The organism is Algoriphagus resistens (genome assembly GCF_001442615.1).
Classification (GTDB): Bacteria; Bacteroidota; Bacteroidia; order Cytophagales; family Cyclobacteriaceae; genus Algoriphagus; species Algoriphagus resistens.
The window spans coordinates 115,343-173,013 of sequence record NZ_LMXN01000003.1 but is presented as its reverse complement, the minus strand read 5'-3'; the positions used below and the strand labels follow the sequence as shown (position 1 = coordinate 173,013).

The 57,671-nt window shown below is 42.5% G+C and carries 44 protein-coding genes (2 of these 44 running past the window's edge); 20 read left to right on the top strand and 24 right to left on the bottom strand.

The features are described 5' to 3' along the window. The 3 genes in view from AS141_RS07020 to panC are tightly spaced (at most 21 nt apart) and all read right to left on the bottom strand, a layout consistent with a single transcriptional unit that may run on beyond the window. A protein-coding gene (locus tag AS141_RS07020) for a lysylphosphatidylglycerol synthase transmembrane domain-containing protein (RefSeq protein WP_082632211.1) crosses the window boundary here: on the bottom strand, positions 1 to 935 show its 5' portion. Its footprint begins 70 nt before the window's first position; the window shows 935 of its 1,005 coding nt (coding positions 1-935); its start codon is at positions 933 to 935; its stop codon lies off the left edge, out of view. After that, positions 935 to 1,282 carry an aspartate 1-decarboxylase gene (gene panD, locus AS141_RS07015; protein WP_057936936.1) on the bottom strand — a complete coding sequence of 116 codons (348 nt, stop codon included), beginning with the start codon at positions 1,280 to 1,282 and terminating at the stop codon, positions 935 to 937. Before panD ends, AS141_RS07020 begins: the two co-directional genes overlap by 1 nt. A 21-nt stretch (positions 1,283 to 1,303) precedes the next feature. Then, positions 1,304 to 2,152 (bottom strand): pantoate--beta-alanine ligase, encoded by an 849-nt coding sequence (panC, locus tag AS141_RS07010; protein ID WP_057936935.1) that lies wholly within the window; start codon positions 2,150 to 2,152, stop codon positions 1,304 to 1,306. A 129-nt stretch (positions 2,153 to 2,281) separates the two neighbouring features. Here panC and AS141_RS07005 point away from each other — a divergent pair, with 129 nt between their 5' ends. The 5 genes from AS141_RS07005 to AS141_RS06985 all read left to right on the top strand — a co-directional run bounded on the left by AS141_RS07005 (position 2,282) and on the right by AS141_RS06985 (position 8,363). After that, the gene (locus tag AS141_RS07005) at positions 2,282 to 3,100 is read left to right on the top strand and encodes a glycogen/starch synthase (protein ID WP_057936934.1); all 819 of its coding nucleotides are present in this window, start codon (positions 2,282 to 2,284) and stop codon (positions 3,098 to 3,100) included. Next, positions 3,021 to 4,442 carry a DUF4270 family protein gene (locus tag AS141_RS07000; RefSeq protein ID WP_198293507.1) on the top strand — a complete coding sequence of 474 codons (1,422 nt, stop codon included), beginning with the start codon at positions 3,021 to 3,023 and terminating at the stop codon, positions 4,440 to 4,442. Before AS141_RS07005 ends, AS141_RS07000 begins: the two co-directional genes overlap by 80 nt. Positions 4,443 to 4,564: 122 nt before the next feature. Then, on the top strand, positions 4,565 to 6,406 hold the full coding sequence (gene glmS / locus AS141_RS06995) for a glutamine--fructose-6-phosphate transaminase (isomerizing) (protein WP_057936932.1): 1,842 nt from the start codon (positions 4,565 to 4,567) through the stop codon (positions 6,404 to 6,406). A 268-nt stretch (positions 6,407 to 6,674) separates the two neighbouring features. Beyond that, positions 6,675 to 7,754 carry a peptide chain release factor 1 gene (prfA, locus tag AS141_RS06990; RefSeq protein WP_057936931.1) on the top strand — a complete coding sequence of 360 codons (1,080 nt, stop codon included), beginning with the start codon at positions 6,675 to 6,677 and terminating at the stop codon, positions 7,752 to 7,754. Positions 7,755 to 7,838: 84 nt separating this feature from the next. After that, positions 7,839 to 8,363: a GNAT family N-acetyltransferase gene (locus tag AS141_RS06985; RefSeq protein ID WP_057936930.1), complete on the top strand. Its 525-nt coding sequence runs from the start codon at positions 7,839 to 7,841 to the stop codon at positions 8,361 to 8,363. A gap of 536 nt (positions 8,364 to 8,899) precedes the next feature. On the opposite strand, the gene AS141_RS06980 is transcribed toward AS141_RS06985, so the two are convergent. The 6 genes from AS141_RS06980 to AS141_RS06955 all read right to left on the bottom strand — a co-directional run bounded on the left by AS141_RS06980 (position 8,900) and on the right by AS141_RS06955 (position 16,473). Then, the gene (locus AS141_RS06980) at positions 8,900 to 9,775 is read right to left on the bottom strand and encodes a lysophospholipid acyltransferase family protein (RefSeq protein WP_057936929.1); all 876 of its coding nucleotides are present in this window, start codon (positions 9,773 to 9,775) and stop codon (positions 8,900 to 8,902) included. Between the two features lie 3 nt (positions 9,776 to 9,778). Then, on the bottom strand, positions 9,779 to 10,699 hold the full coding sequence (locus AS141_RS06975) for a DUF6268 family outer membrane beta-barrel protein (RefSeq protein WP_057937229.1): 921 nt from the start codon (positions 10,697 to 10,699) through the stop codon (positions 9,779 to 9,781). Between the two features lie 247 nt (positions 10,700 to 10,946). Continuing rightward, positions 10,947 to 11,567, bottom strand: a complete 621-nt coding sequence (locus tag AS141_RS06970) for a porin family protein (protein WP_057936928.1) — start codon at positions 11,565 to 11,567, stop codon at positions 10,947 to 10,949. A gap of 126 nt (positions 11,568 to 11,693) precedes the next feature. Then, on the bottom strand, positions 11,694 to 12,449 hold the full coding sequence (locus AS141_RS06965; RefSeq protein ID WP_057936927.1) for a LytR/AlgR family response regulator transcription factor: 756 nt from the start codon (positions 12,447 to 12,449) through the stop codon (positions 11,694 to 11,696). After that, positions 12,446 to 13,456 carry a sensor histidine kinase gene (locus AS141_RS06960; RefSeq protein ID WP_057936926.1) on the bottom strand — a complete coding sequence of 337 codons (1,011 nt, stop codon included), beginning with the start codon at positions 13,454 to 13,456 and terminating at the stop codon, positions 12,446 to 12,448. The genes AS141_RS06965 and AS141_RS06960 overlap by 4 nt, the downstream gene beginning before the upstream one ends. Before the next feature lie 206 nt (positions 13,457 to 13,662). Further along, complete coding sequence (locus tag AS141_RS06955; protein WP_057936925.1) at positions 13,663 to 16,473, bottom strand: YCF48-related protein; 2,811 nt, start codon at positions 16,471 to 16,473, stop codon at positions 13,663 to 13,665. A gap of 188 nt (positions 16,474 to 16,661) precedes the next feature. On the opposite strand from AS141_RS06955, the gene AS141_RS06950 reads away from it, so the two are divergent. The 9 genes from AS141_RS06950 to AS141_RS06910 all read left to right on the top strand — a co-directional run bounded on the left by AS141_RS06950 (position 16,662) and on the right by AS141_RS06910 (position 31,253). Continuing rightward, entirely contained in the window at positions 16,662 to 17,315 is a 654-nt protein-coding gene (locus AS141_RS06950; RefSeq protein WP_057936924.1) for a Tll0287-like domain-containing protein, read from the top strand. Positions 17,316 to 17,591: 276 nt separating this feature from the next. Next, positions 17,592 to 20,762, top strand: coding sequence for a SusC/RagA family TonB-linked outer membrane protein (locus tag AS141_RS06945; RefSeq protein WP_232424838.1), 3,171 nt, complete (start codon positions 17,592 to 17,594; stop codon positions 20,760 to 20,762). 13 nt (positions 20,763 to 20,775) lie between these two features. Continuing rightward, positions 20,776 to 22,644 carry a RagB/SusD family nutrient uptake outer membrane protein gene (locus AS141_RS06940; RefSeq protein WP_057936923.1) on the top strand — a complete coding sequence of 623 codons (1,869 nt, stop codon included), beginning with the start codon at positions 20,776 to 20,778 and terminating at the stop codon, positions 22,642 to 22,644. A 65-nt stretch (positions 22,645 to 22,709) separates the two neighbouring features. Beyond that, positions 22,710 to 26,060, top strand: coding sequence for a VCBS repeat-containing protein (locus AS141_RS06935; protein WP_057936922.1), 3,351 nt, complete (start codon positions 22,710 to 22,712; stop codon positions 26,058 to 26,060). A 51-nt stretch (positions 26,061 to 26,111) separates the two neighbouring features. Beyond that, the gene (locus AS141_RS06930; RefSeq protein ID WP_057936921.1) at positions 26,112 to 27,077 is read left to right on the top strand and encodes a formylglycine-generating enzyme family protein; all 966 of its coding nucleotides are present in this window, start codon (positions 26,112 to 26,114) and stop codon (positions 27,075 to 27,077) included. Positions 27,078 to 27,094: 17 nt separating this feature from the next. After that, positions 27,095 to 28,405: a Gfo/Idh/MocA family protein gene (locus tag AS141_RS06925; protein WP_057936920.1), complete on the top strand. Its 1,311-nt coding sequence runs from the start codon at positions 27,095 to 27,097 to the stop codon at positions 28,403 to 28,405. Positions 28,406 to 28,407: 2 nt separating this feature from the next. Continuing rightward, the gene (locus AS141_RS06920) at positions 28,408 to 29,319 is read left to right on the top strand and encodes a hydroxypyruvate isomerase family protein (RefSeq protein WP_057936919.1); all 912 of its coding nucleotides are present in this window, start codon (positions 28,408 to 28,410) and stop codon (positions 29,317 to 29,319) included. A gap of 13 nt (positions 29,320 to 29,332) precedes the next feature. Next, a complete protein-coding gene (locus tag AS141_RS06915) occupies positions 29,333 to 30,367 on the top strand; it encodes a WD40/YVTN/BNR-like repeat-containing protein (protein WP_057936918.1) in 1,035 nt (344 codons plus the stop codon). Between the two features lie 151 nt (positions 30,368 to 30,518). Then, positions 30,519 to 31,253, top strand: coding sequence for a 1-(5-phosphoribosyl)-5-[(5-phosphoribosylamino)methylideneamino]imidazole-4-carboxamide isomerase (locus AS141_RS06910; protein ID WP_057936917.1), 735 nt, complete (start codon positions 30,519 to 30,521; stop codon positions 31,251 to 31,253). Here the strand turns inward: AS141_RS06910 and AS141_RS06905 are convergent, their stop codons facing one another. Further along, on the bottom strand, positions 31,254 to 31,607 hold the full coding sequence (locus tag AS141_RS06905) for a hypothetical protein (RefSeq protein WP_057936916.1): 354 nt from the start codon (positions 31,605 to 31,607) through the stop codon (positions 31,254 to 31,256). 74 nt (positions 31,608 to 31,681) lie between these two features. Here AS141_RS06905 and AS141_RS06900 point away from each other — a divergent pair, with 74 nt between their 5' ends. Next, complete coding sequence (locus tag AS141_RS06900; RefSeq protein ID WP_057936915.1) at positions 31,682 to 32,020, top strand: tRNA-binding protein; 339 nt, start codon at positions 31,682 to 31,684, stop codon at positions 32,018 to 32,020. Here the strand turns inward: AS141_RS06900 and AS141_RS06895 are convergent. From AS141_RS06895 to AS141_RS06865, 6 genes are all read right to left on the bottom strand, one after another. Continuing rightward, positions 32,012 to 32,830, bottom strand: coding sequence for an NAD-dependent epimerase/dehydratase family protein (locus tag AS141_RS06895; protein ID WP_057936914.1), 819 nt, complete (start codon positions 32,828 to 32,830; stop codon positions 32,012 to 32,014). The two genes, AS141_RS06900 and AS141_RS06895, sit on opposite strands and share 9 nt — an antisense overlap. 501 nt (positions 32,831 to 33,331) lie before the next feature. Next, on the bottom strand, positions 33,332 to 33,958 hold the full coding sequence (locus AS141_RS06885; RefSeq protein WP_057936912.1) for a sterol desaturase family protein: 627 nt from the start codon (positions 33,956 to 33,958) through the stop codon (positions 33,332 to 33,334). Positions 33,959 to 34,358: 400 nt separating this feature from the next. Next, a complete protein-coding gene (bshA, locus tag AS141_RS06880; RefSeq protein ID WP_057936911.1) occupies positions 34,359 to 35,495 on the bottom strand; it encodes an N-acetyl-alpha-D-glucosaminyl L-malate synthase BshA in 1,137 nt (378 codons plus the stop codon). Between the two features lie 305 nt (positions 35,496 to 35,800). Further along, a complete protein-coding gene (locus AS141_RS06875) occupies positions 35,801 to 37,519 on the bottom strand; it encodes a GMC oxidoreductase (protein WP_057936910.1) in 1,719 nt (572 codons plus the stop codon). Further along, positions 37,512 to 38,066, bottom strand: a complete 555-nt coding sequence (locus tag AS141_RS06870; RefSeq protein WP_057936909.1) for a gluconate 2-dehydrogenase subunit 3 family protein — start codon at positions 38,064 to 38,066, stop codon at positions 37,512 to 37,514. Before AS141_RS06870 ends, AS141_RS06875 begins: the two co-directional genes overlap by 8 nt. A gap of 240 nt (positions 38,067 to 38,306) precedes the next feature. Then, positions 38,307 to 40,355, bottom strand: coding sequence for an alpha-L-fucosidase (locus tag AS141_RS06865; protein WP_057936908.1), 2,049 nt, complete (start codon positions 40,353 to 40,355; stop codon positions 38,307 to 38,309). A gap of 133 nt (positions 40,356 to 40,488) precedes the next feature. Here AS141_RS06865 and AS141_RS06860 point away from each other — a divergent pair, with 133 nt between their 5' ends. After that, positions 40,489 to 42,735: a TonB-dependent receptor family protein gene (locus tag AS141_RS06860; RefSeq protein WP_057936907.1), complete on the top strand. Its 2,247-nt coding sequence runs from the start codon at positions 40,489 to 40,491 to the stop codon at positions 42,733 to 42,735. A 213-nt stretch (positions 42,736 to 42,948) separates the two neighbouring features. Here the strand turns inward: AS141_RS06860 and AS141_RS06855 are convergent, their stop codons facing one another. From AS141_RS06855 to AS141_RS06825, 7 genes are all read right to left on the bottom strand, one after another. After that, positions 42,949 to 44,862, bottom strand: a complete 1,914-nt coding sequence (locus tag AS141_RS06855) for an ABC-F family ATP-binding cassette domain-containing protein (RefSeq protein WP_057936906.1) — start codon at positions 44,860 to 44,862, stop codon at positions 42,949 to 42,951. A 277-nt stretch (positions 44,863 to 45,139) separates the two neighbouring features. Next, entirely contained in the window at positions 45,140 to 46,435 is a 1,296-nt protein-coding gene (locus AS141_RS06850) for an APC family permease (protein WP_057936905.1), read from the bottom strand. A gap of 11 nt (positions 46,436 to 46,446) precedes the next feature. After that, positions 46,447 to 48,144: a gamma-glutamyltransferase gene (gene ggt, locus AS141_RS06845; protein WP_057936904.1), complete on the bottom strand. Its 1,698-nt coding sequence runs from the start codon at positions 48,142 to 48,144 to the stop codon at positions 46,447 to 46,449. A 164-nt stretch (positions 48,145 to 48,308) separates the two neighbouring features. Beyond that, positions 48,309 to 48,668 (bottom strand): cupin domain-containing protein, encoded by a 360-nt coding sequence (locus AS141_RS06840; RefSeq protein WP_057936903.1) that lies wholly within the window; start codon positions 48,666 to 48,668, stop codon positions 48,309 to 48,311. A gap of 7 nt (positions 48,669 to 48,675) precedes the next feature. Continuing rightward, positions 48,676 to 49,116, bottom strand: coding sequence for an SRPBCC family protein (locus tag AS141_RS06835; protein ID WP_057936902.1), 441 nt, complete (start codon positions 49,114 to 49,116; stop codon positions 48,676 to 48,678). A gap of 25 nt (positions 49,117 to 49,141) precedes the next feature. Then, positions 49,142 to 51,001, bottom strand: a complete 1,860-nt coding sequence (locus AS141_RS06830; protein WP_082632232.1) for a heavy metal translocating P-type ATPase — start codon at positions 50,999 to 51,001, stop codon at positions 49,142 to 49,144. 123 nt (positions 51,002 to 51,124) lie between these two features. Continuing rightward, positions 51,125 to 52,243 (bottom strand): DmpA family aminopeptidase, encoded by a 1,119-nt coding sequence (locus AS141_RS06825; RefSeq protein WP_057936900.1) that lies wholly within the window; start codon positions 52,241 to 52,243, stop codon positions 51,125 to 51,127. A 189-nt stretch (positions 52,244 to 52,432) separates the two neighbouring features. Here AS141_RS06825 and nth point away from each other — a divergent pair, with 189 nt between their 5' ends. The 4 genes from nth (at position 52,433) to AS141_RS06805 (ending at position 57,271) form a co-directional block, all read left to right on the top strand. Next, on the top strand, positions 52,433 to 53,104 hold the full coding sequence (gene nth, locus AS141_RS06820) for an endonuclease III (RefSeq protein ID WP_057936899.1): 672 nt from the start codon (positions 52,433 to 52,435) through the stop codon (positions 53,102 to 53,104). Further along, on the top strand, positions 53,104 to 54,879 hold the full coding sequence (gene asnB, locus AS141_RS06815) for an asparagine synthase (glutamine-hydrolyzing) (protein ID WP_057936898.1): 1,776 nt from the start codon (positions 53,104 to 53,106) through the stop codon (positions 54,877 to 54,879). Before nth ends, asnB begins: the two co-directional genes overlap by 1 nt. Beyond that, entirely contained in the window at positions 54,876 to 56,099 is a 1,224-nt protein-coding gene (locus AS141_RS06810) for a glycosyltransferase family 4 protein (protein ID WP_057936897.1), read from the top strand. Before asnB ends, AS141_RS06810 begins: the two co-directional genes overlap by 4 nt. 224 nt (positions 56,100 to 56,323) lie before the next feature. Beyond that, on the top strand, positions 56,324 to 57,271 hold the full coding sequence (locus tag AS141_RS06805; RefSeq protein WP_057937227.1) for a fasciclin domain-containing protein: 948 nt from the start codon (positions 56,324 to 56,326) through the stop codon (positions 57,269 to 57,271). 250 nt (positions 57,272 to 57,521) lie between these two features. Here the strand turns inward: AS141_RS06805 and gldB are convergent, their stop codons facing one another. Then, positions 57,522 to 57,671, bottom strand: the end of a protein-coding gene (gene gldB / locus AS141_RS06800; RefSeq protein WP_057936896.1) for a gliding motility lipoprotein GldB. Its footprint extends 864 nt past the window's final position; the window shows 150 of its 1,014 coding nt (coding positions 865-1,014); the start codon falls outside the window, past its right edge — the gene reads right to left on this strand; it ends in the stop codon at positions 57,522 to 57,524.

Genomic DNA, 57,671 nt, shown 5'->3' with positions numbered 1-57,671 from the left:
AGCACAAGGGCTACTTGGGTGCCATGGATAATAGCTGCGAATATTTTCCCATCAATCTCAGCTATCCCTAGCTGTATCAAAATAAAGGCCACCAGTGCATGAAAGGTACCAATACCCCCCTGTACGGGCGCTACCATGCCAATACTTCCCATTACCATGACCAGAAGTACTTCACTTGAGGACAAATTGGCAGTACTGGGTATTCCTAAGGATATGGTGTACATGGTCAAAAAATATAAAAGCCAAAGAAAAACAGAACTTGCCCAGAATCCAGCGGGATTGGACAGTCCTCCGATTTTCTTAAGCCCTGAAAGGATTTCCCTAAAAAAATGTTGGATTTTATTGATCAACCCATTATCTGCAAATCTCCTGAATATGTACCAGGTTATGAGAATCAAAACGGCAATTCCACCAATCACAAGAGGAAGATTTGAAATGATTTTTTGACCAAAAGACGCTATATCGATTAACTGGCTGGCTAGATTTAAGAAGAGCTCCTGTTCTACGAAAAACGCCAAAAGAACCGTAGAAACAAGACATAACAGATCTATGCTTCGCTCTACTATCACTGTGCCGATGAGGTAGCCTGTAGAGATGCCGTTGGTCCGGGTGAGAACACCGCATCTTGCTACTTCGCCGGCCCGTGGGATAAGCATATTAATGAGATAGCCAACCATCACTGCGTGATAGGCTCGTCCAAAACTTACTTTTTTTCCATCTTCTGTATCTATGAGCAAAGTCCATCGCCAGCTTCTAGTCAGGTAAGCCAGCATAGAGATCAAAAGAGACAGTAGAATCCATGTCCAATTACTTGACATGATTTGGTCAACCAATGAATCAAAGGCGATATCCTTGTATAAAAACCAGAAAATCCAGATTGCAATTCCTAATGAAATCAGAATCTGGATTACTTGTTTAACACGTCTTTGGATCATCAGATGAGTTTGTTTTGCTCGTCTGGAAAGATTAGTACAGGTTTGAATTTCTTCGCTTCCTCTAGCTCCATCCCTGCATAAGAAATGATGATGACGATATCCCCTACCTGTGCTTTTCTCGCAGCAGGGCCATTAAGGCAAACCTGACCGGAGCCTCTTTCTCCGGTGATTACGTAGGTTTCTAATCGTTCTCCATTATTGACATTGACGATTTGGACCTTCTCATTTTCTATAAGGTTAGCTGCGTCCATCAGATCCTCATCGATTGTAATGGAGCCTACGTAGTGCAATTCCGCCTGGGTGATTTTCACCCGGTGGATCTTGGATTTCAGTACCTGAATTTGCATTGGTTTAATTTTGCGGCAAAATTAAGGAATTATTGGCAGGTTATCGATTAATCTGATTTTTCCTAGGTAAGCCGCTACACATAGTGATGATTTTTTCGTTAGATCAAAGTCTGTGTAGCTGACAAAGCTTTCGGGATGAACCAGCTCGAAATACTCCAGACTTGCCAGGGGCACTTCCTCAAAATCCCGTTTGATTTGATTATGCACCTCAAACCAAGGCTTGCCTGCTAAAAGTTCCTGCTTGGCCTTTGTCAGGCTGCTGCTTAAAATCAAAGCCTGCTTCCTTTCCTCTGGGGAGAGCCTCAAGTTTCTCGAAGACATCGCAAGGCCATCATCTTCTCTTCGCGTAGGTACGATTACCAGATTGATATTCATCGATAGATCGTTGACAAGCCGTCTAATAATCCCGGTTTGCTGGAGATCCTTTTGGCCGAAATAAGCTGTATGGGGCTTAATGATATTAAATAATTTGGAAACTACTATGGCTACACCATTGAAATGACCTGGGCGGAATGCTCCTTCCAATACAGTCTCAAGGTTTCCAAAATGGATACTTAATTTAGGCTTTTCCGGATAAATTGTTTCTGTCTTAGGAATGAAAACAAAGTCAACTTTTTCAAGTTCGAGTTTAGCTAAATCCTCTTCTAAAGTTGATGGATAGTTGTCAAAATCTTCTTGATTATGAAATTGTGTGGGGTTTACAAAGATGGAAACGACTACAATATCAGATTCTTGCCTGGCTTTTCTGACCAGGTCAAAATGACCCTCATGAAGTGCGCCCATTGTGGGGACCAAACCGATGGATTTGTCCTTTTTAAGGGATTTAAGCCAGTATTTATGCCAATCGGCTCCAGTAAGAACAACGTGCACTGGTAGAGGGTTTAGAATGGGTAAATAGGGGCAAATGTATATTATTATTCAACAAAACAAGGCTAATAAGGCTTTTTTTATTATCTTTGCGCAGTTGTTTTTTCACCTTCAACATAAAATCCAATAAGTATGTCCAAATTACGTATCCTCTACGTTGCCAGTGAAATCAATCCTTTTCTCCAAACATCTGAAGTTGCCAATTTCCTAAGATCCCTTCCTCAAGCTATGCAGGAGCGTGGCATGGAGATCAGGATTTTAGTGCCGAGATTCGGTCTGATCAATGAGCGGAAGAATAGACTTCACGAGGTGGTGAGATTATCGGGAATTAATATTGCAGTAGGAGAAGAGGAGAAACCTTTGGTGATTAAAGTAGCGTCTATACCAAACGCAAAGCTTCAGGTGTACTTTATTGACAATGAAGATTACTTCCAGCGAAAGCATGTTTTCCACGACAAGCAGCACAAATTCTACGAAGACAATGATGAGCGTGCTATTTTCTTTTGTAAAGGAGTGATAGAAACGGTGAAAAAACTTGGCTGGGCACCAGATATAGTGCATTGCAACGACTGGATGACCAGTTTGATACCGATGTATTTGAAGACTACATACAAGAGTGAGCCTTTATTTAAAGATACGAAGTCTGTATTTGCGATATACAACAACGGATTTTCTCATACCTTTGGCGATGATTTGTTAAACAAGGTTAAGATGGTGGATATAGATGACGCTATTTTAGCACCTTTGAAAAGCAAAGACTTTACAGGATTTATCAAGATGGGCATGGAGTACGCCGACTTGGTAGTCAAAGGCGGTGAAGTTTCCGCAGAATTAAACCAACTAATCGAGGATTTCTCAAAAGACAAGAAGTTTGACATCAGCATTGAAGCAGAATCAGAAGCACAGGCTCACGAAGAGCTCTACGGCATTTACACCAATCTCGCCGGTTAAATTGGCCTTTGGGGCCATCTTGTCCCTATTTCTTATCAGTTCCTGTAGTGACCCTTCGGCAGTAGGCATTGAGCTGGCTCCCGGAAACAACGAAATCGGAGTGTTTTTCGAGGAGTTTGAGCTTCCCGCAGAAATGGTTCTTTTGGACTCCTTTAATACGACCAATCAAAACAGGTTGGTAGTTGGGGAAGAAGTGGATCCTTTTTTCGGAAAGACTTCAGCTACAGGGTACTCTAGAATGTCTATTAAAGCCGATGCAACACGGCCTGAACTAGATGCTATACTTGACTCTATTTACTTTACAGTCAATGTGTTGAATATAAGCGGGGCCGATTTGGATGAGCCAAAGCATTTCTCTATCCATAGGTTGACAGAACCTATTCAGGATACGCTATATTACAATTTTGATGAGCTTTCCTACGGGGAAAATCCAATCTCTACCGGGGAAATAGTTTTTGGTGAAGAAACAGATACACTTGCAAATTTTCAGGTTGATGAAGAATTTGCGGAAGAAATTTTCAGCAAATTGCAGCTTGGAGCTGAGTTCAATGACCTATTCAGCTTCCGGGATTACTTTCCCGGTATTGCAGTAAAGGGAAAAGAAGATGAAAATTCTTCTATAATAATAGGTTTGGGAACTAGTACAGCGATCAAACTTTATTATCGCAATGATGAATCTGATACGGTTTCTACTTTATATACAATTTCTACCGAATCTTCCAGGAATTTCAACGGAATTAAAAGCGATAGAAGCGGAACACCTACAGAAGCAATTACCGAGTATCAGAAGTCTTATGACGTAGGGCCACTGGTTGGGATGAAGTCAGGTCTGGGGATGGTTATCAAACTTGACACAAGCCCATTTGATGCCTTTTTGGATACACTTTCTGGGGTTATATTTAATCAGGTTGCCTTAGAGGTGGGGGAAATAGAAGATCCAATAGAGGGAATGGTACCCACTCCATATTTCACCGCTTTTTTTACAGATCCATCCAACCACTTTTTGGAAAATACAAACGGAAATTATTATACAGTACAGGCAGATGGTAGACCACAGGTAATCGCTGACAGTGAATCAAATACCAATGAGCCAGAAGTACAATACCCAGCCCAATTCAGTTATAATTCTGACAATAAACTATATGGTCAAAGTATCGCCTCCTATGTCAACGCGATTTCACGAGGTGATCTGGTAAGAAAGGACTGGATATTGTATGGTGGATATATCTCCAACAAGAGAAGACAAGGCGATAATTCAGATCCATTTGCTTATTCTTTAAGTCAGATGATAGTAGATAAGAGTAAAATAAAAGTAAAAGTGATTTACTCCAGATCCAGGTAGGATACCCGGTTTCGGTAAACTTCCAATAATCCACTTTCTAATTTTTAGAAAGTGGATTATTTTTTTTGGCACGAAAGCTGTTTCTTTGCTGAAGTTCAAATTAACTATATGAATTTTTCAATATGTGTGGAATCGTAGCATATGTAGGGCAGCAGGAAGCTTTGCCTATAATAATCAAAGGACTTAGAAGATTAGAATACCGTGGGTACGATAGTGCCGGTGTGGCACTATTGGACAACAATGGCCTAAGTATCTACAAAAAGAAGGGGAAAGTGTCCGAGTTGGAGAAGCATCTTGAGGCCAATTCGGACTTAGGATCCACAATCGGAATCGGGCATACACGCTGGGCCACGCATGGTGAGCCTAACGACTCTAATGCGCACCCGCATTATTCTTCCTCCGAAAAAATCGCTATGATCCATAATGGGATCATTGAAAACTATGAGGTGCTTAAGAAGGATCTTCAAAAGAAGGGCTATACCTTTCAATCCGAGACAGACACGGAAGTCTTCATCAAATTCATTGAAGACATTCAGCTGAACAATCACTGCAGTCTGGAGGAAGCACTTCGGCTTGCCCTTCACAAAGTAGTTGGGGCTTATGCTATTGTATTGATCAATAAAGAAGAGCCCGATACACTTATAGCAGCCAGAAAAGGCTCCCCTTTGGTGATTGGAGTGGGAGAAGATGAATATTTCTTAGCCTCCGACGCAACTCCTATCATCGAATACACTAATAAAGTGGTTTATCTGGATGATTTTGAAATAGCGGTAATCCGAAATAACCGTCTTCAGATCAAGACTATAGAGAATGTAGAGACTAATCCCTACATCAATCAATTGGAAATGGAATTGGAAGCTATCGAAAAAGGTGGGTACGACCATTTCATGCTGAAGGAAATCTATGAGCAGCCTAAGTCAATAGCCGATTGCCTGAGAGGTCGCCTGGATGCCAAATCCGGTCGCTTGGTACTTGGCGGTTTGCGGGATTATATGAATAAATTCCAAAATGCGGAGCGTATCATTATTACAGCTTGTGGTACTTCGTGGCATGCAGGGCTGGTAGCTGAATACCTTTTCGAGGAATTTGCCCGAGTGCCTGTGGAAGTGGAATATGCCTCTGAATTCAGGTATAGAAACCCTGTAGTAGGCGAGAAGGATTTTGTGATTGCTATCTCACAATCCGGGGAGACAGCCGATACGCTGGCGGCAATAGAACTTGCCAAATCAAAAGGCGCCACAATCTTTGGCGTATGTAACGTGGTAGGTTCATCTATTCCTAGGGCTACCCATGCAGGTTCTTATACCCACGCAGGACCAGAGATCGGAGTGGCTTCCACCAAAGCATTCACTGCCCAGATTTCAGTACTGGCAATGATGGCCTTGAAGCTGGGTTACCAGCGAGGTACACTACCTGAAGGGAAGTATATACAGCTTTTACATGAATTAGAAGCTATTCCTGGAAAAGTCGAGCAGGCTTTGAAATCAAACGATGCCATCAAGTATATCGCTGAAGAGTATAAGGATGTAAGAAATGCACTTTACCTGGGCAGAGGGTACAATTTCCCGGTTGCGCTTGAAGGAGCTTTGAAGCTAAAGGAAATTTCCTATATCCATGCTGAGGGCTATCCGGCAGCAGAAATGAAGCATGGTCCGATCGCTTTGATAGATGAGGAAATGCCGGTTTTCTTTATAGCTACCAAAGATAGTTCCTATGAAAAAGTTGTCAGCAATATCCAAGAAGTAAAAGCGAGAAAAGGAAAAGTAATTGCCGTAGTCACAGAAGGAGATACGCAAGTGAAGGAGATCGCAGACCATGTAATTGAAATCCCTGCATCTCACGAGGCTTTTGCCCCTCTCGTAGCTGTAGTTCCACTACAACTGCTTTCTTATCATATGGCTGTGATGCGAGGCTGTAATGTGGATCAGCCAAGGAATTTGGCTAAATCTGTAACAGTAGAATAAACTTCAATGGCTGTCCGAAAGGGCAGCCATTGAAGTTTATTCACCTTCTGTCCATGACTGGATTACCGATTCTCTGCTGAGCAGGGATTTACATAGGCGAGCTTATTGTAGCTGTAACAGGCAAGTATAGACATACTTAAGGTATGATCTTATGAGTGGTGGGGTTTTCCAAGAAAACAGGAATTACCTATATCGGAAGTAGAACTAGTCAAATTGGATACTCAGCCTCCAAATTAATTTCCTACTTTTGCGCTGCTATTACAATACTATGCTGGACAAATTACAATCAATTAAAGAGCGTTTCGAGGAAGTAGGTCAACTAATCGTACTGCCGGAATCTATGGCAGACATGGGCAAATATGCCAAACTGACCAAAGAATACAAGGATCTTGAGAAAATTGTAGCAGTGTATGATGAATACAGTTTAGTCCTGCAAAATATTGCCAGCTCAAAGGAAATACTTGATAAGGAGAAAGATCCTGACTTCAGAGAAATGGCAAAAGGGGAGCTGGATGAGCTAAGGCCAAGGAAGGAAGCGCTGGAGAGTGAACTGAAACAACTTCTGATACCGAAAGATCCTAATGATGCCAAAGATTGTATTCTTGAAATCAGAGGTGGAGCTGGAGGCGATGAAGCGTCAATTTTTGCCGGGGACTTATTCCGTATGTATCAGCGCTTCTGCGAAATGCAAAATTTAAAACTTACTGTTTTAGATTTGACCTTCGGCTCCGCGGGAGGATACAAGGAAATAATAGCAACCATTTCGGGAGGAGACGATGTATATGGCAGGATGAAATATGAGTCAGGTGTTCACCGAGTACAACGCGTGCCCGCTACAGAATCGCAGGGAAGAGTCCATACCTCAGCGGCATCTGTGGCTGTATTACCAGAAATGGATGAAGTAGAGGTAAACATCGATATGAATGATGTGCGAAAGGATACCTATTGTTCTTCAGGGCCAGGAGGGCAATCTGTGAATACCACTTACTCTGCCGTGCGATTGACACATGAACCCTCAGGACTGGTAGTGACCTGTCAGGATGAGAAGTCACAGATCAAAAACTTTGAGAAAGCGCTAAAGGTGTTGCGGTCCCGGCTCTATGAAATCGAGTTGGCCAAGCATAATGATGCCGTAGGAGCACAGCGAAAGTCCATGGTGGGATCTGGTGATAGATCCGACAAGATCCGAACCTATAATTATCCGCAATCTAGAGTCACTGACCACAGAATCAATAAAACTGTATACAATCTCCCCGAGGTAATGGATGGGCACATTGAGGATTTTATATCCGCATTGAGATTTGCCGAGAACCTTGACAGGATGAATAGCAGTGGATTAGAAGAATAGGCTGATCATTTGCATAAAATCCATTAGAATTTTATTGATTCTGCGATTAGACTATTATCTTGAAGAATTAACCATCAGACTTTTATGATTATTACCGGAGACAGAGAAATAAGATTGGTGACCTGGAATGAGGCTCATTTTCATCAACTCTATCCTTTGGCCAATAATCCCAAGATCGCAATGAATCTAAAGGATAGTTATCCTCAGCCATATACGATCCATGATGCGCGTTACTGGATAGAGCATAACCAGAAATTTAACCCCCCGCAAAACTTCGCAGTTGAGTTTGAAGGGAAATTGGCAGGCTCTATAGGATCAGAGAGAGGGAAAGATGAACTCCGTACCAATATGGAGCTGGGCTTCTGGATAGGGGAACCCTTTTGGGGCAAAGGAATAGCCACTGAAGCGGTAAAACTTTACACCAAGTATATTTTTGAGAAGTTTGACATCGAGCGGATTTTCGCCCAAGTCTATGATTTCAACGGACAATCCATGAACGTCCTTGAAAAAGCAGGTTATTTTCCTGAGGCTATTTTGAAAAAAGCCTTTGTAAAAAATGCTACTGTTGGAGATATTTTCCAATATGTAAATATCCGGGGAGAACAGTGATATGCTGAATTTCCGAGTCATGGATATTTTTTAAAGATTAATCCCCATATTTTCTCTGGAAATAGCGAACAGCAGAATTCGGGGAGTTGGAGAAAGACTAAAACCTGCGCCGTTGCGCAACTTTCCTCAATTCCGCCGGACTATGCTGGCTCAAAGCTAAATTCTTTCACTGAAAGAATTTCTAACAGATTGTCCACCACCCAGACCAGGACCTGTAATGCTTCCTCGAAAGGACGCGTCACCCATGGTAAATAAAGTTATTAACGATTGCTCTCTATTAATTCTGTGGGAAAAGAGAGGATGCAGGAGGATGTATAGGGATAATATCAGAACGGCATTACCGTAGGTAATCCTAGATTGCAAATGCCGAACAACGGGACGGGGGAGCAGATGTTTGGGAATTGGTTTTCCTGGGCTAAAATACTTTCGTTGATCAACAGTAAAGGAACTGTTAACTGTTGAATCTCAGTGGCAGGGATAAGTACCCCGAATATCTGGCAGTTATAGATTTTATTTGATGGTAGTCTCCCCATATTTTATCTTTTCCATCGTTTATGAGTCCATAGCCAGCCATATGGTTCTTCTCTTATGTTTTTCGTTAAAAGATCAACGTACTTTTGTGTTATTTCACCCTCATTCATAGATTCCGCTTTCGAACATATCGGCGCACAGGTTATCTTGTAATTCCCTTTTGATACCTGTGTGATATGGAGATAGATGACAGCCGAGTGACTTGTTCGGGCTAATTTTTCCATACCTGAGAAAAAATAGGTTTCCTGATTCAATAATTTAAATCTGTATTTTTCCTTATTTACACGTGGGCATTGGTCAGCAAGAAAAAGATAGACAGCAGCGCTGGAATTTTCCGATAGAATATGGCGGACAACTTCTCTTTCCATTAGTAACTTCATTCCAAAACGAGACCTGAGTTTAATCATCAGCCTGTTCATCGTTGCTGATTTAAGGGGCCTATAAACAGCGTATAAATCATGACGCATCTTATTGGGCATAAAGCCCAACATCTCCCAATTAGCACAATGTCCCAAACACGCGATTACATTTCTACCTAAGTTTATATGGTGGTCTATCAACTCCATATTCTCAAATACTATTTTCTTATCAAGTACTTCTACTGGAGCAGAGACACTTTTTATAATCTCTGCGAAATACGAGACAAAGCAAGCGTAAAACTTTTTTACAATTGCATGATTTTCCCCGTATCGCTTATCAGGAAAGGAACGTGCAACGTTTTGAATAACTACCGCTTTCCTGTACCCGGGAATGTAATAAGCCAGAATAAAAGTAAAAGAAGACATCGCATAGAGAAACCCCATAGGCAGCAGGCTTAGTGCATAAGTAATAGTATAAATACTTCTGTATGCGATAGTCTGCAAGGATTGCTTTATTTTCATAAACTAAAATTTCAACTCAAGACCAATTGACGCATACGGGGAAACAGAAAAATAATAATCATTATCACCAGCAAACACTCCTTTCAATGTTCTGTCGCTGTAAGATGCTGGACGATATAGATTAATTCCTGCCATTCCCGTCACAGAGAATCCTTTTTCTCCAAGCTTCATCTCAGGACGAAATCCGGTAACGATATATTGATGGGAAAATAGTTGATCCTTTCCGTCCTTTTCCAATAATGCTACCTGCCCGTTCATTTCAAGGGCATACGATAATTTTAACCTCTCATTAAAATCATAGCCCGTCGATATCTCCAGACCTTCCACCAATTCAATATTCACATCGAATTTACCGTTATGCCTCCAGCTGAGGTAAACGGCTGGAAATATCATCGGATAACCCAAAGAACTATTTATAGACATGCCGCCACCAATAGCAAGATTAGGGTTCAGGTGACGGATAAAAATAACACTTCCACTTCCAAGCACATTTTTAAAGCTGATTTTAGAAAAATCAGTAGAGGGAGTAAAAATTCCTATTCCGGCACTTGCCCTCATCGACCACTTGTCGTTCAATGGACGTAGATGATAGATTCCGAATTGAAAATTCATGATTTCGGAGACCATGTGTTCCGAAAAATTTTGGTTTCTCAAGGAAACATAGGTGCCACCTAAGGCTACACCCCAAATAGTAGGACTTTCGTTCTCATCTAATTTCATGGATAACGGCATATTGAACGCTGCCTGATAAATCATAGCAGAGCCTTTGCTGTCACCGATTTTCTCTCTGGGCATTTCGCCTGGCGGGAGATAATAGTAGCCTGAATTTCCAATGAATTCCGTCTTGAAAGACACTTGTTGTGCTTTTCCCTCCAGGCCTAGAAGCGTAACCAAGGCTGTTAGGAATAGTGAAATTGACTTCATGATTTTAAAGTTGTGCTTGTACATATTCGTTATATATCCGGCTAAAAAAATGATAAGGGAAGCAAAACAGAAGGTGATTAACCTTAAACTTCAGAATTGACTGGATGAAATGTAGAATGAAGAGGATAAAATAAATTCTAAGATTTGTCTGGTACGGATTGAAGCTATTGTGTACCGAAATCCAGGCTTTATCCATTTGGCATCAGCATAAACTTCGGTGCACAATTTGTTTTTAGCTTTGTAGCGTTTAGAATTTATGCACTATTCCAATAGATGCGCCATGACTTCTCATAGAACCTGCATTGGCTTTATGGAGATCCGCAAGGCCAAATTGATAGCTTGCATTTATTTGCCAAAGTTTGTCAAAGTCGTATCCAATGATACCTCCGACACCGTAATCAAAACGGCTCATAGCAGACTCACCTGTCTCGCTGTTCTTTTTGAACAAGTTCACCCCATCAGATTTTGCACTGATTCCATAGCCAACATAAGGGCCTGCCCCTACAAAGGCTTTTCCTCCTCCCAAATCCCCTTGGATAATTCCATAAAGAGGAATCTCTACACCGATAGATTTAAATTTGTCGGATGATTTATGCGCCTTGGGTTCTGACTTCGAGGTCTTATAATATACATCGACCCCGGATTGCAGAGCAAAATATGGGTTCAGGTCATATTTTATAAAACCGCCCACAGAGCCGCCTATACCCATTTTACTCTTGAACCCTTTCATGTCACCTCCTAACCGGTAATTGGATAGACTTGTACCGACTTTGAGGCCAACTGATACAGGTTTGTCCTGTGCGGACAATTTTGCAGAGAAAATTAATGCACCTACTGCAGCGATAAATGTTACTACGTTTCTTTTCATTGTTCTGAAATTTTGATTGTAAGACAAAAGAACAGTGAACAGGGCGATACCCGAAGCTATAGACGATAGGCTTCAGAATTTGCTAAATGAAATGCAGAACGAAAGAGATGGAATTTTCTGTGGGAGTTATTCTATAATTCCATCCATCCATTTTAGGAAGTCGGGAACGCGTACACGACTCACCAATACTTCATGGGGACAAGCAGGCAAAAAGGAAAGTTTCAGACGGCTGTTGAAGTATTTGGCTACATTTTCAATAGCTTTTACGTTGGCGATGCAATTCCTGGAAACGCGGAAAAACAGATGGTTATGGAACTGTTGTTCTAACTGGTCTAGGGTATAACTAATGATATACCGCCTATCCTTGAAAGTATGAAGAAAGACAACTCCGTCTTCGCTATAAAAATGGGCAATATCTTTAGTTTCTATATAGTGATAGTTTTCTCCTTTAGATATCAAAAACCGGTTTTTGGTTTGGAGCGATTGCATCTGCTCAAAATTCTTAGAACTGGATTTATAAGAGGGATTATGGAAGATATTCTCAAATTTGGCTAATGCTGCCTCTAATTCATTCTCATCAAAGGGTTTTAACAGGTAATCGATACTGTTTAGCTTAAATGCTTTGATGGCATGTTCATCGTAAGCGGTAGTAAAGATGACGGGTGTGGTGACCTCTATATGGTTAAATATCTCGAAGCAGCTGCCATCTGCAAGACGAATATCCATAAGGATTAGATCGACAGTAGAATCTTTAAGAAACCTGATGGTATCGATGACGGTTTTAGTATGTTTTTCCAACCGATAGCCTGATCGTAATTTCGTCAACATACGCTTCAGCTCTTCATAGGCGAACCGCTCGTCTTCTACTATCAGGTACTTCATGGCTGTATGTAAGGGATTTTAATAATAAATAGGTCATCGGTCTGTTTGATGATGACTTCTTTAGCATAGATTTCATATTGCTGGGCAATGTATTTCAGCCCGATTCCACCCTTATCCGAACGGTTTGAAGGCTGGATGTTGTTTTCAACCGTAATGTAATCGCTGTCGATAGTGATTTTTATATTCAAAAGGGATTCTTCGGTTGCAATATTGTGTTTAAACGCGTTCTCTATAAGTAATTGCAGGGTGAGAGGTACAATCTTGTTCGGCGTACAGTCTGATATTTTGTCTATTTTAAAAGTAAAAGAATTCTCAAACCTTGTTCTCATTAGATAGACATACGAGTCCAATGCATCCAATTCCTCCGAGACTAACACTACTGGCTGTTGGGAAAGGGAAAGGACGTACCGATACGTCTTTGAGAGGGCTTTTGTAAACTTGTTTGCATTGTCCGGATTAATGTATATTAAGGAAGACAGTACATTCAATGAATTAAACAGAAAATGTGGGTTTATCTGTGATCTTAAGGTTTCGTGCTGGAATAACAAAACTTTGCGTTTGGCTTTTTCAGAATCGGCAATCGCTTTCTGTTCGGACTGGAAATAATGAATTAACTCGAACACCAACAGAATAGGAATATTGGTAGTCATTGCAAATGCAAATTTGACAAGAAAAGAAGGCATCCCTTCTTTGGCAATGAGAAACACATCATATATGAGAAAATTAAATATCCATAACAGTATCAGGCTTATTACGGTAATACCTACGATGTCTGCCACTATTCGATAGAGTATATTTTTAGAATAGGGAAGGTATTTGTTTAAAAACAGCAGCAATCCATAGTCTGCTATGCACATGGCAAAGATTACGATATAATGGGCAGACAACTGTATGTGAAAATTCTTCCATAAATCTTCTTTCATTAAAACAATACTGAAAAGCATCTGGCACAAAGCATAAATCAGCGTGGAAAAGAAAAAAATAAGTGGTCGTTTAAATTTAGCCATTATTCAAAATTAGCGCTTCCAGGCTATTATTCATGGAGAAGCCTTCTGTTTTCCGATGAACTTCATAATTTAGGAGATGAATTTAATAGAAGGTGGTGTAGCCTTCTTCATTCCGCTCTTCTTCCCGATATCGTGCTGTACTTTAAGCATTCTAGGAAAAGGAGATCGATCCTGTTTCACCAGGGTTAAAGAATTCAACAATGGTCTTACCTCACAATTACCTTTCTTACCACTGCACTTGACTCGGTATAAAGCTGGATCAAATTCATTCCTCTTGGTAAATGCTCCAGGGATATTTCCCTAATGCCATTAGACAGCTCCACAGACTGAATTACTTGACCGAAAGAATTCATTACTTTCAGGCTTTCATAATTTCCCCCTCCTAATTCCAGGGTGACTGTTCCTGAAGAGGGATTTGGAAATATGCGAATGTTTAAATCCTCTTCCTCCGGGATAGAGGTGATTACATTGACGTTCACATGTAAAATTCTTGCTTCTCCTTCATTGCATTCGTTTTCGGCAGCGGCGGTAAGCTGAAAATCGCCTTCCTTTTCCCAAAGAACAGTTATCTTTTCCGTGCCTTGTCCCTGAAGTATTCTACCACCATCATCTGAGATACTCCATTTGAAGTTCACGTTTTCCTGCGCGGGAACTGCATATTCTGTTTCCCAGAGTCCGGTTTGGCTTTCTCCTTCTATTTCTCCAGGTTGATCCGGAGGCATATTCACTACTATTGGTTTTAGTACAGCAGCTGCTTTTCCACAAAGATTTTCCTGAACTACGCGGAGTTCTTGGCTGCCTGAAGCATTCCATTTTACAAGAATCTGTGATGTACCTTGACCTTCCAGCACTTCTCCCCCGGTTGCCTCCCACGTGCAAGTAACCCCGGTTAGGGCTGGCAGTGAATAAACCTCAGTCCCTTCTAGGCAAACGGCGCCATTCCCTTCAATCTGAATAGAGGTAGGGGGAGTAGCGGAAACAATTACCTCCATAGAAGAAGTCTTTCCGTTTCCGCAGAAATTTTCCATACTGACATACACCCCATTTCTTCCGGGTGTTTTCCATATAACTTCGATCTCAGAGGTACCTTGACCTGAAACAATCTCACCACCATCCACACGCCATATGAGCTGCGCTTCCGGAATGACGGAATCAGCAATGGAGTAATGTCCGACAGTCAGACAGACTTTGTTTTCCCCTGTAATCGCACTTAGATCCGTAGGAGGAATACATTCGTAGCGCAAAATAGTACCATCATCCCCTACAGCAAAAGCTACTGTGGGGGTTCCCACACTTATACCGTTGAGGTTTCTGCTAGTTCCACTGGGTAGCTGTGACCAGGATTCTCCCCCATCTTTTGTCTGGAGTATGAGTCCGTTTTCTCCAGAAATAAATCCCAAAAACTCATCCCAGAAATCTACCGAGGTGAAATTTTCTGTGAAGGGAACATTAATCTTTCGCCAAGACTTAGCCATATCCTCAGACTTAAGAATCACTCCGGCATCTCCTACTATTATGGCAGTATTGGAGTCTAGCTTTGAAAGCGCGTGCAGGTCTTCTGTGGTCAACTTTGGTAGATTTTCCCAAGCATTCCCGCCGTTTGACCAACTGATCTGTCCGTTATCTCCCATTGCAAATCCTACTTGGTAGTCAAAGAAGGTGATATCTCTAAGATTTTCTGTTGTATTGGATTGGATGCCCGAAGCATCCCAAGTTCCTCCAGAGTCAAACGATCTTGCTATGTAACCATTCGTACCTGTAGCATAGATCACTGATGGGGCAAATAGGTAAAATCCGGTAATAGTATTTGATGTCTGCGCGGGTACAGGAACCCAGGTTGATCCGCTATTTCCGGTTCTGTAGATTTTTCCACCGGCCCCTCCTACATATCCAAAAGAAGTGCTCCAGTAATCCATTCCCACAATGTCAATCTCTTCAGGAATTGCCCGATATACCACACTGCCGGCACCATTGCTTGTGGCATAATCGGCACCTTTCTGTCCGGTAATATGTCCAGCTCGATCTGACTTGAAGTCTGTACCTGTAAAATCATTTCGGATGCCTGCCATGCGTTGGTTATAACTACTTCCTGCATTGGTGGATGAAATAAGGTAGCCATCCTGACCTACTGCAAACACTAGATTACTTATTGGTTTAAATCCCAGGGATTTGAGATTTCTAGTGTTTGCTGCGCCGAGATTGGCTTTCCCAAAAGTGGATCCCGAATTGGTAGATCGGAGAGCGGTGGCCGAATCTCCTACAACAGTAACTATGCGAATGTCCAAAGGACTGATCGCTACTTTCTGTAAATCAGCCATTACTGGAGAAATCAGGGGAGCCCAATCCTCCCCACCATCTAATGTCTTTACTATAGTCCCTTCATCTCCTACGGCGTATCCAATCAAAGGAGTGGAAAAAGCAATCCCATTGAGATTGGCAGATAATCCTGAATTCAACGTGGACCATTGATTGCCGCCGTCATAGCTTCTCAAGATTGTTCCTTGATTTCCTGAGATGTAGGCGGTATCGGAATTAATAAAGAATATATCATTCAAACTTTGGTCCGTACCAGAATTCAGCATCGTCCAAGTATCGCCTTTATTGGATGAATACAGAATCTGGCCACCTTCTGAGGATACAACTACTTTATTTTCAGTTGAAATCGCTACGCTTTTCAAAGTCTGGGTATTTCCCGAAAGTATTTGATTCCAGGTATTTCCCGAATCCAGGGTTTTAAGAATTAATCCATTCTCACCTACCGCCAGCCCTTCATTTTGATTCCAAAAAGCCACATCCAGAAGCTTTCCATCAAAATTTACTGGAAGCTCTTCCCATGTATTCCCGGAATCTGACGTACGGATAATAAGGTTTTCCCCTACGGAAAAACCTACGTTTTCATCTATCCACTCAATGGATTCCAGATCCAGCCCCCAGCTTTGCATTCTGACCCAGGTCTGGGAAAAAAGCTGTGTGCTAAGAACCATCCCGATTAAAAATAGGCCTACTGTTTTTTGCATGTGCATCGTTGAATTAAACAATATGAATATACGGAATTATGCCAGTAGCGAAATTTTCTTAGCTTTCCTAAACGCCTGCCTGACCTTGTCGCTGTCTCTTTCCTTCTTTTACCGGGTTTTGATTTATAAACCTAGGGTGAATTCAGGCTATGATTCGTAGTTTTATCCATTCCTAACGACTTACCCTCATGAAGCACATTATCTATTTTCTAATCCCTGTCTTTCTTTTGATGGCATGCGGACCTCAGGAGCGAGTTTCCAAAAGCGTGTTTGAGGAAGTGAACAAAGCTATGGAGGCAAAGAAGCTCTCTGATGCCCAAATTACCCAGGAAGCGATGATCTGGGGAGATTCTATCAGTACTGAAGCGCAACGGCTATTAATGGGAAGTCTTCATAAGGCAGTAGAGGAAAAGGGGTTTGAGGGAGCATTAGAATTTTGCAATATAAATGCATCTCCTATTCTAAGTGAATTAGACGAGAAGTATGGAGTTACTGTACGACGAACTTCTACACGCGCGAGGAATAAAACAAATTTGCCTACGGAAGAGGAGTTGCCGATTCTGGAGGCTTATCAATATAATGTGGAAAACGGGATCAAAAATGAATCAAATATCCAGGGTATTGATGGAGGAGAAGTTTTGCTCTATACGAAGGCAATTGTTGTTTCTTCGGAATTTTGTTTGTCATGTCACGGGGATCCGACAAATGATATACAGGAAACGGTTTTGAGAAGGATAGATTCTCTTTATGCCGAAGATTTAGCAAGAAATTTTGAGATTGGAAATTTGAGAGGAATGTGGTCTTTGAAAATTCCTAAAAGGGCCGTGGTAAACCGATTATAACAATCGATTGAAGAGCACGTTTGAAGCATTTTCGCATTATATTGGGACAAAATAAAATTTTGCGGTTCTTCGTATTGTCCTTTATTTATTGGAATAATCCTATTTCATTCAGTTAAAGATCTAGTTATACGCTCATTTTATCAAAATCCAGTCAATTTTTGGTAAAAAACAGTTTGGTTTTGCCATTGCATTGGGGGACATTAGATGGTTAAATTATCTTAATTAATAATAAACCCTATGCCAATGAGAAACTTTACTCATTTTAAGCTATTCAGCATGACAATAATTTTTTGTCTCGGGCTGCTTAGCACAGCATTCGCACAGACCCGGGAGGTGTCTGGTGTGGTGATTTCAGGTGAAGACAATCTGCCTCTGCCTGGTGCCTCTGTCCTTGTGAAAGGCACCACAAATGGTACTGTCACAGATATTGACGGTAAGTTCACGCTTAGTATTTCGGGATCTTCGGATGTCTTGGTAATATCATTTATCGGGTTTACCCAAATGGAAGTACCGGTAGGTGATCGATCTACTTTTGATCTTACGCTTCAACCTGATACTAAATCTTTGGATGAAGTAATTGTGGTGGGTTATGGTGAGCAGAAGAAAGAAACGATCACGGGTTCAGTGGCGACTGTGAAAGGTAAGGAGCTGACCAAGTCTCCGGCGATGAACCTATCCAACTCTATTGCAGGCCGTATGGCAGGTGTAGTAGCAGTGAATAGAGGCGGTGAGCCGGGCTATGATGGATCCAGTATTCGGATCCGTGGTTCCAATACTTTAGGTAACAATGATGCATTGGTTGTAATCGATGGTATTCCAGCCAGGGCAGGTGGTCTGGAGCGTTTGAACCCAAATGACATCGAGAATATATCCGTATTGAAGGATGCTTCTGCAGCAATCTATGGTTCAAGAGCAGCAAACGGAGTAATCCTTGTTACCACTAAAAGAGGCTCAACAGGAGCACCAGAATTGACATTCCAAGTAAATCAGGGATGGGCTCAGCCAGCTGTGTTGCCAGCGCTTGCTAATTCTGCTGAATATGCAAATGCGCTAAATGAACTGAATATCTATGAGCTTCCTACCAGTGAATGGGCAGCCGCGAATCAGGCTTATAAGGAGAATGGAGAATACACCAGACCTGATGGCCAGGTAAGAACTGCTCCATATTCCCCTGATGAGATTGAATTGTATAGAAACGGTTCTGATCCTTGGAACTATCCTGATACAGATTGGTATGGGGAAACATTGAAGAACTGGTCTCCTCAAAGCAGATACAATTTACAGGTAGTTGGTGGTAGCGAGAATGTAAAATACCTGACATCCTTAGGCTATCAAAATCAGGATGGCTATTATAAAAACTCCGCAACAGGCTTCAAACAGTATGACTTGCGAATCAATCTAGATGCTAATATCAACAAGTATGTAAAGGTAGGCTTAGGTATTCTAGCTAGAGAAGAAGATAGATTTTTCCCAACTAGGGGTGCCCAAGCAATCTTCCGTATGCAGATGCGGGGCAAGCCAAACCAACCAGCCTACTGGCCAAATGGTAAGCCGGGCCCTGATATTGAAAACGGAGAGAATCCGGTTGTAATTACTACAGATCAGACGGGTTACAATAAAGATAAGCGGGACTATATCCAGACTACGGGTAACTTAGAGATTAAGATTCCGGGAGTAGAAGGATTGAAATTTACTGGTACAGCAGCCATTGATAAGTATATACGGGCTACTAAAACCTGGCAAATTCCATGGACACTCTATGAGAGAGGTAATGGTTTCGAGGAAGATGGGGTGACACCAGTTTTGGTACCAAGTAAAAGAGGTCCGGCTGAACCAAATCTTTCTCAAGGTTCTGAACAGACATTAAATATTCTGTTGGGAGGCGTATTTAATTACGACAAAACGTTTAACGATGTCCATACACTGAATGTGGTAGCTGGTGTGAACAGAGAAACTATAGAAAGCAGTAATTTCGATGCTTATAGAAGATTCTTTATATCCACTGCCCTTGACCAAATGTTTGCTGGTGGAGACCTTCAGAAAGATAATGGTGGTGATGCATACAACAGAGCACGTCTGAATTACTTCGGTAGAGTAGCGTACAATTACCAAGAGAAATACCTGGCAGAGTTTCTTTGGAGATATGATGGTTCATATATCTTCCCCGAAGATACCCGATTTGGTTTCTTCCCAGGTGTGATGCTGGGATGGGTTGTGTCTGAAGAAACTTTCTGGAAAAATTCCCTTGGAAAAACCTTTGACTTCTTCAAAATCAGAGGTTCATGGGGTCAGCTAGGGAATGATCAGATCTATTACGATGATGAACTTCAAGAATATCAATTCTTGTCTACATACGGCTTTAGTTCTTATATAATCGATGGAACAGAAACTAAAACGCTATTTGAAACCAGAGTACCAAATAGAGCAATTACCTGGGAAATAGCCAACAACTCTAACCTAGGTTTTGAGGGACAGTTTCTTCAGGGAAAAATTTTCTTCGAGTTTGATATGTTTTATAACAAGCGAACGAATATTCTATGGAGAAAGAACGCATCGGTACCTCAAACAACAGGCATATCCTTACCTGCTGAAAATATCGGAGAAGTGGAAAATAAAGGATTTGACCTGAATTTGGGGATCAGAGGAGGAAATGGAGAATTCCAATATTCTGCAAGTGTAAACGGAGGATATGCCAAAAACAGCATCTTGTTTTGGGATGAATCACCGGGAGCGCCGCATTGGCAGATGTCTACAGGTAGCCCTATGAACACAAATTTGGTCTATCAGTACGATGGGGTATTCCCAGATCAGCAATCCATTGATGCTGAAACACTAGACTATACTGCTATCACCAACAATTTACGTCCTGGAGATATGAAGTACAAAGATATTGGAGGCCGGGATGAGGAGGGCAATCTGGTGATGGTTCCAGACGGCAAGATCACTCCTGATGACAGAATCCGTATGGATCAAAACAATATCCCAACTTTCCAGGGCGGTGTGAACTTGTCAGCAAACTGGAAGGGATTTGATCTTACAGTTTTGCTACAGGGTGCGGCAGGTGCCAGACAATTTATCAGTGCTGGGGAATCTGGAAATATCGGTAACTACCTATCTGATATCTATGATAACAGATGGACAATAGACAACCCAAGTAGCACAGATCCAAGACTTGCCAACAGATCTGACCAGTATTGGTCTGGAGGGAATACGTATTGGTTCAGAAGTTCTGATTACTTAAGACTGAAAAACTTGGAAATTGGCTATAATATTCCTGCTCACCTTACTGAGAAAATCGGTGTCAAAAATGCCCGTTTTTATGTGAATGGACTGAACTTGTTCACCTGGAGCAAGAACAAAGTATATGATCCGGAATCAGATAACTCACTCGGACAATATTATCCTCAGGCAAGGGTAATCAACACTGGTCTTTCTGTTTCATTCTAACTAATCCGAACTAATGAAAAGAAATATAAAATACTTAGTACTACTGTTTGCGGCAAGCTTAACAACCGCAAGCTGTAACAGTGATTTCCTTAACACAGACCCTCTCACTGAGATATCAGAATCACAAGTATGGACTGACCCTGCACTGGCTGAGGCTTTTGTCACAGGAATTTATCAGGGATTTGGCCAAGGTGGGTTCAATGAGGAAATGTTGGCATCGTTGACCGATGAAGCAATCTTTACACATCCAGGACGTGGGATTACCACGGTGACCGAGGCTAGAATAAACTCTGCGGATGTAGGTTGGAATAATGCAGACCGTAGAACTTATAATTGGCAAAGGCTTTACAGCTACATTCGAAGAGCTAATCTTGCGATCAGCGAACTATCCGAACCACAATTTGCCAACGATGGAGGGATCGTAGATCGATTGCTTGGAGAAGCAAAGTTTTTGAGAGCTTATTATTACCACGATCTGGCAAGATATTTCGGTGGCGTCCCTTTGGTGGACCGTCCTTATGAACTTGGAGAAGAGACGTATGATATACCAAGATCCAGCTGGGAGGAAACCATCAATTTCATTATTGCTGACTTGGATGATGCAGCTATGCTGTTAGAAGGAAAAAGTATGGCAGATGGACGTACTAATGAATTAGCCGCGTTGGCCCTTAAGGCAAGGGTTCTATTGTATGCTGCCAGTGACCTACATGATGGGCCAACCGCACAAGCAAATGCCACTACCCTATCTGGTTTTAGTGATATTGACCTTTTGGTGTATACGGGTGGTAATAGAGCTGAGAGATGGCAAAAAGCCCAGGCCGCTGCCAAAGCAGTGCTAGATAAAGCTTCCGGTAACTTATATGGACTATCAGAGCCGGTTTCTCATGAAGAGGGAATCCAAAACTACATGAACAACTCCCTTTCCAGAAACGGCGGTGAAAATGAATTACTCCTTGCTAGATATTTTATCAATATGAAGCAGGAGGACGGTGGTCGTCAAGGACTATATAATGGACCAAATGGCTATAATAACTGGGCAGGAAACAGCCCTGTGCAACTGCTGGTGGACGACTATGAAATGATGGATGGGACTGAGTTTGACTGGTCCAATCCCACTCATGCATCTGCTCCTTATGAAAACCGTGATGCCCGCTTCTATGCTTCCATCCTTTATGATGGGGCTCAGTGGAAGCCTAGAGCCATAGCAAACCAGCCAAAGGATCCTTTGGGACAAATCCAAACAGGGACCTACGAAGTAACAGATGCCTCCGGAGCAAAACAGACGCACTTTGGGTTGGATACAAGAAACAGTTCTATAGAGGATTGGAATGGTAGTTATACTGGCTATTATATTAGGAAATTTGTAGATCCGGATCCTGCAGTTGTTGACCAGAATACCTGGCAAGAAGTTCCTTGGCCTATCATCAGGTATACTGAAGTTGTATTGAATTATGTAGAAGCTTCGCTGGAACTAGGTCAGGAAGCTGAAGCAAAAGCTTGGCTGAACCAGATTAGGTTTAGAGTAGGACAGCCAGCCCTTACATCTTCAGGTGAAGAATTAATGGAAGATTACCGCAATGAGAGGCGTATAGAAATGGCCTATGAAGAGCAAAGATTCCATGATGTTCGTCGTTGGATGATAGCAGAGGAGACATTTGGACGTCAGGCAAATATAATTAGCATTACAGGGACGCTTAAGCCTGGAAAGACACTTTCTACCTATCGCTACGATCCTGAGATTTACAATTACGTCTACAAAGTTCAGCCTATAGATCCGGGTAAAGAAAACAGAGCTTGGCTGGATAAAATGTATTTCATGCCGATCCACAGGGATGAGATGAATAGAAATGCAGCGCTGATCCAGAATCCAGGATTCGAATAACAAGACCAATTCTTAATTTTTGATCTAAGCCATTCCATTTGGGGTGGCTTAGATTATTTTAGCTTATGACCAAAAGAACGCTTATTACCGTTTTAGGACTTAGTGTTTTGATGTTGTCTTGCTCAGAAAAAGGCGATTCAATCCAAACTGATACTCCCTCAGTTAACAACACCCCACCCCTCTTTGCTCTTTTGACTCCTGAGCAAACGGGAATCACTTTTTCCAATAGGGTAGAGGAGACACTTAACCTCAATGTCCTCATGTATGAGTACTTATACAATGGTGGAGGTGTAGCTGTGGGTGACCTGAACGGCGATGGATTAGATGACATTTATTTTTCTGCCAATGTAAGTGGCAACCAACTTTACCTAAATCAGGGTGAACTCAAATTCAAAGAAACAGCTCAAGCTTCCGGAGCCACAGGAAGATCAGGTCCCTGGAAAACCGGAGTTGTATTCGCCGATATCAACGGGGACAATAAATTAGATATTTATCAGTGTTACTCCGGCAATTTGCCCACTGAAAAACGAACCAACCAGCTTTTTGTAAATCAGGGAAACGATGAAAATGGAATTCCTATTTTCAAGGAAATGGCTGAGGAATACGGAATTGCTTCCAATGCGCCCAGTACTTCCGCAAGTTTTTTTGATTATGATTTGGATGGGGATCTGGATCTTTTTCTCCTAAATCACAATACCCAATCTATCCAAAATCAGGATGAAAATCTGACCAAGGTATTGCTCAAAGAAAAGCATGAGGCAGGCTCTCAGCTTTTTGAAAATAGAAATGGGAAGTTTGTAGAGGTCACACAACAAGCAGGTATATCGAGTTCCAGCCTTTCCTACGGTCTAGGAGTTGCGGTGTCTGATATTAACCAGGATAGCTGGCCGGATATTTACATCGGCAATGACTATTCCATGCCGGATTACCTTTATATCAACCAGAAGGACGGCACCTTCAAAGATGAAATCCTGGAGCGTTTGGGCCATACCTCCCATTTTTCCATGGGTAACGATATCGCTGATTTCAACAACGATGGCTTATTGGATATTTTCACGCTGGACATGCTGCCCGAAGGAAATGAAAGACAAAAGCTACTGCTTGCCCCCGATAATTTTGAGCTGTTTGAACTGAATGTGAACAAGGGATTTCATCATCAGTACATGCGAAATATGCTGCATGTGAATTCCGGTGACGGTACTTTCCAGGAAATCGGACAGCTGGCTGGTGTATCCAATACCGATTGGAGCTGGGCCTCCCTTTTTGCTGATTTTGATAACGATGGTTGGAAGGACCTGTTTGTGACAAACGGGTACTTAAGAGATTACAACAATCAGGACTTTCTCAAATACATGGACAATTACGTCCGTACTTCAGGCGGGAAACTAAAGCGGGAGGATTTGTTGAACATGGTGAGAAACATGCCTTCCTCGAACTTGACCAATTACATTTTTAAAAACAGCGGGGAGTTAGCTTTTCAAAACCAAACCAAGGAATGGGGAATCGATCATGTATTAAATAGTAGTGGTGCTGCCTATAGTGATCTTGACAATGACGGAGATCTTGATCTGGTCGTAAATAATATCAATACCCCTGCTTCTATTTATGAAAATCAAGCTGCTCAGCAAAACGGCAAAAATTATTTGCAAGTAAAACTCTTAGGATCGGAATCGAATTCCTCAGCTTTTGGAGCCAGAATAGAAGTATATGCTGGAGGTACTATTCAGGTCCTGGAACAGAATCCGTATCGTGGCTATCAGTCCTCTGTGTCAACGACGCTGCATTTTGGGTTAGGTGATTTGGACGAAGTAGACTCTCTTATGGTCTCCTGGCCTGGAGGAAAGATATCCAAAGAATATAAAATCCGGGCAAACCAACTGCTGGAACTACGTGAAAACGACGCAGTAAATTCCTCTCGCATCAAGCCCGTTCCTTCCGAGGTATTTCTTACCGAAAGGGCAGTTCTAAAAAACACACAAGGCAGGGATTTTAATGATTATAAGCGACAGCCTTTGCTGATTAATCCTGTTTCAGGAAACGGGAAAGCGATGGTTTTTGATGATTTTAATGGAGATGGACGTGAGGATTTGTTTGTGGGAGCAGGGTCCGATGCCGATGCCTCCATTTATTTTCAATCTTCTGATGGATCATTTAAGAAGCAGAACACGGCTGTTTTCGAATCAGCTTCACGATCAGAAGACACTGATGCTATCGTATTCGATGCAAACGGGGATGGATATATGGACTTGTATGTGGCCAGCGGGGGAGTATATGATTTCAACCTAGGAGATGAGGCATTGCGGGATCGACTCTATCTAAATGACGGAAAAGGCAACTTCAGGCAAGCTTCCGAAGCGCTTCCGGAGGAAGCCTTTCCTAGCGGCACTGTGCAAGAGGGCGATTTCAACTTTGATGGAATTCCTGACTTATTTGTTGGGGCCCGTGTTACTCCGGGTCAGTTTCCTACTTCCCTTGGAGGAAGGATTTATATCAACGACGGCAAAGGCAAGTTCACTGATCAGACGAAACAACTTGCACCCACGTTTGTCAATTTGGGAATGCTTACAGACTCAGGCATGGCAGATCTGGATCAGGATGGAAAACCGGAATTGATTGTCCTTGGGGAAGCTATGCCTATTCAGATTTTCTCTTTCCAAAAAAATCAATGGAAAGAAACAACTTTAAATTTTTTCGCCAAGCATGAATTTGGCTTTTGGAATGACCTGACACTTGCGGATTGGGATGACGATGGAAATGTGGAGATTTTGGCAGGCAACCTTGGCACAAACTCCCAGATCAAAGCTACCCATTCCCAACCTGCCGAAATCCTCTACAAGGATTTTGACGGCAATGGTTCCGTTGATGCCTTTTTGGGATATTATATACAGAATGAAAAATATCCTGCGGCCAGCAGAGACGAGATTTTAGGACAGGTTCTTTTTCTTAAGAAGAGATATCTGGATTTCAAATCGTTTTCCAATGTGAAAATGGATGAGCTGTTTACAGCAAAGGAACGGGAAGGAACCAGCTCGATCTATATTAACCGACTGGAGACGACTTATTTTGTACGGAATTCTGAGGGGAAATATGTTGCGAAAACATTGCCCATCCAAGCTCAGTTTTCTCCTGTGTTTGCCTCAGCAGCGGTAGATGTAAATGACGATGGAAATTTAGATATGGTTCTGGGAGGAAATATTGGCTATGGCAAACTATATTTCGGGAAATATGATGCAAACCATGGCGTTGTTTTGCTTGGAGATGGAAAAGGGAAGTTTACGAATGCTACCAAAGCCCAAAGCGGATTGAATCTCCATGGAAACATCAGAAAAATCAGTTCAGACAACAGACTACTGCTTGTCTATTCGGATGAATCTACGGTGAGCATCTATTCGCTCCATCCATCAAAAACGGACTAAATCCTAAACCCTATACTAGTATATTTAACGCTAAAGATTTTTTCTTTGAACATGTTTAAGACAAACACCAAATACCTTGCTATCGGCGCATTGATTCTGATGAGTTTTGATGTGAATGAAGCCAATTTTGAATCTTATACCCAGAAAATCCCAGGAACAGAGGTGACATTCCAAATGACACCGATTCCGGAAGGTAGCTTCGTAATGGGCTCTTCAAATTCAGAAAATGAGGATGAAAAGCCTGCCCACGAAGTGAAAATCGCTCCTTTCTGGATGGGAACACATGAGGTGACATGGGATGCCTTTGAGCTTTTCCTGGATAAAAATTATGAGTTAGCTGTGTCCGAAGGCCCAATCGGAGACATGGTAGATGGACTGAGCCGACCAAGTATGCCTTATTTGGATATGACCTTTGGGATGGGTAAAGAAGGAAAGCCTGCCATAGGTATGACACAGTATGGAGCGATCCAGTTTTGTCATTGGCTTTATCTGAAAACCGGGATTTTCTATAGACTTCCTACGGAAGCCGAATGGGAATATGCGGCCAAAGCGGGAACAGATACTAAATATTTCTTTGGTGATGATCCGTCCCAGCTTGGAGAATACGCTTGGACTAAAGAGAATTCTGCCGAGACTACACATGAGATTGGCAAGAAAAAACCTAACCCGTGGGGGCTTTATGACATTTATGGAAATGTGCTGGAATGGACTTCAGATCAATATGATCCGGAGTTTTATGCATCATCTCCTACAGCAAACCCTTCCAATCCATCAACCGAGCTTTACCCAAGAGTGGTACGGGGGGGAAGTTATGATACAGAGGCTTCTGAAATAAGTTCTTCCAAGCGTTTTTTGAGTTCGGCAGACTGGAAACGGATAGACCCACAAATCCCCAAAAGCCAATGGTGGTTTCCAGAAGCTCCTTTCTTAGGTCTTAGGCTGGTGAGACCTCAAATTCCCCCTAGTCCAGAGGAAATTATGGCTTATTACCAAGCCGAACCAATTACTGATTACTAACCCTTAATACCTATACTATGAAATTAGAGAACTCCCGCAGGGATTTCATCAAAACCTCTGCTCTGGTTACGGGCGGATTGATGACTGCTCCTTTTGTACTGCCAGGTGCCTATGCAGCCCCTGTCAATGAACTGAAACTTGCATTGATCGGCTGTGGTGGCCGTGGAACAGGTGCTGCTTTTCAAGCCTTGGCAACAGGCCATAACATCAAAGTAGTTGCTATGGCAGATGCTTTCAGAGATCGTTTAGATAATGCGCATAAGGCGTTAAGTGAAAAATATGGAGACAAACTTGCTGTTTCTGAGGATATGAAATTTGTAGGGTTTGATGCGTATAAAGATGCCATCGCTCAAGCTGATGTAGTAATCCTTGCTACACCTCCCGGATTCCGCCCTATGCATTTCGAGGAAGCGGTGAAGCAGGGCAAGCAGGTCTTCATGGAAAAGCCCGTAGCAGTAGATGCTGCAGGCATCAGAAAAGTCCTAAAGGCTGCCGAAGAAGCAAAAGCGAAAAAACTAAATGTAGTGGTAGGCCTTCAACGACACTATCAGGCAAACTATATCGAAACAATCAAACGTATTCACAACGGTGATATCGGAGAGATTATCAACGGTCAGGTTTATTGGAATGACGGTGGTGTATGGGTGAGAGAGCGTCAGCCTGGTCAGACAGAGATGGAATACCAAATGAGAAACTGGTATTACTTCAACTGGCTTTGTGGAGATCATATCAACGAGCAGCATGTGCATAACATCGATATTGCCAACTGGGTGAAACAGGGACCTCCGGTGAAAGCCGAAGGAACGGGTGGTCGCCTTGTCCGGACCGGCAAGGAAAACGGGGAGATCTTTGACCATCATGTATTGACTTATACCTATGCAGACGGAACGGTGATTCACAGTGAGTGTAGACACTTCCCGGGAGCTCAAAACCGTGTGGATGAAAGCTTCCAAGGAACCAAAGGGACAGCTTACTTAAGTGCTGGGAATTTCGGAACCCTCAAGGACTGGAAAGGCAATGTGCTTTATGAGCATGATCGTAAGAATCAGCCAAACCCATACCAGGTAGAGCATGATCTGCTTTGGGAAGCCTTGTTTAACGGGGAATATAAATTTGCTGATGCTGAGAATGCCGCAAACAGTACAATGACGGCGATTATGGGGAGATATGCTACTTATTCTGGTAAACCACTGACTTTCGAGGAAGCAATAAATGGCACAATTGATTTAATGCCTGAGACATTGGCTTGGGATGCAATGCCTAAGGTCTTGCCAGGGACTGATGGATATTATCCGCATGCAATTCCGGGAAAAACTAAAGTGGTTTAATCATGGAAAGAAGAGGATTTATCAAGAAAGTAGGTTTAGGCAGCACCCTTTTGGGTGTTTCAGGAGCCATGAGTATGCCATCCTTTGCTGCTGGCAAAGCTGAGCCTACATTTAAAATGGACTTCGCACCTCACTTCGGAATGTTCAGAAATTCTGCTCCGGGCGGAGTTGTAGATGAGCTGAAGTTTATGGCTGATCAGGGATTTAGATCTTTGGAGGACAACGGGATGTTGGGACGGTCCGTGGAAGAGCAAACGCTTATCGGCAAAACGCTAGAGTCTTTAGGGATGAGAATGGGTGTATTTGTAATAGATGGCGGCGAAAACTGGAAGACTTCCCTTACCACAGGCAAGAAAGAGCACGAAGATTTATTTGTAGAGACATGCAGAAAATCTGTAGAAGTCGCCAAGCGGGTTGGGGCAAAATGGATGACAGTAGTTCCCGGCTATTTCGAAAGAAATCTACCGATGGGCGTGCAGACTGGCAATGTCATCGAAGCCTACAAGCGTGGTGCTGAGGTGTTGGAAAAAGAAGGTTTAGTTATGGTAATGGAGCCATTGAGTGACAATCCCGACCTTTTCCTTCGCCATGCAGATCAGTCCTATATGATTTGCAAAGCAGTGGATAGCCCTGCATGTAAAATCCTGTATGATATTTATCACATGCAGCGAAATGAGGGTAACTTGATCGCCACGATGCAAAAGACTTGGGATGAGATTGCTTACATACAAATCGGAGATAATCCAGGCAGAAAGGAACCTGGAACCGGAGAAATCAATTATAGCAATGTATTCAAATTCATCCACGAAAAAGGGTTTACAGGTGTGATGGGTATGGAGCATGGAAATGCATCTCCGGGAATAGAAGGAGAAAAAGCATTAATCCAAGCCTATAGAAAAGTTGACATAGTCTGATTTTAGAGTAAAAATGAGCAAAAGAAAAGTACTGGCGCTATCATTATTGGTAGCGCTTTTTTCCTGTAAAAAATCTGAGGAAAACCTAGCTGAAAAGCCAAGTGGCTGGAATATCCTTGAGACGCCGGTAGAATCTTCTCTACGAGGTCTTTCTCCACTCACGGGCGAAATAGCTTGGGCAAGTGGAAGCAAAGGGGTCTGGTTAAGAACTATAGATGGGGGTAAGTCTTGGGATCATGGTGTGGTTGCAGGCTTGGATACAGTGGATTTCAGATCGATTCATGCCTTTGATGCTATGACAGCTATTGTGGTTTCAGCAGGACAGCCAGCTGTGATTTACAAGACAGAAGATGGGGGGAAATCATGGGAGCTAAAACATCAGGAGAATGAATTCGCTTTTTTGGATGGTATTAGCTTTTCATCCCCTAGCCGGGGATTTGTAATAGGAGACCCTTTTAATGGGAAATGGACAATCCTGCAGACTGCCAATCAAGGTAATTCTTGGTATCCGATTGATTCACTTCCCGGTGCTGCAGATGGGGAAGCTGCCTTCGCAGCCAGTGCAACGTCACTTCTTGCCGAAGGAAATCATCTTTGGTTAGGCACTGGCGGTAAGGAGTCGAACCTCCATTTTTCCAAGGATATGGGGGAAAGTTGGGAAAAATATAGCTCTCCTTTTGTTCAGGGAGAATCATCCCAAGGTATTTTTTCAATAACAAGAATGGGCAGTGGGGAAATAGTAGGAGTGGGAGGAGATTACCTGGAAGAAGAAATGCAGGAAGGTGTTGCCGGAATTTTTGTTGCTGCCAAAAAAGAATGGATAAAACCACAGCAGAGTCCAGGCGGGTATCGATCCGGAGTAGTTTATTTTCCGAGGCAAAAAAGCTTGATCGCTGTAGGTCCGTCTGGTTCGGATTATTCTACCGATGCAGGGATTACCTGGGAGCCGATTTCCAATGAAGGTTTCCACTCCGTGAAAATGGGACATGCAGATGGTTCTATATGGGCATCGGGTGCTAAAGGAAAAATAGCTAAATTAAGCTATTGAATTTCTGGAATACGATCCAGGCCAAGTTGCAGAAAACGGACTTTGAATTTATGCCGATAAAAGATTAAGTAGTAGTTAGGCTAAAAGTAGTACCATTTTGTATCTTTAGGCAGCTCGTCAATTACCGCTAATAAACCTGAATATTATAAAGATGTTTGAAATTATTCCGTCCATTTGGCTAATCAATGGGAAATGTGTCCGACTAAAAAGGGGCGATTTTTCCACTGAAGAAGTGATCTCCAATAACCCTTTGGAAATTGCCCAGGCTTTTGAATCTATAGGAATTAAGAGGGTTCATCTTGTGGATTTGGATGGTGCACGTAGAGGAGAACCTAAGAATTATCATATTCTGGAAGCTATTGCAGGATATACAGAGTTGAAAGTGGATTATACCGGCGGGGTTACCACGGATGGAGATGTAATCAAATGTTTTGAATTTGGCGCTGCCACAATCACAGCGAGCTCTGTTGCGGCGAATAATCCAGAGCGTTTTGCTCAATTCATCCTTTCATATGGGCGCGAAAAAATCAATCTTGCTGCGGATATCAACCCTGCTGATAATAAAATCAAGATAAGGGGCTGGTTGAAAAAGACAGAAATAGATCTGTTCGATCATATCGACTTTTTCTTTGAGCGCGGGTTGAAATACCTCAAATGTTCGGATATTACAAGAGACGGAGTAATGGAAGGCCCTAACTTTGCTTTATTCCAGAAGATCAGAGATAAATTTCCCGATATTAATCTCGCAGCCAGTGGTGGGGTAAGGGGAGTCGATGATTTCAGGCGACTTAGAGAGATGGGGGTGTCGGCCGCTGTTTTTGGAAGAGCTTATTATGAAGGAATGATAAGTCTTCAAGATTTAGAAAAATTCCAGACAGAAAATTGATTAATCTGCTTTGAACTTATCAACTATATAGAGAAAAATATTAAAAGAAAGTGTAGAAGGGGCCGTTTCAGGTTTTTTGCCTTCCCCGCTTAAATGATTGTCTTTTTTTGGTAGAGATGCATGAGTACTTGGGGCAGTAGTGGCAGTAGGAGTAAGAGTCTCAGGAGTTTGAAGATCAGTAACATCTGAATGATTCTCAGTCAAAGGCTTGTCGCTAATAGGCCTTTCCTGCTCCATTTCTGATTTTTCTTGTTCACTTTGAGCGATAGAATCTCCTGCCCAAAAGCATAGCGTCATAACAGTTAAACTGAAAATTGCGATTTTTGTAAAAGGAAAATCTGAAATTCCGACCATAATAATGTGGGGTTACCTTATATCTTACTGGGTGCTTTTGTAAAAGGTTCCTAAAATTAGGAAAAAAATTGACTATGCAAACGATTGATTACAAAGATTTCGACAAAATAGAATTACGTATAGGGACTATTATCCGGGTAGAACAGTTTGAAAAAGCACGAAAACCCGCTTATAAAATTTGGGTAGATCTGGGAGAAAATATTGGTGTAAAAAAATCCTCCGCCCAGATTACTCTCCATTATCAGCCAGAGGATTTGATGGGAAGACAGGTAGTTTGTGTCTGTAATTTTGCACCTCGGCAGATTGCGGATTTTATGTCGGAAATCCTAATAACAGGTTTTGAATCCGATGGGGGCGGAATAATCCTTACTTCCGTAGATAGGCCAGTGCCAAATGGCGCCAGATTATTTTGAATAAGGAAAGTCAAGCGGGTTGGGATAGTCGAATTTAAATCCTGTCCTGATGATTTTTTCGCCTGAAATCAATCTATCCTCACTTGCCGCACCATGCTGATAGCTGGCAGGAGGCAATAGTCCGAGGTCGGAAGCATTCTTTGCATAAATATCCTTTCTCAGAGAATGGACAGGAGCCACGCCATTAAAGGTCTCGTTCCAAAGTTCATTTGCAATTATCCAGTGAAGTAGGCGGGCAGCATCACTTCTATAGATGAAATTTACACGGGTATGCCCGGCCACGTTTTCTTTACCTGCGACGTAATTTCCAGGTATCCTGTTGTCCCCGAGAAGTCCGCCAAAGCGCACAATAGTGAGATCTTTCCCCCCTGAGAAGGTCAACTCCCCTTTTAGCTGGGTGATATTGCCTGTGTTGCTTGGATTTAAAATTTCCTCTTCAGTATAGGCTTCAGTCCGGGTTTCTTCTGGATAAACCCCTGTACTGGAAACAAAAATTACTTTTTGAATAACCGATTGTTCCACTATGCTTTGGAGAAACTTCAGTTGCTCCAGGTAAAATTTTCCATCCGTGTTGCGGCTGCGGGGAGGGATATTGATGACGAGGATTTCAGAATTGAATAATTCCTGAAATCCTGTTCCCTGCGGATAGGGCACTAGGGAGAAGTGAATGGCATTAATTCCCTCTTGAAGTAAGTCACGTTGTTTTTCTGCAGTGGTGGTACTTCCCACTACTTCGTAACCGTCTTGCTTAAGTAACTTTGCCAAAGGCAGACCTATCCAGCCAAGACCTATTATTGCTATTTTTTTCATGTGTTTAATTTAAGCTGTTGGAAAATTACGTAACGTGTTGGTTTTGAACGGGTAAAGATTTTTACCTGTTTGAAAGAGCATACATGTCCCCTTACCCAATAAAAAAATCGGGAAACCAAGTGTAAGAAAATAACAGCTAAGAAAGTTAAAATTTCATGTTCATGCTCCCTCCCGATTGAAGTCGGGATTGGCGATACTCTTTTGTGCTTAGCTGTGAGGACAGTTTCATCTGCGGGGTTTCTGAAAGCTCGTAGCTTATTAAGATATTTCAACCTCCAGTAAAAATCGTCCTTCGAATACCCCATAAAGTTATTAATCATGCCCTTTTGTGTCAAGCTCCTTGTCATGGATGTTTCATCTGATTATAATTTGCCTTTTAAGGGACATATGGAATCTCGCATGGTGAATAATCATCCCAGTGTGTGACGCTGGAGTCATGCTCGATTTCATGCTGTTTTGTTGAATAAAAAAACCTCCTGGATGTCAGGAGGTCTGGATTCATCAATCTTTTTTGGGTACTGTTCCGAGAATATAATCCCAGAGTGGTGTACTTACCCCAAATGCTACATCAGGATCTTTGTAATGATGAATGGCATGGTGCACCCAAAGTATTTTCATAAAATTTTTAGGCGGCTGTAAAGCATGGACTACGTAGTGGATCCCTAAATATAAGGCGTAGCCAAACAGAAATCCGGGAAGAAAATAAAATGCAAGATCTCCCATGATCAATTTGAAGATCAGGTAGAGAATAGCTGCATAGGCAGCACTGACAAAAGGGGGCATTGCTAACCTGTCCTTGTCCTTAGGATAATCGTGGTGTACGCCATGTACAGTGTACTGCAACTTATCCTTGATAGGAGTATTAGGCTCCATATGGAAAAAGTGCTTATGCATCATGTATTCAACGAATGTAAATCCTATATAACCTGTCACGAACAGCAAAATGGCTGTGCCCACGCCTACTTCAGTTTTTTGGATCCCAAAGTATACTGATGTACATCCCAAAATGATGAACATTGCAATTGGCATCCAAATTGGGGTACGAGTTATTCTTTCCAGAATAGGGTTGGAGAACATCTGGGCGGTACCAAAATTGTCCGGCTTATCCAATCTTCCAATCTTTTTCATATGATTATAATTTGCTTTTTAAAGGCCATATGGAATCTTGCATGGTAGATAATCATCTCTCTGTGTGCTGCCTGCAACATGCTCGATTTCATCTGCTTATAATTTGTTTTTTATGGTCAGATGGAATCTCACATACATAATAATCATCCCTGTGTGACGCTATTAGGCATGCTCGATTTCATGTGTTTATAATTAATTTTTATTAGTCACATGGAATCTTTGACGATTATAATCATCTTTACCCTGTGCGTTTTAATGATGATTATGCTCGTGTCGATTTCATAAGCTACTAAAATAAAACTATCCTAATTCTTCAGATACTCAATCAGGAATTATTCACAAAGATAAGTTAAAACGGTGTTTTGTCCCTGTGATTCTAATGACAATAATCAGGTTATAATCAAATTTCTGCCATGGTAGACTCAATGGTCTTTTGGTAATAAGACACATAAAGCGGCAAAATCTCTGAAATATCAAATTCCTTTGCTCTTGCCAGTGCATTGGTTTTGAAGGTGGCAAGGTTCGCATCATCTAAGATATATAACGCTTTTTCCTTCATAGTTTGGATATCACCTATCTCACAAACAAATCCTGTCACACCATCGATGTTGAGCTCAGGAATACCGCCTGCATTAGAGGAGAGGATAGGAACCTCGCAAGCCATCGCCTCCAATGCCGCCAGACCAAAACTTTCTTTCTCAGAAGGCATCAAAAATAGATCCGCAACTGAAAGTACTTCTTCCACAGCATCTAATTTCCCTAAAAAGCGCACATCGTCACAGGTTCCGAGCTCCCTGCAAAGTCGTTCCATTTTGTCGCGCTCAGGACCATCACCTACCAGAAGTAATTTCGCAGGAATCTCTTTCCGGGTCTCATAAAATACACGGATTACATCCTCTACGCGTTTTACTTTTCTGAAATTTGATGTATGAACCATTAGCTTTTCTCCATTTGGACAGATTGCCAATTTGAAGTGCTCTTTTCTTTGTCGCTTGAATCTTTCAAGATCAATAAAGTTCGGAATAACTTCGATCTCCCGCTGAATATCGAAGAATGCAAAGGTTTCTTTCCTCAAATCTTCAGATACCGCTGTTACTCCATCGGATTGATTGATACTAAAAGTGACTACCGGTTCATAACTGGGATCTTTTCCTACCAAAGTGATGTCAGTTCCATGGAGCGTAGTCACTACAGGAATATGAATGCCTTCAGTCTTTAAAATTTGCTTGGCCATATATGCGGCCGAAGCATGAGGAATGGCATAGTGTACATGAAGAAGATCCAACTTTTCGTATTTGACCACGCTCACCATCTTGCTTGCCAACGCCAATTCGTATGGAGCGTGCTCAAAGAGAGGGTAGCTTTTGATATCTACCTCATGGTAATACAGATTTTCGCTGAAAAAGTCCAATCTGGTAGGCTGCTTATAGGTGATGAAATGCACTTCATGACCGATTTTAGCTAGACCTTTTCCTAGTTCTGTCGCTACTACTCCACTACCTCCAAAGGTCGGGTAGCAAACAATGCCTATTTTCATCAGTTTATAATTTGTCTTTTATAGGCCGCATGGAATCTCGCATGAATTATAATCATCCCGCGGTTTGTTATTTTGGTCATGCTCGATTTCATAATAAAGTTGGGCTGGTTTAATAACCTGACTTTTAACACGCATTAACTCTAAAATTGTTCATTTCACAGGTGAATTATCTTAGTATTGCTGTGATAATAAGCAAAACAGTTGAAAATCAGCTAGATCGGGTCGGTCCCGCAACTGAATAAAAAAGTAAGCCCCTGGGAAGAAATACTTCCCAGGGGCTTTGCCTGTATCAAGTTCAGCTATTGTTACCCTTTTTTACTTTCTTCCACAGCATGATGCGCTGCCCTGGCTGCAAAAGCCATATAGGTCAATGTCGGGTTTTGGGTGGACGTGGAAGTCATACAAGCTCCATCAGTTACATAGACATTTGGTGCGGCATGAAGCTGATGGTTTCGGTTAAGTAGGGAAGTCTTTGGATCCTTACCCATTCTGACTCCGCCCATTTCGTGAATGTCAAGACCAGGGGATCGGTGATCATCTCTTACAGATATGTCCGTAAATCCAGCTTTTTCAAACATTTCAGAAATCTGCTCCTGATAGTCCAGGATCATTTTCTCATCATTCTCATCATACGACACATTGAATTTCATCGTCGGAAGGCCGTAAGGATCAAGATTTTTAGTGTCCAATGCAAGGAAATTAGATTCTTTTGGAATCGTCTCACCCATCATGTGTGATCCTACTCTCCATGGCCCGTCGGGAGCCGCCGGATTTAGCAACCCTTCTTTCAGCTCCATCCCGATTCTGTCCCCGCCGTTGTAACCCCCTGAGCGATAGGCACTGAATCCTCCGGCATAGCCACGGAGGAAATCTGTTTCCTGCTTCTTCACATTTCTAAACCTGGGAATGTATCCACTGGTAGGCCTTCCGCCTGAAGTAGTGTATTCCATATAGCCATCGAAAGAGGCACTTACACCGGCACGGTAATTATGAAAGGCAAAATATTTGCCTAAAAGCCCACTGTCATTTCCCAACCCATTTGGAAAACGACTAGAAATTGAATTCATCAAAATCAGATTCGAATTAATCGCTGCTGCATTGAGGAATATTACATCTGCATAGAATTCCTCCATTTCTTTTGTGTGGGCATCTATCACTCTTACTCCGGTCGCTTTTCCTTTTTCATCATCATAAATAATGGAATGAACCACAGAGTCCGGTCTCAGGGTCACGTTTCCGCTTTTTAGAGCCCAAGGCAGTGTAGAGGAATTACTGCTGAAATACCCTCCGAATGGACAACCACGCTGGCAAAGATTTCTGTTTTGGCAGAAAGCCCGCCCTTGCTCAGCAAATTGCTGATGTGGACCGTTGATATGGGCACATCTGGCAGAAATCATATGGCGATCACCACCGTAGGATTCTTTCAGTTTTTGTGCAAAATGTTTTTCAACAACATTAAGATCGTAACCAGGCAGGAATTCTCCGTCAGGTAATACGTCCAAGCCATCTTTATTCCCGGATACACCAGCAAATTTCTCTACATGGCTGTACCAAGGCGCAATGTCCTGATAGCGAATGGGCCAATCCACCGCAAATCCGTCTCTTGCAGGGCCCTCAAAATCATAGTCTGACCAACGCTGAACCTGCCGTGCCCAAAGAAGTGATTTTCCACCCACCTGGTACCCTCTGATCCAGTCAAAAGGTTTTTCCTGAATGTAGGGTTGTTCGGCATCCTTCACGAAAAAATGCGCTGAATCTTCTCCAAAAGCATAGCACTTTGCCACAATCGGATTCTCATCGAGTATTTCCTGTGGGATTTTTCCTCTATGTTTAAATTCATAAGGGAGCATATTGGTGGTAGGGTAATCTTTGACGTGCTCTACATTACGTCCACGCTCCAGTACCAAAGTTTTCACTCCTAGATCTCCAAACTCCTTTGCAGCCCAACCTCCGCTGGCTCCGGATCCGATGACAATGGCTTGGTAAGTTCGTTCTTGTTTATTCTGGATATTTAAATTAGCCATTGATATGCGGTTTGTGGGTATCGGAAATCAGTACAGCACCATTATAGGTGCCGGGTATAAGGGAGTATGGGACCACTTCAGTCTGAATGTATTCCGAAGCCATATATCCCTGGATAGTCAACCTCTTTGTTACATTGATAAAATAAGAAAGGGCTTTATTTTCTTCACCTTCTAGCTTGAGACCATTCTGGATAAGCGACTCTTTTTCCTTGGTTTCCAGTTTTTCAAATCTACCTCCAGCGGTGTTTTTGGCATACGTTGGAAATGCTGTGAGACCTTGGGTGAAAAGATCTTGTTCTTCTTTTTTTAAACAATCGTTGACCATAACCAGGATGAAATCCGGCACTTCCAGGTCCAAAGCGCCTTTGAGCTCGCCTGCTGGGATGATCGTGTTGGAGATTTCTCCCAGAAGTTGTTTCTGGGAACTGGTGATTTTTAGCTTGTCATAAGCTGCCAGGATATCATCGGAGCTAAAATCACAGGAGGGAACCAGAGCAAGTCCTCCCGAAATCAGTGCGAGATGCCTGAGTGCGATTCGTCTATTCATAGGTATTAGGATTGGGTTTTATTAAATCGAGCGCTCAATGTAGCCATAATGACTTTTAATAACCATCCTTTTTTGACAGGGTTTCCAGATTAAGAGTAAGTCATTCTGTATGGAGCTGATGCAATTCGGATACTACCTCAGGATGGGTTTTGCTTCTTATTGATTCAATACTTCTCCTATTATAAATTGATGAGGTAAATCTTGTCATCATCAGTGAATACCATACATTGTTGCCTTCCTTTACTTTGTTAAAACTCCGATTTCAGCAAAGGTCGCGGCATTTCCATCTGCAGTTTTACTGGCTTTTAAGCGAATAAATTTGCCTTTGACTTCGTCAAAATGGACGATCTGCTCAATTGGGCTATTGACAATATTTGAAAATTCACCGGAAGCTACCTTCCGGAAGTTTTTCCCATCTGAACTCACTTCAAAGACATAATTGGTGATAAAGCCGCTTGGGTAACGCGCTTGCATGGGCAGGTATGTGAACCCTTTGAGCTCAACCTCCTCTCCAAGATCAATTGTGACACTATTGGCTTCACTTGTCACAAAACTATGAGGATTCCCGTCAATCAGCTTTTCACCTTCTTTCTGTTGGGTGGACCATTTTGCTTTAGCCAAATCCACTTCTACAGTTATTGCTTCACTAATTTTACCTGTAGCAGAATTTAGAGAAATTGCTTTTAGTGTAGCGGGATTTTCTACTTGAAATGGAGATGTATACTTTTTGCTCTCAGCAGATGGCTCGGATCCATCTAGGGTGTAATAAACTTCCAATCCCTCTTCTGGACTTGCTAATGTGATCTCACCCAGCTTGTTTCTAGCGTAAGTTGGAGGTAGCATCAGTTTTGGGGCGTGGTATATCCCAATCTCAGAAATGACCGGAATATCTTTCCCATCTGTAAACCGGATGCGAACCGAACCGGCTGTCACATCAGGGAATCGTAGAATTCTCTTGTGCCCAATAGTAGTTGCCTCAATGATTTTCTCCCAGTTTCCTTCAGTTTCTTTTTCTAAAACAAAGTTTTTCACCCGTTGACCGAGCGGGGTATATTCTTGAAGCAAAAGCCTATTGAAAGTGATTTCTTTGCCGAATTCCAGCGTTATTTCGCCGGTTTTACTTCCATCTTCAGTAGTCCAATAGGTTTCATAATCTCCATCCAGTACATTTTCCACTTCGTATCCAAGCCCTCTTTCCTCGTTTGCTTTTGCTGTAGCCAAGGGCGCAAGATTGTTTGCAAAGTCCTCCTTGATTTTATGGGAAAGCCTCATGATTGCCTCCACGTCATTTTCATGGATCAATCCTCGCGTATCCACCGGAAAGTTGATTAGCAAAGAGCTGTTTCTGCCGATACTTTTATAGTAGATTTCAAGTAACTCCGGCAAAGAGCGGACTTTGTGATCTTCATACTTGTGGTAATACCAGCCTGGACGGATGGACACATCTGCCTCCGCGGGTACCCAATGTGTGCCATTTTCCTGTCCAGAGGCATACTTCTCCGGGTATTCGGGCATTCCTGCGTAAACAGAGTCCCTCATCAAATTTGACCAGGTAGATTCGTAAGCAAAACCATGCTCATTTCCAACCCATCGAACATCAGGACCTCCATCGCTAAACATCATCGCGCCCGGTTGCAATTCACGCACGAGCTTATAGGTATTTGGCCAATCGTAGTACGTTAATTTATCAACTTTCCGAACTTCATTGGCACCGCCATAGTAGCCATCACCGCCGTTTGCTCCATCAAACCAAACTTCAAAAATATCCCCATAATTTGTAAGGAGCTCAGTCAATTGGTTTCTCATGTAGGTGATGTATTCTGGCTTTCCATAGTCAGGATGATTTCGATCCCATGGGGAATAGTAGATACCGAATTTTAGTCCATATTCTTTGCATGCCTCTGCAAGTTCTTTGATCAGATCTCCCTTGCCGTCTTTCCAGGGGCTGTTTTTGATAGAATGCTCGGTGTATTCGGATGGCCAAAGTACAAAACCGTCGTGATGCTTTGCGGTAATGATCAAACCTTTCATTCCGGCCTCAGAAGCTACTTGGGCCCACTGCCTAGGCTGGAGGTCCGAAGGGTTAAACATTTCCGGCTTTTCATCACCAAAACCCCATTCCCGATCAGAGAATGTATTCATGTTGAAATGTACAAAACCATAGAATTCAAGTTCTTGCCAAGCGATCTGTCGAGGCTCTGGAACAGGTAAAACCGGGGCAGGGGGAGTTGCTTTTTCAGCGCAGAAAGAAAGGCCTAACAGCAATGCCAGCCAAAGAGAATTTTTCATTATAAGGAGATTAAGCCAGAAAATTAGTTCTTTTGATCGGGAATCAAAAACAGTACGTGATCTGGTACAAAAGCAGATGACCTTTGGTAACATTACGTCCGATTCTTCATTATAAAGCATTTAATTTGCCATTATGAATAAAATTCTTTCACTGGTATTTATACTTATTTCCACTTTGTCCCAGGCACAGATCCAGATCAAAGTACTCGATGCAACAACCCGCCTGCCTATAGAGAATGTGCAGGCAAGTGCGAATGGCAGGTTTTTGGCTTCAAGCAATGCGGAAGGTGAGATAGCCATAGATTCTTCAGAAAAACTACTCATTCAACTCGAACTAGCAGGCTATGAACGGGAAACCAAGGAAATCATCCCTGGAGAGTTGGTAATAGTCTCTCTTACCAAAGCCATCATAAATCTCTCGGAAATTACCGTTTCAGCGTTTGAGTCGGAGCGGTCACTTATGGAGCAGTCGGCATCTGTCGTGGTGGTTTCGGAACAGGATTTCAACCGGTTCAATGAGGCTTCACTAGTCAATTCATTCAATACCAAACCTGGAATCCGCATCGAAGAACGTGCCCCTGCCAGTTATAGGATATCAATCCGTGGAAGTTCTCTCCGTGCACCGTTTGGTGTACGGAATGTGAAGGTTTATTGGAACGATGTCCCATTCACTTCCCCTGATGGAACCACTGCTCTTAATCTATTGGATGTGTCCAATATCAGGAGTGCCGAAGTAATCAAAGGCCCTTCGGGAAGTATTTATGGTGCTGGAAACGGCGGTGTGGTAAATCTTTACAGTCCCGCAAATCCTGCTGAAGGAGACGGAGTTTCCGCTGATTTTATGGTGGGAAATTTTGGAATGACCCGTTATAGATTGGGGATTTCCCAGCAGGTGGGGAATGGAGGATTTGAGGCATCCTATGTCAGCCAAAAAGCAGATGGCTATCGCGAGCAGTCAGCCATGGATAGACAGGTATTTCAGTTGGGTGGTTTTTTTAATCTTTCAGACCGGCAGGAGATCAGAACCCAATTGCTGGTTTCGGATCTGGATTATCAGATTCCGGGAGCGCTCAATGCCGATCAATTGGCTGAAGATCCCACGCAAGCCCGGCCCGGATCGGTAGAACAAAACAGCTCAATTTCCCAGCAATCAGTATTCGCTTCTCTTGGGCATTTATATAGATTCTCATCGAAGTTCAAGAATTCTACGACCCTTTACCTAACTACCAATGATTTCGAAAATCCTTTTATTCTTGACTATAAGAAGGAATTAGGTTTTGGTTTTGGAGGCAGAACGGCTTTCACTTTTGACGGGAAATTGGCGGGAAAAGACCTGAGAATCATTGCAGGTGGAGAATACCAGACTAGCTTGACGGACGCACAGAACTTTGGCAATGTCAACGGAGTAGCCGATACAGTGAGGTTTGCTGATAAGCTACAGGCTACTCAGGGATTTTTATTTCAGCAGGCAGAATGGGATTTGCTGGACAATTTTATGGTCACTTTCGCGCTCAGCGAAAATTTCAGCAGTTTGCAGGTGGATCGACAAATCGATGCATCGGGAGGCGCTACCGACTTGCAGACACGGAAATTCGATCCGATTGTCGTTCCGAGATTTGCACTAAATTATCAGTTTAGTCCTTATTCCGGAGTATATGGAAGTATAAGTAGCGGTTTTTCCCCTCCTACCATCGATGAAGTCAGGACAAATGAGGGAAGCCTGAATCTCGACTTGGAAGCAGAAAAAGGATTGAATTATGAAATTGGATATAGATTGGGAAAAGGAAAATTGAACCTGGATTTGACGGCTTTTTACTTCAATCTAGACCAAACGATCACCACGTATACCAACGCACAAGGAGTTGTTCTTTTTCGGAACGCTGGTTCCACGGATCAAAAAGGGATTGAAACAGCGATTGATTATGCGTTGATCAGGAATGAGACCGCTTTTATCCGGGATTTAAAAATAGGGACAGCATTCACGGGTCATTATTTTACATTCAAAGATTATCAGAAAGAGGACAATGATTACTCTGGAAATGACCTGACGGGAGTTTCGCCAAATACCTTGGTCACCCGTTTGGATCTTCGAACTTCACCAGGGTTCTATGTGAATTTCACCCACCAATACGTAGATGAAATCCCTTTGGATGATGCTAATACTGTATATCAGGATGCATATAATCTCGTAAATATGAGAGTTGGCTGGGCAAGAACCTTTGTTGGAAAATGGGAACTGGAAGCTTTTGCCGGTGTGGATAACCTCACTGATGAAGTATATTCCTTAGGGAATGACCTTAATCCTTTTGGTGGAAGATATTATCAGCCTGCCCCAACTAGGAACTGGTATGGTGGAGTAAAGGTTGCTTTTTTGTATTAATTGACGATAGCTACAATTTAGTATCAAGACACAGGTAAATTGAGACTAGAGTAAAGAGCCGGGAGTTTAGAACCAAGATAGGCGCAAGGACTTCGGCTTGTGTCTACGCTAATCAAGTCTTTTGATAGCCCTGGTAAGGGTCATTAACGAAGTCCGAAGATTTAATTGCTTGGAGTCAAGTCTGACTATTCAGAGACTTGAATTACTCTCTACCTACTCAATTCCGTCCAATTCACTTAATTCCAGCCAAGTCAATTCCAATTCTTCCAACTCAGCATCTATTTCCCCAATTCGGTTGGATTGCTTGATCAATTCCTCATGATCGGCTATGCCTATAGATATTTTTTCGGTAATGGCAGCTTTCTCCTTTTCAAGTTTAGCTATAGCAGCATTCACTTCCTTGAATTCGTTTTTCTGCTTAAAACTGGCTTTTACTTTTGCGGGAGATGAAACGAAATCCTGACCTTTCTGATCCTGGTTCTTGCTACTTGCTACCTGTGTCTTTTCTTCTTGACTCTTTGCCCTAGGTTCTTGGCTCTTTTCTGTTTCACGGAATTCAGAATAGTTGCCAGGGAAATCACTGATCTCACCTTCTCCTTCGAAGACAAACAAGTGCTCCACCAGACGATCCATAAAATACCTATCATGGGAAACAATGATTAAACAACCCGGGAATGTATCCAAAAACTCCTCCAGCGTGTTCAGCGTCATCAGATCCAGGTCATTGGTAGGCTCATCGAGAATCAGGAAATTCGGATTCTTGATCAAGACCATTAAAAGTTGCAGCCTTCTACGCTCCCCACCACTGAGTTTGGCGACTGGTGTATGTTGTTGTTTAGGCGGAAATCCGAATTGGGTTAAAAACTGGGAAACAGTAATCGTCGCCCCGCCTGCAATTGTTACCACTTCTGCGACTTCTTTTACAATATCTATCAGCCGCTTTTCCTCATCAAAACTACCCTCTTCCTGTTTGTAATAGCCAAAAGCGGTAGTCTGCCCGATGGCAACGGTTCCCGAATCAGGTGCCATCTGCCCAGTGATCATATTCAGAAAAGTCGTTTTACCGGCACCGTTTGGCCCTACTATTCCGATCCTGTCTTTCTTTTTGAATGTGTAGGAAAAGTCATTTACAATGGTTTTGTCGCCGAAAGCCTTATTTATTTTTTCGATTTCTATGATTTTATTTCCAAGCCGCTGCGTGGTCACAGTCAACTGAATATCGCGTTCCTCACGCTTTTGGGAGGCTTTTTCTTTGGTGTCTTCGAAAGCATCCACACGGTATTTAGCTTTGGTGCTTCTGGCCTTCGGTTGACGTCTGATCCAATCAAGTTCCTTTTTGTAGAGGCTTTTGGCTTTTTCGAGCTCTATATCTTCGATCTCCATCCGCTCTTCTTTTTTGTCCAGGAAGTAGCCATAGTTCCCTAAGTACCGGTGTACTTTTCCCTGGTCAAGCTCTAAGATCTCATTGGTTACTTTCTCCAGGAAATAGCGGTCGTGAGTGACCATGAAAAGGGCCAGATTGGCTTTGGCCAAATAGTCTTCCAGCCATTCTATGGTCTCTAGATCAAGGTGGTTGGTCGGCTCATCGAGAAGCAACAAATCAGGTTTTTCCAGGATGGCTTTGGCCAATGCCACCCGCTTACGTTGCCCTCCGGAAAGGGTGCCAACAGGAAGATCAGTATCATGAAGGCCCAGTTTGCCTAGAACCTCCTTCACTTGATATTCAAAATCCCAAGCCTGGAAGGCATCCATTTTCTCAAACAATACCGCCATTTTCGCAGAATTATCAATACCTCGTTCTGCTTCCAGCATGGCCTTGTGATAATCTTCAATCACCTTCAGCACTTCAGAATTACTTTGATCAAATATGGTCTGATAAATACTCATTGTACCCTCAAAAACCGGGTTTTGGTGTACATAAGCCACTTTCACTTGTTGGTTGATTCCAACTTGCCCTGTGTCAGGGATCTCCAGGCCCATGATGATCTTCATCAGCGTGGATTTACCCGCGCCATTGATGCCTACCAGGGCAATTTTCTGACCTTGGGAAATGCCAAAAGAAATATTGGAAAAAAGCTTGCGCTCACCGAACGCTTTACTGAGATTTTCGACCGAAAGGTAATTCATGCCGCAAAAGTACGGAAAAGGCAGGCAAGAATTGGTTTAATTCAAATCATGTTTATTTGAGTTAGCAGATTAAATGTCTTTTCGAAATTGAATCTGCTCAATCTGACTGAAACTACGGCTCAAAACCTATAGGAACTGAGCCGTATTTAGAGGGTTTCGCAATATGTTTGAACCGAACCTAAATCACTATATTTTGTGTTTTTTTACTGTCTCTGGTTTTCAAATTCACCATCTTGATTTTCCGAAAGCCTTATAAATTCCTCTGGAGAACCCCATGTTACGTTTTTCCTCTTGAAACGAGCTTAACCAAAAAGTAAATCAGGGAAAGTGTCATTACAAAAATGAGAATTCCGACCTTCTCATATCCTGATAGATTCGAAAGAAAGAACAAGATAATTCCGGCAGAAAGAACAGGTATCGTATAGCCGAATGGGATTTTAAAATCACCTGGTTGGGATTTAGTCTTTCTGAGTTTGATGACCGACAGAGCCACTCCAAAATAGACCAACAGCATACTTGCTGAAGCAATCACAGCCAACTGACGGAATCCCCCGATAGCTGCTAAGGTAAAGCCTATTCCGGCATATAATAAGATCGAAAAATACGGTGTTTTAAATCTTGGATGGATAGCAGCCAGTTTTTCCAGAGGAATAACCCGGTCACTTGCCAGACCAAAAATTACCCGTGGTAGGTTCAATATTTCCCCACTCAGCATTCCAAACATAGATACTCCTGCGGTAATTAATAACAGCGTGTAGCCTATAGGCCCAAAAACGACACTGGCAACAGATGCCAAGGGGGCTTCCTTAAACTGTGGTAATTGGTCTCCCAACACTCCTTGGGAAACAGTTTGGATAAGAACGTAAAGAATTAGAACGAATGTTATCCCTATGAAAATGGCCTTTGGGACTGTCTTCTGAGGATTTTTTATCTCCCCACCAACTGTTAATCCTGCGTCCCCACCCTGAAAAGCAAAGAACAAAATCAGAGAAGCCGCGCCAAAATTTTTGAAGGACGGAGCCGTTTCTATATATAAGTTAGCCAGCGTCACATCTTTCCAACTAAAGAATATAAGTAATACCAAAGGGGTTAATTTGGCAACGGTATTAATTTTCACCAAGCCGATTCCCTGCTTCACACCTATTACATTGAGATAAGCCAACCCTCCAAAAATCAAAAACAAAAGTAAAACACGGATGATATGATTCGTAAAAACCGGGAAAGCCAATCCGATCAATTCTACTAGTGCATTTGCAACTGCGGCATCTGAAAAAGCACTGCCCATCACCATGAATACGGCAGCCAAAAAGCCAGAATACGGACCAAATGCTGTTTCCACATAGGCATATGCCCCGCCTGATCGGGCTACTTTGCTCCCTGCCTCTGCAAAACACAGCATCACTAAAGCAATGAGGAACCCGCAGAATAAGTAAACAAAAATTCCAGATGTCCCCATGATTTCGGCAACAATTGCAGGCAACACAAATATCCCTGCGCCTACAATGATGTTGACGATGTTAGCCGATAGTCCCCATACACCTATTTCCCGCTTTAAACCTATTTCTTTTTCCATGTTAGTTAGCCCTAATAGCCTCTTGCTCCCCCATCTTCACTGGATGAATCTGATGCACCTGTGTATAGTTTTTTGGAAGCATCATACGTGATTCCCATCAGCACCCCAATATTGGTAGTGGGCCTGAGGGTGTGTCCCATTTTCTCCAATGCATCACGGGTGTCTGGGGAGAGCAGATTCCGCTCGTACAGGATCTGATCCGGGAGCCATTGATGATGGATTTTCATGGCTTCAATCGCACGGTCAACCCGCATATCATAGGCAAGAACATTCAAAACCGTCTGGAATACGGTGTTAATGATAGTTCTTCCTCCCGGGCTTCCGATTACCAAATAGGGCTTTCCTTCTTTGGCTACGATGGTTGGTGTCATGCTGGAAAGCATGCGCTTTTCGGGAGCCACTAAATTTGGATCAGAACCGATTTGCCCAGTGGTAGTGGTTACGCCCGGTACTGGATTAAAGTCCCCCATTTCATTGTTGAAAATAAATCCGAGCTTGGAAGAGCCCATTTTTACTCCATAGGAGTTTTCTAAGGTATAGGTCATGGAAATGGCATTTCCGTCTTTGTCGACCACTGAAAAATGCGTCGTATTATCCCCACCATAAGGATGGGCAAATTTGGCAGGATCAGAAGCGGAGGCTTTGGTCATGTCAAGATTTTCAAATCGCTTCTTAGCAAAATCCTTTGAAAGTAGCCTATCCAAAGGCATATCTGGATTGAAATCGGGATCCCCAAGAAACTCCGCTCTATCTGCAAAAGCTCTTCGCATCGCTTCGGCTACCAGGTGAACATACGTAGTAGAATTGAATTCAATCTCAGAGATATTAGCTTCTTCCATAAGATTCATCATTTCGATGAGTGCTACACCTCCCGAACTAGGTGGAGGCATGGAATAGATGTCATACCCATTGAAAGATCCTTTTAACGGCTCTCGCTCTACCGCCTCATATTTCTCCAGATCTTCTTTGGTGATTATGCCGCCATTGGCTTTCATGTAGTCCTCAATTTCTTGGGCTACTTCGCCTTTATAAAATCCGTCTCTGCCCTGTTTTTGAATTTGTTTAAGCGTTTTTGCCAGGGCTGGCTGCTTCCAGGTTTCACCCGGTAATACGATTTGGCCATCTTTTCCCTTGAAAAAATTTTGCATGATGTCCTCTGAAGGATCACGATCTGTCATCCGTACAGCGGCATTATACAATCCGTAACTCATAGTGAAGCCATTCTTAGCCAATTTTACAGCCGGTTTCACTAAATCAGCCCAGGGGAGCTTTCCATACTTTTGATGTGCCTTATAAAGTCCTGCCACTGTGCCAGGTACCCCGACCGCCAGAAGTCCTTTATGATTTGAATTATCCTTGATATCACCTTTTTCATCCAGAAACATGGTTGGGCTTGCTGCTAAAGGGGCCTTTTCCCTAAAATCAAACGTGGTTACTTCTCCTGTTGATTTCATAAAAACTATAAATCCGCCGCCGCCGATATTGCCGGCTTCGGGATGTGTTACAGCCAGTGCAAAAGCAGTAGCAATAGTAGCATCTATAGCATTTCCGCCCTTCTTCAAAATATCAACACCGACTTGTGAGGCGATTACATGATCGGATACAACCATTCCATTTTCAGCGAACGTCTGGGCGTTTGCTGAAGTGGTTAGTAAGAAAAGAAGCATTAAACAGCCTAATGCTATATTTTTGAAGAAATAATCTTTCATCTGTTAACAATTGATTTTAAAGTGGTGTAGTGGTTTGGGTAAAAATAAGAGAAAATACCAGATCATATTCTGAAGTTGTGATTAGCGGAAAATTCCCATTGCTGATCAAAGAATATCCCTGGGCAGGCAACTTTTATTTCTTGAATTCAATAAAAGAAGTAAGGCTAAATTTTCTCAAACTTCTCCACTGTCAGATCTGACTTCACTTCTCCGGTATGCTTCGTGCTCTGAGGTTCAAACAGTAGAATCCAAGCTTCCTCTTCTGCGACAGGCCGATGTTCTACTCCCCGTGGAATCACCAGCATTTCGCCTTCGTTCAGCATTATAGATTCCCCTTCAAAATCAATTTTGAGCGAACCTTTCACAATCAGGAAGAGCTCGTCTTCATTGCTATGGTTATGCCAGACGAACTCGCCTTTGACTTTGGCCAGTTTCACATCCTGACCATTTAGCTCGCCGATTATTTTTGGAGTCCAAAGCTCCTTGATCAACCCGAATTTCTCAGTTAGATTTACCTTTTTCATGCTAATTCTATTTTTCCAAATATTCCTTCAAACTCGTGTTCACAATATAATCCCAACCTTTTTCAAATTCTTCTTTTTGAAGAGCCGTTACGGAAGGATCAAATGGAATCTTGAATAAATGATGAAGTTTCAATTCCGTCCAGTTGGGATCCTGAGAACTAAGCTGCCAAGTCAAAATAGAATAGCCGGTATAACCTGGATATTCCCAGCTATGGACCAGTTTTCTACCATTTACGACCTCAATGATTTTTCCTCTATGAAGCCACATTTTGTCTGCTGGATCCCCTGCTTCCCATTCAAACACATGCCCTAACTCTAACTTCCATGTGGGGCCAAAATCAAAATACCATTTTTTCTGCTCTATTGGGTTTACGAGAGCTTCCCAAACCCTACTGATAGGTGCTTCAAAGACCTTAGTCAATTCAATTTTTTGTTCAGAAGAATTCATGATCTTTTTATTTTGAACTATAAACTCAATTAAATTTCATTTTCTGAATCCGTATCGCATTCAAAATTGCCAATAATGCGACCCCCACATCAGCAAAAACCGCCGCCCACATGGTGGCCAATCCCAGTGCTCCAAGAATCAGCACCAGGACTTTGATCCCAAACGCAAAACCGATATTCTGCCAGACAATCTGCTTGGTTTTTTTTCCTATGGAAATCGCCATCGGAATCTTGCTGGGGCGATCATCTTGAATCACTACATCGGCAGTCTCGATTGTCGCATCACTTCCTAAGCCCCCCATAGCTACTCCCACATCCGAAATTGCCACTACAGGTGCATCATTTACTCCATCTCCGACAAAAGCCACTGTTCCTTTTTGAGCTTTGATTTCTCTGACTTTTTCTACTTTCTCCTCTGGAAGTAAATCGCCAAACGAGTTGGGAATACTCAGCTTGTCCGCCACAAAGCTAACCACATTGCTTTTGTCACCACTAAGCATCGTGATCCCGATATTCATGGATTTTAAGCGGTCCACCGTCTGCTGTGCATCCGCTTTTATGCTATCTGCGATAGTCAAATAGCCTGCAAATTTTCCTTCGTATGCTATTGCAACCAGCGTATATATAATACCAGTAGTGTTTAGGGAATAAGGAATCGAAAACTTATCCATCAATTTGAAATTCCCAACTAACAATTCCTTGCCCTCCACCGAAGCCTTGAGCCCATGCCCTGCGATTTCCTCAACCTCCTCCAGAACAATTCCTGAATCAATCTCCCCTACATAATCTTTAATGGCACTTGCTATAGGATGTGTACTTTTGCTTTCCAGCGCATTGACCAAATCAAGAATTTTTTTGTCCTTAAAATCTGGCTGCAGTCGGACTTCCTGCACGTTAAAAACCCCTTCAGTCATCGTACCCGTTTTGTCCATTACCACCTCTTTGATCTCAGCCAAACTATCCAGAAAATTGCTTCCTTTGAACAAAATGCCATTTTTGCTGGCGGCACCGATTCCTCCAAAATAACCCAAAGGAATACTGATCACCAGCCCGCAAGGACAGGAAATCACCAAGAAGACCAGCGCGCGATATAGCCAATCGCTGAACTCATAATCCTGCACAAAAAGGTAAGGCAATAAGCAAATCCCTATTGCGAGATAAACTACAATTGGAGTATAGATTTTGGCGAATTTCCGGATGAAAAGCTCTGTCGGCGCTTTTTGTGCTGTGGCATTCTGCACCAACTCCAGTATTCTGGAAAGTTTACTGTCCGTGTAGGCTGTCGTTACTTTGACTTGAGAGACCGTATTCAAATTTACCATTCCTGCCAATACCACAGCGCCTTTTTCCTTGGAATCAGGTCTGCTCTCTCCAGTCAGGGCAGCGGTATTGAAAGAAGCTTTTTCTGAGAGCAATTCCCCATCCAAGCCAAGTTTTTCGCCTGGTCTCAGCTGGATAATGTCTCCAATTTTTGCTTTCCCAGCTTTGATAGTCTTAGTTGTATTTCCTTCCAACACCGTGACCTGATCAGGCCGCTGATCAAGCAAAGTTTTGATGTTGGTTTTTGCCCTTTTTACTGCCATCCCCTGAAAAACTTCCCCAATGGAATAAAAAAGCATCACGGCAACTCCCTCAGGATATTCGCCTATGGCAAAGGCCCCCAATGTTGCTATTCCCATCAGGAAAAATTCCGAAAATAAATCGCCCTTGAGTATGCTCTTAAAAGCCTCTTTGAGAACTGGGAATCCCACGGGAATGTAGGCAGCAAGATACCAGCCGAACCTAAGATAGCCCTTGAACCAATCCTGAGGAAAAAAATGGTCTAAGCCCAACCCAAGTATCATCACCACAAATGAAAAAATCGCAGGGGCAAAGAACTTCAACATACGGTTCCTTTCCACTACGGAGTGAGCATGGTCATGTCCGTCATCGGGGGGATGATCTTGATGGTTTTCCTTCTCTTCTATAGCACAACAATCTTTATCTTTTACATCCACGTAGTTCTTTGTTTAGTTTTGTTCCATCAGATTCATCACCTGATCAATTGGCATTTGCTCCACACGATGTCCCTCTCTTCCTTCCATACTTTGCGCAGCAAATAATGAATTGATAATAGCCTCCTCTGTTGCTTCAATGACTGCCATAAACAGGGATGACATATCATCATTTCTCACATATTCTGCTGTTTCCAACGTTCCATGTTCGGCAGCATACGGTATGCGTAGCCCCTCTGCGGTGCTAAACGCAATCACATAATCTCCAGAACCATTGGAGGCGATGCCACCGGTTTTGGCAAGACCCATCATCGCACGTTTAGCCATCCGCTCCAAATTTCTATCTACTACAGGAGCATCAGTGGCTACCACAATCATGCAGCTTCCGTCGGATTTTTCCATTGCATCCCGAAAGGGATATCGGCCCATTTTCTCGCCCACCGATACTCCGTCTATCTGCAGATTTCCTCCAAAATTTGTCTGCACCAGAACACCGACAGTATAGCCACCAAGATTTTTGGGAAGCTTACGGGAGGAAGTTCCGATTCCACCTTTCCACCCAAAACATACCGTACCCGTGCCCGCTCCTACGTTTCCCTCATCTACTTTGCCTGATTCAGCCGATTGAATGGCCTCCATTACGTCTGCGGGTGAGATATGCATTCCCCGGATATCATTCAAGTAGCCGTCATTTGTCTCACCGACTACAGCATTCACCGACTGTACATTTTCATTTCCCTTTTGCTCCAAAGAATACCGGACAGCCCCTTCTATTCCCGCCGCCACACTCAAGGTATTGGTTAGAATGACCGGCGATTCGATATTTCCTAATTCCTGTATCTGCGTGGTTCCTGCCAATTTTCCAAAACCATTGCCCACGAATACTGCTGCGGGCACTTTTTGCTGGAAAATATTTCCTCCATGAGGTAAAATTGCTGTGACTCCTGTTCGGATATTGTCTCCTTCTATTTTAGTGAAATGCCCGACTTTCACTCCAGATACGTCGGTAATAGCATTTTGAGAACCGGTAGGCAGTACGCCAAAAATAATCCCTTTATCCCGGGGTCTTTCTTGAGCGAATGTGCGTAAAACCAAAAAAACAAAAAGAATGGAGAATAGGCAGAGATTTTTCATAGCTGGCAATTTCCCGAATTTAAACTTTATGTCTTCAAGGAAAAATTACTGAGTCATTCAATCGGACTAAAAAGCCCAAATATTATCGGATTCGGTTTTTTACCATTATTATCCAACCTAATTCTTTCCAAAAATGGGATTGCCACGCACTTCTTATAAATTCGCACAAAGCACCATTTAAAAACAAAAATGCTTAAGAAAGAAAGATACAAAGCCATCATCAATCATTTCCGTGAGAATATGCCAATCGCGGAGACAGAACTACAGTTTGAGAATCCTTTTCAGCTTTTAATGGCGGTGGTACTTTCTGCACAGTGCACGGATAAGCGTATTAATATGGTGACACCTGCGTTATTCGAGAAGTTTCCGACCCCTGAGTTTCTGGCAGCATCAAACTTTGACGAACTTTTTCCCTATATCAAGACTATCTCTTACCCAAATAATAAAACCAAGCATCTGTTAGGCTTGGGGAAAATGCTTGTGGAGAATTTCGGAGGCGAGGTTCCTTCTACTGTTCCTGAGCTCATTAAGCTGCCGGGAGTGGGAAGGAAAACTGCAAATGTGATCACTTCGGTAGTCTGGAATCAACCGAATATGGCGGTGGATACTCATGTTTTCCGTGTTTCGAAAAGACTTGGCTTAGTATCCCAAACTGCGAAAACCCCTTTGGAAGTTGAGAAGCAACTCATCCGCCATATTCCAAAAGAATATGTCCATATCGCGCACCACTGGCTGATCTTGCATGGAAGATATGTATGCATAGCACGAAGGCCGAAATGTGAAGATTGCAGCCTGACACACCTATGTCTGTATTTTGAAAAGAACCAGGGTAAAAGCACCAAGGTAGAAGCTGAAGCATAATGTGCGGAATCCATCTCATCTGGGGAAAAGGAGCAAATGAGAAGGCGATCAACAGCATGCTTGGGCGAAGCCAGCATCGAGGGCCTGATCAGCAAGCAAGTTTTAGTCCTTGGCCCGGTCTGTGGATTGGAGTAAACAGGCTAAAAATCTTACACACCGGAGCTGAAGCTGATCAGCCTTTTTGGGCCGAGGACGGGAGGTCGTTGCTGATCTGGAACGGGGAGCTTTACAATTTCCAGGAAATCCGTAACCTCCTCATTCAGGCTGGAATTACTTTTAGTACTTTTTCTGATACTGAAGTGGTATTACATGTGTTGCGGGTTTTTGGGACAAAGGGACTGGAGAAACTTCACGGGATGTTTGCATTGGTTTTTGTCGATTTGACAGAAAAATCCGTGCTTGTAGCCCGGGATATAAACGGTGAAAAACCACTCTATTATGCGCAAGATCCTGATTTATTACTCATTTCTTCAGAATGCAGCAGCATCCAAAGCCTTAACTTTTCCCCGATAGATTCTACACAAGTAGAGCCTTATTTCTATTTCAGAACTGCTACCCCAGGGAATACCTTTTTCAAAGGTATTCACGAATGGATGCCTGGAGGACATGGCAAAATTTTGAATCCTACAACATTCCGCTGGAATCATATCCCAAGTGATTCCCATCTCAGCCTTACGCCAACATTTGATAGGTTCAAGGAATTGCTTACCGATGCGGTTTTGAACCAATTTCATGCAGACGTGCCCGTTGGGATGCAGCTCAGTGGTGGGGCGGATAGCTCCTTGCTGTATGCGGTTTGGTATAGGGAAACAGGTATACCGTTGCCTTCATTTACCATCCAGGTTGAACAGAAATTTCGGAGAAAATACGCAGACGGAAATGCGGCCAGTCGCTTTGCAAAGCAATTTCCCTCAAAGCATCATCCTATGGAAATTACACAAACTATATTCTGGGAAAACTGGGACGATTACTTGAAATCTGTGGACCAACCCATTGGAGATTCGGCTGGCTTTCTCAATTGGATGATTGGGAAAGAGGCTAAAAAATCAGTGAAAGTCCTTATCTCCGGAGCTGGTGCAGATGAGCTTTGGGGAGGATACCAGCGGCATAAGGCTTTTGATGCTTACCAAAAGAATAAGGATAGTCTGCTGCGCTTTCAGGGAATTCTGCGAAAACTACCGCTTGGAAGAAATTATCATAAGTTCATAACAGGCATAGACCAGGATCCACTCAAGACATTTTTGGATTTTTCGGGATTAGATACTATTCCGCAGGATCTTGCAGGTGTTTACGAGGGGATTTTTGATCCAAATCTGCCGGAATACACCCAAATACTTGATTTTGATAGAAAGGTTTATCTGGTGCAGGATGTGTTGAAGATTCAGGACAATGCGTTGATGGCACATAGTGTCGAAGGAAGGTCGCCCTATCTGGATAAATCATTGCTCGAACTATGGAAAAATGTGAAAGACGAAGAATTGCTGAAGGGAAAACCTTGGATCAGACGATTTCTGGATGAATTTGATCTAGCATGGATAGCGGATAGGAAGAAAGTAGGCTTTGGGCTTCCTTTACAAGAATGGTTTGCGGAAAATGGTGAATTTTCGAAGCGTGTTTTCAGTTCTATCAAAGCATTCGAGAAAAGCCATGGCGAGCTTTTCCCAATGAAGATGAGGTTACTCGCTAACAGGCCTGAACGTGGTGCCAAATTTCATTTTTTGACCCTTTACAATCTGTTTCTTCTGGCAGAATGGGTGAAATTGCATAAGCTATGAAGATCATTTATATCCATCAATATTTCAGAACTCCGGCTGAGGGCGGGGCCGTGCGGTCATACAATCTAGCAAAGGGTTTGGTGGAAGCTGGATATGAGGTGGAGATGATCACTGGAGGTGCTCAAATTGGCTACGATCAGCGATGGATTGACGGCATAAAGGTGCATTATTTGCCAGTGAAATACGATCAGAATTTTGGATTTACCAAACGTGTTTTCTCCTTTTTAAGCTATGTGCGTCAAGCCAAAAAACTTATTAAAAAGCTTCCTAGACCTGATTTACTTTATATTACTTCCACTCCGCTAACCACAGGTTTACTTGGACTTTGGGGCAAGAAAGCTTTGGCCATTCCTTATATTTTTGAGGTCCGCGATCTGTGGCCGCAGGCACCGATAGAAGTGGGGGCAATCAAAAACCCATTGCTGAAACGGAGTTTAATTTCGCTGGAGAAAAGAATCTATCAACAAGCTCTAAGCCTGGTGGCACTTTCACCGGGGATTGCAGATCATTTGCGGAAAGTGGCTCCAAAACAGCAGGTTAACCTGATCCCGAATTTCTCAGACTTGGAAAGATTTTATCCTTTGGAAAAAGAAGCCAAGCTACTTCAGGAATATAAGCTAACAGATAATTTGACAATTGCCTATACAGGGGCTTTGGGACAGGTTAATGCAGTAAATGAACTCCTGAATCTTGCTGACATGGCTATGGCTAAATGTAAAAACTGGCAGTTTCTCATTATGGGAACTGGCAGTCTTGAAGCGCAACTTAAAGATTATGCTTCCCAAAAATCACTTTTGAATGTACGTTTTATTCCTTTTGGCTCCAAAGAGAAAGTCAATGAAGTACTCAGTTTGGCTGATTTTGCATGGATTTCTTTTGCCCATTTACCAGTATTAAAAACCAATAGTCCCAATAAATTTTTTGATGCGATAGCAGCCGGGAAAGCCATTTTAGTCAATCATAAAGGCTGGGTATTTGACTTGGTAAAAGCACATCAACTGGGCCTTTCTTGCTTACCGTCGAAGATAGATTTAGCTTTTGCGAAACTGGAAGATCTAGAGAACTATCCAGATAAAATGGGGAAAATGGGAAATAACGCGCGGAAGTTGGCTGAGCAATATTTTAACAAAGAGCTTGCGATTTCCCGATTAATCCACACAATTGATCCCAAAAGCAGCTCTCAAAATTCTACAGGCAAAAAGGATATTTTGACGGCTTAAATAGCTATTGCATTTTTTCCCGTAAGAGAGAACTTTCTCAACTTCTTAATTCCTCACACTTTAAGTTGGTGATGTGTCCATGTTTTTAGTGTAAAATATTGATAAATAAGGGGCTATGAATCGTATGATTTAAAAAAAGCAAAAATATTTAAAACCATTTTCATGCTAGCTGGTTTCATTAGTCCAACTTAATTCTTAACCAAAAACCAACTAACATGAATTCAATGAAAATTAAAGCATGGCGATATTTATCGCTATCACTTGCCCTATTAGTTACAATGGTATTCTCCTCATGTGATGACCAGGATGATGACATGATGCCAGAATCAGATAATATCGTTGAAGTATTGGGAGAAGATCCAAACTTCTCCATCTTAGCATCTGCAGTAGTTGCCGCGGAATTAGATGATGACTTGAGCGGTACAGGCCCGTTTACCGTTTTTGCACCTACAAATACTGCTTTTGGAGATTTCATTTCTGATAAAGGTCTAACAGCTGAGGCACTACTTGGAAGTGCTGATTTAGCTGATATCTTAAGCTATCATGTGGTTTCTGGAAACGTCACTTCTTCAGAGGTGGAAGCAGGTGCAGTGAATAGTCTTACAGGTGAAAAGTTTTATATAAGTGTGGATCCTGACGGAGGTGTTTGGATTAATGGGAATTCGATGGTTACTGCTGTGGATCAGATGGCTAACAATGGTGTAATTCATACATTGGATTATGTTATCACGGCCCCGACAAAAAGCATAGCTGAAATTGCAGTAGAGAGTTCTACCGCTTCTACCCCAGAATTTACTCAGTTAGTAGCTGCGCTTACAAGAGCCGGTTTGGTAGAGGCAGTAAGTGGAGGATCAGATGATGATTTGACCGTTTTCGCGCCAACAGATGCGGCATTCCAAGACTTGTATGATGCGCTAGGTGTTAGTGGAGTAGATGAGATTGATGTTGAGCTCCTGACCGATGTGCTTACTTATCATGTCGTTCCAGCTAGAGCTTTTTCCCAGGATTTAAGAGATGGAGCAAGTCTTCCTACGCTTTTGGAAGGAAAAAATCTGACTGTGGATCTTCCAGGACTTATGATAAACGAAAGCAGTTTAGTTCCAAGCATGTTGAATATCCATGCGACTAATGGTGTGATTCATGTAATTGATCAAGTGATGCTGCCCGAATAATTAGGATTGGTTTAAGCAGGAAAGGGAGTCTGGATTTCTAGGCTCGCTTTTTTTTATTTCCATTTCTAATTACTAGGAAGACCAGGAAGGATGGAACTAAGAGTACGAAAAATCTTAAAAATGGAGATGATTTTCGCTGATCTTATTGAGGATTACATTTTTTTTCATTTCAGGTTGAGAGCCTTAATTCAATAAATCTAGGTGCGGATAAACTCCGGAAGCTGATCAATGATACTTCCAACTTAAGCTTTTACTCATTTACCTTCCTTGGCCTATAGCCAGACTCTCCGAAAATCTTCCTGGCATCTGACTCAGCCATTAACATATCCAAAGGGACATCCAGATTAAATTGATAGTCATCCACGATATTCCATCCGAGCCAGCGCCCCAATCGACCTGG

Excerpts from the sequence above, each read along its gene's own strand:
- panD (WP_057936936.1), bottom strand. The coding sequence starts at position 1,282 with ATGCAAATTCAGGTACTGAAATCCAAGATCCACCGGGTGAAAATCACC.
- AS141_RS07005 (WP_057936934.1), top strand. The coding sequence starts at position 2,282 with ATGTCCAAATTACGTATCCTCTACGTTGCCAGTGAAATCAATCCTTTT.
- glmS (WP_057936932.1), top strand. The coding sequence starts at position 4,565 with ATGTGTGGAATCGTAGCATATGTAGGGCAGCAGGAAGCTTTGCCTATA.
- prfA (WP_057936931.1), top strand. The coding sequence starts at position 6,675 with ATGCTGGACAAATTACAATCAATTAAAGAGCGTTTCGAGGAAGTAGGT.
- AS141_RS06985 (WP_057936930.1), top strand. The coding sequence starts at position 7,839 with ATGATTATTACCGGAGACAGAGAAATAAGATTGGTGACCTGGAATGAG.
- AS141_RS06980 (WP_057936929.1), bottom strand. The coding sequence starts at position 9,775 with ATGAAAATAAAGCAATCCTTGCAGACTATCGCATACAGAAGTATTTAT.
- AS141_RS06975 (WP_057937229.1), bottom strand. The coding sequence starts at position 10,699 with ATGAAGTCAATTTCACTATTCCTAACAGCCTTGGTTACGCTTCTAGGC.
- AS141_RS06970 (WP_057936928.1), bottom strand. The coding sequence starts at position 11,567 with ATGAAAAGAAACGTAGTAACATTTATCGCTGCAGTAGGTGCATTAATT.
- AS141_RS06965 (WP_057936927.1), bottom strand. The coding sequence starts at position 12,449 with ATGAAGTACCTGATAGTAGAAGACGAGCGGTTCGCCTATGAAGAGCTG.
- AS141_RS06960 (WP_057936926.1), bottom strand. The coding sequence starts at position 13,456 with ATGGCTAAATTTAAACGACCACTTATTTTTTTCTTTTCCACGCTGATT.
- AS141_RS06955 (WP_057936925.1), bottom strand. The coding sequence starts at position 16,473 with ATGCAAAAAACAGTAGGCCTATTTTTAATCGGGATGGTTCTTAGCACA.
- AS141_RS06950 (WP_057936924.1), top strand. The coding sequence starts at position 16,662 with ATGAAGCACATTATCTATTTTCTAATCCCTGTCTTTCTTTTGATGGCA.
- AS141_RS06945 (WP_232424838.1), top strand. The coding sequence starts at position 17,592 with ATGACAATAATTTTTTGTCTCGGGCTGCTTAGCACAGCATTCGCACAG.
- AS141_RS06940 (WP_057936923.1), top strand. The coding sequence starts at position 20,776 with ATGAAAAGAAATATAAAATACTTAGTACTACTGTTTGCGGCAAGCTTA.
- AS141_RS06935 (WP_057936922.1), top strand. The coding sequence starts at position 22,710 with ATGACCAAAAGAACGCTTATTACCGTTTTAGGACTTAGTGTTTTGATG.
- AS141_RS06930 (WP_057936921.1), top strand. The coding sequence starts at position 26,112 with ATGTTTAAGACAAACACCAAATACCTTGCTATCGGCGCATTGATTCTG.
- AS141_RS06925 (WP_057936920.1), top strand. The coding sequence starts at position 27,095 with ATGAAATTAGAGAACTCCCGCAGGGATTTCATCAAAACCTCTGCTCTG.
- AS141_RS06920 (WP_057936919.1), top strand. The coding sequence starts at position 28,408 with ATGGAAAGAAGAGGATTTATCAAGAAAGTAGGTTTAGGCAGCACCCTT.
- AS141_RS06915 (WP_057936918.1), top strand. The coding sequence starts at position 29,333 with ATGAGCAAAAGAAAAGTACTGGCGCTATCATTATTGGTAGCGCTTTTT.
- AS141_RS06910 (WP_057936917.1), top strand. The coding sequence starts at position 30,519 with ATGTTTGAAATTATTCCGTCCATTTGGCTAATCAATGGGAAATGTGTC.
- AS141_RS06905 (WP_057936916.1), bottom strand. The coding sequence starts at position 31,607 with ATGGTCGGAATTTCAGATTTTCCTTTTACAAAAATCGCAATTTTCAGT.
- AS141_RS06900 (WP_057936915.1), top strand. The coding sequence starts at position 31,682 with ATGCAAACGATTGATTACAAAGATTTCGACAAAATAGAATTACGTATA.
- AS141_RS06895 (WP_057936914.1), bottom strand. The coding sequence starts at position 32,830 with ATGAAAAAAATAGCAATAATAGGTCTTGGCTGGATAGGTCTGCCTTTG.
- AS141_RS06885 (WP_057936912.1), bottom strand. The coding sequence starts at position 33,958 with ATGAAAAAGATTGGAAGATTGGATAAGCCGGACAATTTTGGTACCGCC.
- bshA (WP_057936911.1), bottom strand. The coding sequence starts at position 35,495 with ATGAAAATAGGCATTGTTTGCTACCCGACCTTTGGAGGTAGTGGAGTA.
- AS141_RS06875 (WP_057936910.1), bottom strand. The coding sequence starts at position 37,519 with ATGGCTAATTTAAATATCCAGAATAAACAAGAACGAACTTACCAAGCC.
- AS141_RS06870 (WP_057936909.1), bottom strand. The coding sequence starts at position 38,066 with ATGAATAGACGAATCGCACTCAGGCATCTCGCACTGATTTCGGGAGGA.
- AS141_RS06865 (WP_057936908.1), bottom strand. The coding sequence starts at position 40,355 with ATGAAAAATTCTCTTTGGCTGGCATTGCTGTTAGGCCTTTCTTTCTGC.
- AS141_RS06860 (WP_057936907.1), top strand. The coding sequence starts at position 40,489 with ATGAATAAAATTCTTTCACTGGTATTTATACTTATTTCCACTTTGTCC.
- AS141_RS06855 (WP_057936906.1), bottom strand. The coding sequence starts at position 44,862 with ATGAATTACCTTTCGGTCGAAAATCTCAGTAAAGCGTTCGGTGAGCGC.
- AS141_RS06850 (WP_057936905.1), bottom strand. The coding sequence starts at position 46,435 with ATGGAAAAAGAAATAGGTTTAAAGCGGGAAATAGGTGTATGGGGACTA.
- ggt (WP_057936904.1), bottom strand. The coding sequence starts at position 48,144 with ATGAAAGATTATTTCTTCAAAAATATAGCATTAGGCTGTTTAATGCTT.
- AS141_RS06840 (WP_057936903.1), bottom strand. The coding sequence starts at position 48,668 with ATGAAAAAGGTAAATCTAACTGAGAAATTCGGGTTGATCAAGGAGCTT.
- AS141_RS06835 (WP_057936902.1), bottom strand. The coding sequence starts at position 49,116 with ATGAATTCTTCTGAACAAAAAATTGAATTGACTAAGGTCTTTGAAGCA.
- AS141_RS06830 (WP_082632232.1), bottom strand. The coding sequence starts at position 51,001 with ATGTTGAAGTTCTTTGCCCCTGCGATTTTTTCATTTGTGGTGATGATA.
- AS141_RS06825 (WP_057936900.1), bottom strand. The coding sequence starts at position 52,243 with ATGAAAAATCTCTGCCTATTCTCCATTCTTTTTGTTTTTTTGGTTTTA.
- nth (WP_057936899.1), top strand. The coding sequence starts at position 52,433 with ATGCTTAAGAAAGAAAGATACAAAGCCATCATCAATCATTTCCGTGAG.
- asnB (WP_057936898.1), top strand. The coding sequence starts at position 53,104 with ATGTGCGGAATCCATCTCATCTGGGGAAAAGGAGCAAATGAGAAGGCG.
- AS141_RS06810 (WP_057936897.1), top strand. The coding sequence starts at position 54,876 with ATGAAGATCATTTATATCCATCAATATTTCAGAACTCCGGCTGAGGGC.
- AS141_RS06805 (WP_057937227.1), top strand. The coding sequence starts at position 56,324 with ATGAAAATTAAAGCATGGCGATATTTATCGCTATCACTTGCCCTATTA.